The following is a 57,288-nucleotide window of genomic DNA, read 5'->3' as shown; positions in this document are numbered from 1 at the left end:
CGCTGCCGAGGACGATCCGCTGCCCTTCGCCGACGGTGCCTTCGACCTGGTCGTCAGCCGTCACCCCGTCCGCCCGCACTGGGACGAGATCGCCCGCGTCCTGCGGACCGGCGGGACGTACTTCGCCCAGCACGTCGGCCCCGGCAGCGTCTTCGAACTCGTCGAGCACTTCCTCGGTCCCCAGCCGGACGAGGTGCGCGGCGCCCGCCGTCCCGACCGTGAGCGCGCGGACGCCGAGGCCGCCGGGCTGGACGTCGTCGATCTGCGGGCGGAGCGGCTGCGCATGGAGTTCCACGACATCGGGGCGGTCGTGCACTTCCTGCGCAAGGTGGTGTGGATGGTCCCCGGCTTCACCGTCGAGGAGTACGAACCGCGGCTCCGCGCGCTGCACGAGCGGATCCGGGCGGAAGGATCCTTCGTCGCCCACAGCACCCGCCACCTCTTCGAGGCGCGCAAGCCGTAGTCGCCCGCGATCCGCCCGGGATCAGGAGTGAGGCGGACCGGGGCGGGTCCCGTGACTCACCCGTTTCACCCGTCTCACTCATTCACCTTGCGCATCTTCCGGCGAGGTTTTTCACATCGTTACCGTCAACGGCTCGCCTCCGTCCCACCGGTCACGTAAGTTCAGACCACAGGTAATTCGCGTGAGCAAAGCTGCGCGGAGCGGTACCGCGCAGTGGAGGGGGCTGCGCGGTGCCAGGGCCCCCATGTCAGGCCGGTGCGGGGGCGGGGTCGAGCGGACGTCGCGGTCAAGCGGGCGTTCGCGGCCGGGGTCACCCATCGGAGGGATGCCGGGACAAGTCGCCGAGCGGGCCCCAAGATGCGGCAAATCCTCAGGATCCTGCCCCAGAGCCCACGATTCCCCTGCGCAGCGGCCTCTTTTCGGCCAGGGCCGAGCCAGGAACGCATGCTTCCGCGGGCACCGGGGCGTCGCCGGGCGGCTCCGGAGAGTAGTTGTGGCACGCCGATGCACGCAGCATCACTTACGAAGGGTTATGGTGGAAACCCCCCCTCGGGCCGGTCCGTCTCCCCCCCACGGACCGGCCCGTTTTCTTTTGTGCGCCGGGGGCGCACCCCCCTCGGCCGGAACCCTTCGTTCCGCACCTGTTGACGGCCCACGGCGGCAGCGGGGGTAGGCTTCGCCCCCGGGGACTTCCAACGGGCAGGGACCGCCCGCGGCCACGACCGGGCCGCATGCCGCGGCCTGTCCGATCCGTACGGAGGGGCTGACAATCTCGTGAACCTGCGCGACAAGCTGCGCGGCCTGCTGGTCAGGCTGTACGCACGCCGGGTGGAAGGCCACCTGGACCACGCTCAGGTGCCCAAGCACATCGGCGTCATCATGGACGGCAACCGGCGCTGGGCGAAGGCCGCCGGTTCCAGCACCGTCGACGGCCACCGGGCCGGTGCCGGGAAGATCGAGGAGTTCCTCGGCTGGTGCACCGAGACCGAGGTCGAGGTCGTCACCCTCTGGCTGCTGTCCACGGACAATTTCGACCGGCCGGAGGAAGAGCTCGTCCCGCTGCTCGGCATCATCGAGGACGTCGTGCGCACCCTGGCCGCCGACGGCCGCTGGCGCGTCCACCACGTGGGCACGCCCGACCTGCTGCCGTCCGGGATGCAGACGGTCCTCAAGGAGGCCGAGGAGGCCACCGCGCACGTCGACGGGATACTGGTCAACGTCGCCATCGGCTACGGCGGCCGCCAGGAGATCGCCGACGCCGTACGGTCCATGCTGCTGGACGCGCAGGAGAAGGGCACCTCGATGGAGGAGCTCGCCGAGGCCGTCGACATCGACATGATCGGGCGTCACCTCTACACGAGCGACCAGCCCGACCCCGACCTGGTGATCCGCACCAGCGGCGAGCAGCGTCTGTCCGGATTCATGCTCTGGCAGACGGCGCACTCCGAGTACTACTTCTGCGACGTGTTCTGGCCGGCCTTCCGCAAGGTCGACTTCCTGCGCGCCATGCGTGACTACGCGGCCCGCCACCGGCGCTTCGGCGGCTGAAGCACCCGCCGCCGGCCTCGCGGGCGCACGACGTCGCAGCTCGCAACCCCTCCCGGTACCCCTTCGAAGACGCGTGTAACACGGAGTTCACCGACGCGCCGTCATATGCCGTGGCATGGCGACGCTCGTTCGAGGGCATAACCCAGTCAGGTCGACGCCCGAATCACGGGTGTCGGATCTCAGCGGACGGCACGGGGCCGTCCGCCCGGGAGGCCCTTTGCACCAGCCCGATCGTGCGGTCACAGCACGGAAAGCGGCGGAGGGCCGGTTCTCGGCCCGCGCAGGGCGGCCGACGACCGGTCGGGATTTTTCCCACCCCTCCCGGCCCAGCTTCCACTCCGTCGCTCCCCGACCTCATCCGAGGGGGTACGTCCTTCCGTGGTGACCAGCACAAAGCGCCACAAGCCCGACCGGCGCACCTATGTTCTCGACACCAGCGTCCTGCTGGCCGACCCGAACGCCCTGAGCCGCTTCGACGAGCACGAGGTCGTGCTCCCCATCGTCGTGGTGACGGAACTGGAGGCCAAGCGGAACCATCCCGAACTCGGCTACTTCGCCCGGCAGGCGCTGCGCCTGCTCGACGACTACCGGGTGCGGTACGGCCGCCTCGATGCCCCCATCCCGACCGGGGACCTCGGCGGAACCGTCCGTGTCGAGCTCAACCACTCGGACCCCAGCGTGCTGCCCAGCGGCTACCGCCTGGGGGACAACGACTCCCGCATCCTCGCGGTCGCCCGCAACCTGCAGGCCGAGGGGTTCGACGTCACCGTCGTGTCGAAGGACCTCCCGCTCAGGATCAAGGCGTCCTCCGTCGGACTCCTCGCCGAGGAGTACCGCGCGGAGCTCGCCATCACGGACTCCTCCGGCTGGACCGGAATGTCCGAACTGACCCTGCCGGGCGAGCAGGTGGACGTCCTCTTCGAGGAAGGGCACGTCTACGTCCCCGAGGCCGCCGACCTGCCGGTGCACACGGGCCTGATGATCCACTCGGAGCGCGGCAAGGCGCTCGGCCGGGTCACGCCCGAGGGCAACATCCGGGTCGTGCGCGGGGATCGGGAGGCGTTCGGTATCAAGGGCCGCAGCGCCGAGCAGCGGATCGCGCTCGACCTGCTGCTCGATCCGGACGTCGGGATCGTGTCGATGGGCGGCCGGGCCGGCACCGGCAAGTCGGCGCTGGCGCTGTGCGCCGGTCTGGAGGCGGTGCTGGAGCGCCGTCAGCACCAGAAGGTGATGGTCTTCCGTCCGCTGTACGCGGTGGGCGGGCAGGAGCTCGGCTATCTGCCCGGTACCGAGGCGGAGAAGATGAGCCCCTGGGCGCAGGCGGTGTTCGACACGCTGTCGGCGGTCACCAGCCGGGAGGTCATCGAGGAGGTCACCGCGCGCGGGATGCTGGAGGTGCTCCCGCTCACGCACATCCGCGGCCGCTCGCTGCACGACGCGTTCGTGATCGTCGACGAGGCGCAGTCGCTGGAACGGAATGTACTTCTTACCGTTCTGTCCAGGATCGGAGCCAATTCACGGGTGGTTCTCACCCATGACGTGGCCCAGCGGGACAACCTCAGGGTCGGCCGCTACGACGGTGTCGTCGCCGTCGTCGAGAAGCTGAAGGGGCATCCGCTCTTCGCGCACGTGACCCTGACCCGGTCCGAGAGGTCCCAGATCGCCGCTCTTGTGACCGAAATGCTCGAAGACGGGCAGATCTGACCGACCCTGCGCAAGAAGGGGCGATTACGCGCTAGTTGGCGCCGTCCGGAAAGGCGAAGAGCCTAGCCGGGCGGCGCCTTCGCGTGTGGCCGTTCCGTGGATTTTCCCGCGTCAAACGAGTTGTGAGCTTTCACACGCAACTGGGAATTGCCTTGCCCCGTCGGGTTACGGCAGAGTCTCACTCCTGTCAGGCCCCGCATACGACACACCTGTACCCCCAGCGGTACGGCACCACAAAAGCAACAGCGTCAACTGCATAGCGTCGTCGTATGCCGCCCGAGCACCACGCGGCACTCCCCCAGGGGAGTTGCCCACCGGGCCCGCGCCTCCCGTGACCCCGCAGTTGGGGAGGCCAGTGTCAGGGGCACGATTGCGTCCGCGAGGGTCACCGAAGCGGGCGATGCTGGAAGGAAACCGTGTGAGCCGGATCTCGGTCCGGGGATTCGCAGTGGCCTCGGCCACGGCGGTCACCGCTGTCGGAAGCGTCGTCGGCGTTGCCTCGGGCAGCACCGCGCAGAACAACGACGCCGAAGCGACGGCAAGCGGCGCCACGCTGCTCGCGGACATCCCCGCGGGCCAGCAGGCCCAGGTGCAGACCGCGTCCCTGACGCAGCAGGCCGACGCACAGGCCATCGCCGCGGACGCGAGCGCGAAGAAGGACGCCGAGGAGGCCGCCCGCAAGGCTGCCGCCGAGACGGCCATCGCCAAGAAGGAAGCCGCCGAGAAGGCGGCCAAGGCCGCCAAGGAAGCCAAGGAGCGCGCGGAGGCCAAGGACGCCGCCAGCCGTTCCAAGGACATCTCCGACTTCCCCGTCGCGACCTCCTACACCATCGCCCAGATCCAGGCGATGGCGCGGCAGATGGTGCCGGCGGGTCAGTTCCAGTGCTTCAGCAACATCGTGGACCACGAGTCCGACTGGAACTACAAGGCGGTCAACCCCTCCTCCGGGGCCTACGGCATGTTCCAGGCACTGCCCGGTTCCAAGATGTCGTCCGTCGGCGCCGACTGGCGGACCAACCCGGCCACCCAGATCAAGTGGGGCCTGAACTACATGAACGACCGCTACGGCAGCCCCTGTGACGCCTGGTCGTTCTGGCAGGCCAACAACTGGTACTGAGCCGACCGGCCCCCGGGCCGATCCTCTCCTTCCCGCGAGCCCCGCACCGTCGCACGGTGCGGGGCTCGCGCCATGTACGGTCGGACGCGGACGACTTCGGGCGGAGTGGTGCGTGGAGACGGGGGAAAAGGACGGATCATGTCGCGAGTGCCAGGGTGGCTCGGCCGGCTCGGTGCCGGACTGACCGAGATGAGCGAGCGGTACAACGAACGCCGTGCCGCGGCCGAACGGGAGGACGACGACTCCGAGTCCCGGCCCCCGTCCGACGAGCACGTGCCGCCGCCCCCGGACTACGCGCCCGACATCCCGGCCCGGCCCGATCCCGCGCTCGCCGTGCCGTGGGGGGTGCGCGTCGCGGCCGAGGCCGGCTGGCGGCTGCTCGTCCTCGCGGGCACGCTGTGGGTGCTGATGCGGATCATCAGCGCCATCCAGCTCGTGGTGCTCTCCTTCGTCATCGCCCTGCTCATCACGGCGCTGCTGCAGCCGACGGTGACGCGGCTGCGGCGCCACGGGGTGCCGCGCGGGCCGGCCACCGCGCTGACGGCGATGTTCGGGTTCGTCGTCATGGGCCTCATCGGCTGGTTCGTGACCTGGCAGGTCATGGAGAACATCGACGACCTCTCGGGCCAGATCCAGGACGGCATCGACGAGTTGCGGAACTGGCTGCTGAACAGCCCGTTCCACGTCACCGACAAGCAGATCAACGAGATCGCCAAGAACCTGCGGGAGGCGGTCGGCGCCAACACCGACCAGATCACCTCGGCGGGTCTCGAGGGCGTGACGGTCGTCGTGGAGGCCCTGACCGGGATCCTGCTGGCCGTCTTCTGCACGCTGTTCCTGCTCTACGACGGCAAGCGGATCTGGCAGTGGACCCTGAAGCTGGTGCCGGCGGCGGCGCGGCCGGGGGTGGCCGGGGCCGGTCCGGCGGCGTGGCGGACGCTGACGGCGTACGTGCGGGGCACGGTGATCGTCGCGCTGATCGACGCGATCTTCATCGGCCTCGGCATCTACTTCCTCGATGTGCCGATGGCCGTGCCGCTGGCCGTGTTCATCTTCCTGTTCGCGTTCATCCCGCTGGTGGGCGCGGTGGTCTCCGGGGCGCTGGCGGTGGTCGTCGCGCTCGTCACCCAGGGGGTGTTCACGGCCGTCATGACGCTGGTGGTCGTGCTGGCGGTGCAGCAGATCGAGGGGCACATCCTGCAGCCGTTCATCCTGGGGCGGGCCGTGCGGGTGCATCCGCTGGCGGTGGTGCTGGCGGTGGCCTGCGGAGGGATGGTGGCCGGGATCGGGGGCGCGGTGGTGGCCGTGCCGCTGGTGGCCGTGACGAACACGGTGGCGGGGTATCTGCGGGCGTTCTCGCGGCAGTCGGCGTTGCGGCATTCCGTGCGGCCGCGGGGTGCTACGGCGATGAGCGAGGAGCCCGCTTCGGAAGCGCCCTGAAAGACAACAGCAGGGCCCCGTCCACCTGTTGGTGGCGGGGCCCTGCTCGGTGAGGCCGGTGCCGAGGGTTACTCGGCCAGGACCGCCTCGGCGTCCAGCGTCACGCCGACCGCCTGGATCACGGACGCGATCTTGAACGCCTCCTGAATGACCTCGCGGTCGAGGCCGGCCTTGCGCAGGACCTGCTCGTGGGAGTCCAGGCACATGCCGCAGCCGTTGATCGCGGAGACCGCGAAGGACCACAGCTCGAAGTCGACCTTGTCGACGCCCGGGTTGCCGATGACGTTCATCCGCAGACCCGCGCGCAGGTTGCCGTACTCGTGGTCCGACAGCAGGTGGCGCGTGCGGTAGAAGACGTTGTTCATCGCCATCACCGCGGCCGCGGCCTTGGCGGCCGTGTACGCCTCCGGCGACAGGTTCGCCTTGGCCTCGGGCTCCAGCTCGCGCAGGACGATCGGGGAGCGCGAGGCGATGGCGGTCGCCAGCACCGTGCCCCACAGCTGCTGGGCGGGCAGGTCCGAGTTGCCGATGACCGAGCCCAGGTTGAGCTTCAGGTCCTTGGCGTAGTCCGGTATGGCGGACTTCAGCGCGTCGAGGGACATGTCAGATCACTCTCCGGCGAGCAGCGCGACCGGGTCCAGGGTCTCGTCGCCCTTGGACCAGTTGCAGGGGCACAGCTCGTCCGTCTGGAGGGCGTCCAGGACCCGCAGGACCTCCTTCGGGTTACGGCCGACCGAACCCGCGGTCACCATCGAGAACTGGATCTCGTTGTTCTGGTCCACGATGAAGACCGCGCGCTTGGCGAAGCCGTCCTCGTCCTCGATGCCCAGCTCGCGCATCAGCTCGTGCTTGGAGTCGGCCATCATCGGGAACGGCAGGTCGCGCAGGTCGTCGTGGTCCTTGCGCCAGGCGTGGTGGACGAACTCGGAGTCGCCGGAGAAGCCGAGGACCTGGGCGTCGCGGTCGGCGAACTCGTCGTTCAGCTTGCCGAAGGCGGCGATCTCGGTCGGGCACACGAAGGTGAAGTCCTTGGGCCAGGCGAAGATCACCTTCCACTTACCCTCGTAGGTCTTGTGGTTGATCTTCTCGAACTCCTTGCCCTTCTCCAGCGAGACGCAGGCGGTCAGTTCGAACTCGGGGAACTTGTCACCGACGGTGAGCACACACACTCCTTGCAGCGAAGAAACACCCGGATTGCGGGTGTTTCCCATGGGTTGGACGTTGTTGATGTTGGCACAGGCTCGATTGATTACGGAAATAGCTACACTCGGTCGAGTTGATCGGAGGTAGTTATCAGTGGCTGTCGGTAACAAGCGCAGGCAGCCCAGTCTCGCCCAGTTGCGCGCCTTCGCCGCCGTCGCCGAGCACCTGCACTTCCGGGACGCCGCAGGGGCGATCGGCATGAGCCAGCCCGCCCTCTCGGGCGCCGTCTCGGCGCTGGAGGAGACACTCGGAGTGACGCTCCTGGAGCGTACGACGCGCAAGGTGCTGCTCTCGCCGGAGGGGGAGCGGATCGCCGTACGGGCCAAGGCGGTGCTGGCGGAGGTGGGCGCCCTGATGGAGGAGGCCGAGGCGGTGCGCGCGCCGTTCACGGGGGCGCTGCGGCTGGGGGTCATCCCGACCGTGGCGCCCTACCTGCTGCCCACCGTGCTGCGGCTGGTCCACGACCGGTATCCGCACCTCGACCTCCAGGTGCACGAGGAGCAGACCGCCAACCTGCTCGATGGCCTCGCCGGCGGCCGGCTCGACCTGCTGCTGCTCGCCGTGCCTCTGGGCGTGCCGGGCGTGGCCGAACTGCCCCTGTTCGACGAGGACTTCGTGCTCGTCACCCCGCTCGAGCACTGGCTCGGCGGACGCGAGGGCATCCCGCGTGAGGCGCTGCGCGAGCTGAACCTGCTGCTGCTGGACGAGGGGCACTGCCTGCGCGACCAGGCCCTCGACATCTGCCGGGAGGCCGGTCGCGACGACGTGCCGGTCACCACGACGGCCGCCGGACTGTCCACGCTGGTGCAGCTGGTGGCCGGCGGCCTCGGTGTCACGCTGCTGCCGCGCACCGCCGTCAAGGTCGAGACCTCCCGCAGCAACCAGCTCCTCACCGGGTACTTCGCCGACCCGGCCCCCACCCGCCGTATCGCGCTGGCGATGCGGGCGGGGGCCGCGCGCGGCGCCGAGTACGAGGAACTGGCGGCGGCGCTGCGGGAGGCCCTGCGGCCCCTGCCCGTACGGGTCCTGGACCAGGACGCCTGAGGCCCTGCCCCCTCAAGGGGCCCTACTCCGTGCGCAGCCCGTCCGGCCGCATCATCTTCAGCAGCGGTGGCAGGCTCAGCAGCGTCACCACCAGGACGACGCCCGCGCCGATGCCCGTCATGGACAGCACGCTCGGCCAGTCCACCCGGACGGACGTGTTGACCATCCGCAGCAGGACCGCGCCCAGGGCCATGCCCACCGCCGCGGCGAGCAGCAGGCCGAGGCCGATCGGGATGGCCGTCTGCCACAGCACCGACAGGCCGAGGGTGCGGCGCCGGGTGCCGAAGGCGACCAGGGCCGACAGCAGCTTGCGGCGCTCGCGCAACTGCTCCAGCTGCGAGACCAGCAGACTCGCCCCGATCAGCGCCAGCACGCACGCGGCGCCGACGGACAGGCCGGTGCGGATGGTGGCGTAGCGGTCGTTGCGCTCGACGGCGTGCCAGACCATGGGGTCGGCCAAGGGGTCGATGGCCGCCGCCGTGTTGCGCACGTACTCGTACGCGTCCGGCTCGCCGGGGGAGAGGCTGAGGTAGAGCTCCTTCTCGGCGAACTGCGCGAGCGTCGCGAACGGCGAGCCCGGCGTCACCAGGATGCCGCCCCGCTTGGTGCCGGTCGGGTCCTCGCGGGACTCGGCCGGCCGGATGTCCCGCGGCACGGTCCAGGAGAAGCGCTCCCCGGGCCGGCCGTCGTTCACGCCGTCGAACCACAGCTTCTTGCCCGGCTGGGCGAGCCCGGCCGGGTCGGTGTCGTACTCCCCTCCGTGCACGGCGAAGACGTCGCCGTCGCGGCAGGAGGGCAGCGTGGCCACCTCGCGCAGGGTGGCGCAGTCGCCGACGGTGACCTGGATGATGGCATCCGTGTCGCTGCGCCCGTCGGAGAGGTAGGTCTCGCCCATGGCGGTGACCTTGCGGACGCCCTTGGTGTCGCGGAACTTCTGGGCGGTGGAGGCGAGTTCGAGGTCGTCCGGCACGTGCACCTGCATCTGGGCGCGGGAGACGTCGTAGCGCGTCGCCGCGGTGTAGGTGCCCTCCACCCCGGCGAACAGCATCTGCAGCGCGATCGCCCCGGCCACCGCGACCGCGATGCCGTTGACCATGCGGGCCGCCGCGCCGCTGCTCAACTGGAGCCTGCGCACGGCGAGTTGCCAGGCGACCCCGCCCGAGCCGAGGCGGGCGACGACCGTCTCCACCACCCACGGCAGCAGGGCCGTGACCCCGACGAGCAGGAGCATGACACCGCCGACGACGAGGTACTGGTTGAAGGTTCCCTCGTCACCGCCCTGGCCCACCATCGGGAACAGCAGCGCGAGGCCGCCCAGCGGCAGCAGCAGCCGCCACCACAGCCGGCGCCGCGCGGGCCTGGCCGTGCGCACCACGCCGAGCGGCTCGATGACCACCCCGCGCAGGGCGAGCAGGGTCACCAGCACGGCGGCCGTCGGCACCGCCAGCGCGACCAGGGCGGCCAGCAGGGGCGAGGGGTTCAGGTAGCTCGGGAAGACGCTGACGCGGAACACCTCGAAGGAGGCCGCCAGCTGACGACCGAGCAGGAAGAACCCGGTACCGAGGACGAGTCCCAGCACGGACCCGGCGAGGGCCTCGCCGGCGGCGATGCGCCGGGTCATCCGGCTGTCGGAGCCGACCAGCCGCAGCGCCGCGAGCCTGCGGTCGCGTCGCTCGCCGCCGAACCGCACGGCCGCGGCGATGAACACGGCGACCGGCATCAGCAGCACCACGAAGACGACCAGGACCAGCAGCAACAGGACCGGGTCCCAGGGGTCGGACGCCGCCAGGTCCGCATTGCCGAAGCGGTCGATCCGCGCCCCGCTGGCCGATCCGAGCCGGTCGGCGAGCCCCTGTCCGCCCGTGAAGTAGGCGAGTTCCTGGGAGCCGATGAGCCCCTGCTCGCCGATGGTGCCCGTGATCCGGTAGGGCAGCCGCTCGCGCAGCAGTTTCCCGTCGTCGGAGCCGAGCAGCTCCTTCAGCGCGGGGGAGACGGCCATCTCGCCCTTGGCCGGGAACTCCGCGAGCCCCGGCGGCAGCGGAGCGCGCGGGCCCTCGGGCTCCAGCATGCGCCCCCGCACGTCCCGGTCGCGGAACGTGGTGTCCGTGTCCAGCACGATCAGGGTGTTGTCGGCCTTCGGTATCTCCTGCTGGCTGAAGGTGTGGTCGCTGCGCGCCTCCTCCCGCCGGTCCCGTTCCGCCAGCGCGTTCGGGATGGCGGTGGTGAGCAGCAGCAGCGCCACGCCGAGTCCGACGCCGACGGCCGTGAGCAGCGCCCGGATCCACCCCTCGCGCCCGCCCGCGAAGGCGAACCGGGCCCCCATGGCCAGATCCCGGCCCCACTGCCCGGCACTCATACGACGCGCTCCATGTCCCGGGACCTGCCGTCCCGTACGACGATCTCGCGGTCGGAGTAGGCGGCCACCCGGGCCTCGTGCGTGACGAGCACCACGGCCGTGTTCGCGGACCGGGCGGCGTCCGTGAGGAGTTCCATCACGCGCTCGCCGTTGAACGAGTCGAGCGCGCCCGTCGGCTCGTCGGCGAACACCACACGCGGGTTCGTCACCAGCGAGCGGGCGACGGCGACCCGCTGCCCCTGGCCGCCGGACACCTCCCCGGGCCGCTTCTTGCGCAGGTCGTCCACCTCCAGCCGCTCCATCCACGCCAGCGCGGTCCGCTCGGCCTCCTTGCGGGAGGATCCGCTCAGGCGGAGCGGCAGCGCGACGTTCTCCACGCAGGTCAGTTCCGGCACGAGCCGGCCGAACTGGAAGACGAACCCGAACGCGGAGCGCCGCAGCGCGCTGCGCTCGGCGTCGCTCATCGCGGTCACCTCCCGCCCGTCGTACGTGATCGAGCCCGAGTCGGGCGTGACGATCCCGGCGAGGCAGTGCAGCAGCGTCGACTTGCCCGACCCGGAGGGGCCCATCACGGCGACGACCTCGCCCGGATGGATGGAGAACTCGGCACCGTCGAGCGCGGTGGTCGGCCCGTACGCCTTGCGCAGGTCCCGGGCGACGAGGAGCGAACCGGCGGGAGCGGTCACCGGGTCACCGCCGCACGGAGCTTGTCCAGCCGGGCCGCGGTCAGCTCCAGCCAGCGCAGGTCCGCCTCCAGGTGGAACAGGGCGTGGTCGCAGATGAGCTGGTCGGCCAGGTCGCCCTTGCGCTTGCGGTCGGTGAGGATCCGCATGCTGCGCAGGTGCTCCGCGCGCTGGTTGTCGAGGATGTCGGCGGCGTCCCGGTGTGTGAGCAGCGCGAGGACGACCTTGGTGTAGAGGGTCGACTGGAGGTACGGCTCCGGCTTCTCGGGCGTGGCGAGCCAGCGCTCGACGTCGGTGATGCCGGCCTCGGTGATGGCGTACCGCTTGCGCTCGGGCCCGCCGCCCGGCTCGATGCCGTCGACTTCGACGAGCCCGTTCTTCAGCAGCCGGGACATCGTCGAGTAGACCTGGCCGTAGTGGAGCGGCCGGTCATGACCGAACTTCTCGTCGAAGGCCCGCTTCAGGTCGTAACCGTGCCGCGGGCCGGACTCCAGGAGCCCCAGGAGAGTGTGACCGATGGACATGACCGGGACTGTACACGGGGTGTATACGCGGCATGTATACGCCGAGTGTGCAGTTCCTGGCGGGTGGTGCGTGAGCGCAGGTCGGGGGCTGTTGTCACGGTTCCGTAACAGGCTATTGCTCCGGGTCGCGGGGCGGGCGGCCGCGCCGGGGCAGCGGCCCCGTCTCGCGCGGCAGCCGCCCGGCCTCGGCCAGCGCCTTCCGCAGCAGGAACTCGATCTGCGCGTTGGCCGAGCGCAGTTCGTCCCCGGCCCACCGCGCCAGCGCCTCGTACACCGCCGGGTCCAGCCGCAGCAGCACCTGCTTGCGCTGCTGCTGCGGCCGGCGGCGCTGACCCGGGCCCTCGGGAGGCACCGTCACTGGTACAGGGACCCGGTGTTGAGGACCGGCTGGGCGGCGCGGTCGCCGCACAGGACCACCATCAGGTTGGAGACCATCGTCGCCTTCCGCTCGGAGTCCAGCTCCACGATGTCCCGCTCGGTGATCCGGGCGATCGCGGCCTCGACCATGCCCACCGCGCCGTCGACGATCTGCCGCCGGGCCGCGACGACCGCCCCGGCCTGCTGCCGCTGGAGCATCGCCGAGGCGATCTCGGGGGCGTAGGCGAGGTGCGTGAAGCGGGACTCGATGATCTGCACGCCGGCCGCCTCCACGCGCGCGTGCAGTTCGACGGCGAGTTTCTCGGTGATCTCCTCGGCGTTGCCGCGCAGCGAGAGGCCGTCCTCCTCGTGGGCGTCGTAGGGGTACTCGATGGCGATGTGCCGCACGGCCGCCTCGGTCTGCGTGGAGACGAACTCGATGTAGTCGTCCACCTCGAAGGTCGCCTGGGCGGTGTCCTCGACGCGCCACACCACGACCGCGGCCAGCTCGATCGGGTTGCCGTAGGCGTCGTTGACCTTCAGGACGGCCGTCTCGTGGTTGCGGACGCGGGTCGAGATCTTCGTGCGCGAGGTGAGCGGGTTCACCCAGCGCAGGCCGTCCTGCCGGATCGTGCCGCGGTACCGGCCGAAGAGCTGGACGACCCGGGCCTCGCCGGGCGCCACCATGTTCAGCCCGCACATGGCCAGGAACGCCGCGAGCGCGACCAGGATGCCGCCGATGATCAGGCCGGCCTTGGCGCCGGTGGCGTCCACCGCCGTGGCGGCCGCGATCAGGCCGGCGCCGGCCAGCAGCCCGAGCAGGCCGAGCAGCAGGGCGAGCCCGCCGCCGATGCTGTGCGCGGCGAACTCCCGGACCCGGGGCGCCGGCATCTCGGGCACGTCGGCGGTGACCTGCGGTTGGTGTGTGGACATGGGTGATCCCCCGTTCCTCGCGGGAAGCCACGCCTGCATAGCTTCCGTCTAGCTAAGTGATATCACTTTTCTGCATTCTGGCAACCCTGCGGGTGTCTCGTACGTCGGTTCCGTTGGGGTGGGTGCTGATTGTCACGTCCGCAAAGGGTCGGATCGGCAGGCCTATCTCATATCTCCCGGTGTTAGCTTTCTGAGCTGACCTGAGGCGGCGAACCTGTGTGACACATGAGCACACATGAACGAAGCGGAGCGGATCGGACCCATGGGACGAGCGGAAGAGAGACGCGCCCGACAGCGCGGTGGGCGCCGGGCGGCACCCAAGCGCCGCCGTTCGTCGGCCGCGACCGGGAAGAGCGGCATACGCAGGCTCTTCACCTGGAAGAAGATCCTCGGCACCTTCCTCGGCCTGTGCCTGCTGGGCATGGGCGCCTTCATCGTGCTGTACATGGTGATCGGCATCCCCGAGGGGAACGCCGACGCCAAGTGGCAGAGCAACGTCTACAAGTACAGCGACGGCACGCTCCTGGCCCGCACGGGTGACCGCAACCGCGAGATCGTGGACCTGGCCAAGATCCCCAAGCCCGTCCAGAAGACCTTCGTCGCCGCCGAGAACAAGACCTTCTACAAGGACGCCGGTGTCGACCTGAAGGGCACCGCCCGCGGCCTGCTGAACACGGTCACCGGCAAGGGCGCCCAAGGCGGTTCCACCATCACCCAGCAGTACGTCAAGAACTACTACCTGACGCAGGAACAGACCGTCTCGCGCAAGCTGAAGGAACTGGTCATCTCGCTGAAGCTGGACCGCGAGAAGTCCAAGGACTACATCCTGGCCGGCTACATCAACACCAGCTACTACGGCCGTGGCGCCTACGGCATCCAGGCCGCCGCCCAGGCCTACTACGGCGTCGACGCCCAGGACCTCGACGTCGAGCAGGGCGCCTACCTCGCCGCGCTGCTCCAGGCCCCGAGCGAGTACGACTGGGCGGTCGCCTCCCCGACGGGGAAAAGGCTGGTGAAGGCCCGCTGGAACTACGTCCTGGACAACATGGTCGAGGAGGGCTGGCTGAGCAAGGCCAAGCGCGACGCCATGACGTTCCCGGTGCCCGAGCCGCCCAAGAACGACCCCAGCCTGGAGGGCCAGACCGGCTACCTGGTGAAGTCGGCCGATGCCGCGCTGGAGAGGCAGCTGGTCGCCCAGGGCACCGCCGAGGACCTGAAGACGGCCCAGGCGATGGTGGAACAGGGGGGCTGGACCCTCACCCTGAACATCGACAAGAAGAAGCAGGCGGCCCTGGAGAAGGCCGTCAAGAAGCAGCTGGACAGCAAGCTGGACCCGAAGACGCGGAAGGTCGACGCGGACGTCCAGGCCGGCGCAGCCTCGGTGAACCCGAAGACGGGCGCGGTCGTCGCGATGTACGGCGGCAGGGACTATCTGAAGCACTACCTCAACAACGCGACCCGCACGGACTACCAGCCCGCCTCCACCTTCAAGCCGGTCATCCTGGCCGCCGCCCTGGAGGAGAACGCCAAGACCCAGGACGGCAGGCCGATCAGGGCGAACACGGTCTACGACGGCACGAGCAAGCGGCCGGTCGTCGACAACGGCACCAAGGTCGGGTTCGCCCCGGAGAACGAGGACGACCGGAGCTACGGGAAGGTCACCGTCCAGCGGGCGATGAACGACTCCATCAACTCCGTCTTCGCGCAGATGGGCGTCGACGTCGGCATGCCGGAGGTCGTGAAGGTCGCCGGCAAGCTCGGCATGGACACCGAGAACATGGAGGCCGTGCCCGCGCAGACCCTGGGCACCATGGGCGCGAGCCCGCTGCAGATGGCCGGTGTCTACGCGACCCTCGACAACCACGGGAAGAAGGTCACCCCGGCGCTCGTCAAGTCGGTCGAGCACAACACCCGGACGGTCACCTTCCCCGACCCGGTCGGTGAGCAGGTCATCAGCCGCGAGGCCGCCGACACGGTCACGTCGGTGCTGACCGGCGTGGTCGACGACGGTACGGCCAAGAAGTCCGTGCAGGGCAACGCCGCGCGGGACGGGCAGCAGGTCGCGGGCAAGACGGGCACGTCCGACGACAACAAGTCGGCCTGGTTCACCGGCTACACGCCCGACCTGGTCACGTCGGTCGGACTGTTCGGCGAGGACGACAAGCCGCCGCACCCGCAGGTCCCGATGTACAAGGCGGGCGGCGAGCCCCGGGTCAACGGCGGTGGTTTCCCGGCGCAGATCTGGGCGGCGTACATGTTCGCCGTGACGTCCTCGGACGCCGAGTTCGACCTGGAGACCGACCAGGGAGCGGCCGTCCAGCCGACCTGGACGCCGACTCCGTCCCCGACGCCGACGACACGGGAGCCGTCGGCGACACCGACGACCCAGAAACCGTCCGAGACGCCGACGACGCAGCCGCCGTCCCAGACTCCGACGACGCAGGCTCCGTCCCAGACGCCGACCACGCAGCCGCCCACGGTCGAGCCGACGCTCAGGCCGACGGACGGCTCCAGCCTGGAGCCGCCGGGATTCGGCGGCGACCAGTAGCGACACACGAGGGCGCCCGGCGACATGCCGGGCGCCCTCGCACATGGCGATGCGGTTCAGCGGGACCGTGTTCCGGACGACCGGTGAAAGGAGAGGCGGCATGCTGGTCGTCGTACTGGCCACCACCGTCTTGGCCATCGGGGTGCTGATCGCCAAGGCCATCATGCTGAAGTGGACCCAGCGGCTGCTGCTGGCCGAGGCGGCCCACGGAGCCCTGGCGGAAGCGGCACTGCTCCTCGCGAGCGTCGCCTGGCTGATCAACATGTACGGCGTGATCTCGGTCTTCGGATATCCCGGCCAGGCCGTCTCCTTGCTCCCCGCCCGCCAGGTCCGTCACACGGAGCATGGCGTCGTCGATCTCGTTCCCGCGTGGGTCGCGCCCACCGTGGTGGTGCTGTTCGCCGCAGCCGCCCTCTGCCTCCTCCTCGCCGCGGGCCTGGCCCTACGGCGCGGGAAGATCCCGTTCATCAGCCGGAAAGGATCCATGCGTTGAGAGCCGGCTGACCGTCACGTGTCCATGACGGTCAGCTGCGGTTGAGCTCGAACCACACCACCTTGCCCGTGCTGAGCCGGGTCGCGCCCCAGCGCCGGGCCAGCCGGTTCACCAGGTACAGCCCGCGTCCGCCCTCGTCGGTCGCCCGGGCCTGCCGCAGCCGCGGCAACTGCGGGACGTCGTCCCCGACTTCGCAGCGCAGCACGTCCGTGCGCAGCAGCCGCAGCGTGACCGGCCGGGACGCGTACCGCACGGCGTTCGTCACGACCTCGCTGACGAGCAGCTCCACGGAGTCGCTCAGCTCCTCCAGGCCCCAGCGCTGCAGCGCGCGCCGGGCCAGCCGGCGGGCCCGGCCGGGAGCGGCGTCCTCCGGCTCCAGGAACCAGTACGCCACATCGCTGGGCGCGATCCCGTCGAAGCGGGCGGCGAGCAGCGCGATGTCGTCGTCCCGGTCGCCCGGGCCGAGCATGTCGAGCACCTCGTCGCACAGCGCCTCCAGGGGCGGCGGGTGGTCGGGACCGGTGAGCTGCGCGGTCGCGGCGAGCTTCTCCCGCAGCTGCTCGATGCCGGTCCACACGTCCCTGAGGCGCGACTCGACCAGGCCGTCGGTGTACAGCAGCAGGGTCGCCCCGGCGGGCGCGTCCAGCTCGACCGCCTCGAAGTCGACGCCGCCGACCCCGATGGGCGCACCGGCCGGCACACGCAGCACCTCGGCGCGACCGCCCAGGTGGAGCAGGACGGGCGGCGGATGGCCGGCGTTGGCGATGGTGATGCGGTGCGATACCGGGTCGTAGACGGCGTACAGGCAGGTCGCCATGCGGTCCACGCCGAGGCGCTGGGCCTGTTCGTCGAGGTGGTGCAGGACCTCCTGCGGCGGCAGGTCGAGGCCGGCGAGCGTCTGGGCGGTGGTTCGCAGCTGGCCCATGATGGCGGCCGACGTCATGGAGTGGCCCATGACGTCACCCACGACCAGGGCGACGCGGCTGCCCGGCAGCGGGATCGCGTCGTACCAGTCACCGCCGACCCGGGCGGTCTCCGCCGCCGGCAGGTAACGGGAGGCGAGCCGTACGCCCGTGGGGCGGGGCAGCGTCTCGGGCAGCATGGTGCGCTGCAGCTCGTCCGCGATGTAGGCCTCGCGGCCGTACAGCACGGCCTTGTCGATGCCGAGGGCGCTGTGCGTGGCGAGCTGGGCGGCCACCAGCAGGTCGTCCGGCTCGAAGGCGATGCGCTCGGGGCGGCGCAGGAACAGCGCGGCACCGATCACCCGGCGCCGGCCGCGCAGCGGCGCGAGGATCGCGCGCTGGCCGTCCGGCACGGCGAACTCGCCGCCCTCGCCGAGCAGTTCCGGCAGTGCGGCGCGCGCCGCGGGGGCGTCGGTGAACACCGGGCGCACCCCCCGCAGGACCTCGGCGAGCGCGCTGCCGGGACGCACCTCGCACAGCTCGGCGCCGACCGTGTCCAGCTCGTTCGGCTCGGGCTGCGCGGCCGGCAGGAAGCCGTTCTCGGTGTCGCGCTCCGCCGGTATCCGGTCGGTGCGGCGCAACCGCAGCACGAGCGGGCCGGTGGGCCGCTCGTCGCCGACGGGCAGCGGGTCGCGCAGATAGACCAGGATCGCGTCGGAGAAGGTGGGCACGGTCGCCCGGCACAGCCCCATCACGATCTCGTCGAGGTCGATGCCGCGGGCGATCCGCCGGGTGGCGGCCCCGACGAACCTGAGCCGGTCACCGTCCCGCCGCATGGGCGTGGGCCGGCCCGGCGGCAGGCTCTGGCCGGAGCGGCGCTCCTGCCCGTCGGCGCTCGGCGCCTGCCGGTCCTGTTCATCGGCCGGCTGCAGCGGAATGTGCTCGGGGGCGGGGCGCGGCCGAGGGGTGTCGCGCTCGGCGGTCTGCTCGGCACCCGGCTGGGAGTGCTCGGAGGCGGGGTCGCTCACGGTGTCCTTGCCCTTGCCGAACGGCGTGGAGGTGCCCGGCTCCGACGTGCCCGGCGTGCGGTGCGCCGTCGTGACCGGGGCGGTGACTTCGCCGCCGGAGCGGCTCTGTGCCGGTAAGGCGCCCGCGCCGGGCGCACGCGCCGGTGTCGAGGTATGCACGAGCGCCCCGCGGGGGTCCGCGGGGTCGACGCCCGGCTGGGGGCGCTCGAAGGAGGTCGGCTGCTCCGTCACGCGTGTCGAATCCATCCGTCCGGGGCTGCGCGCCGCGCGCGCAGTTGGTCCCGCCGAAACTCCGATACCCGGAATACGTGCCCCAGGAACGGAATTCCCGCGTGGTCAGAGGTTGTTCCTGTGCCACCGGCGGACCGTCTGTGGCCCGCAGAGGCCGTCTGACGGCCCCTGGAGCCTGTGGCGCAGGCCCTGCCGGTGTTGCCCTCGTACCCCTCGCTCACGTCCTGCCGCCCCTCGGTGACGATCGGTCAAGCTCAGCGCGTGCTCCGGTAGTTGCCGCCGCGCGCCCTTGCGGAGGACGATCCTACGTTTCTTGCCCGGGGGCGCAGCAAGGGTCTCATGAGGACAGATGCGCGGGCGTACGATCCCAGTCCTCCGGCAGTGACGGTACCCCCCAGGACGGATCCGGGCGCCAGTCCTGCCAGCCGTCCGAGAACGGCGGCCCCCAGGCGCGGATCACCTCCACCGCGGCCCGCCCCGCCGTCCGTACCTTTTCGGCCTGTTGGTCGTCCATCAGCCCGTCCCTCCGGGCCTGGGCGAACTCGTCCTCGTCGCGCCAGTGCCAACTGCGGTCCGGATGGACCGAGATGTCCAGGAAATGGTCCTCCGAGTCGACGCCGCCCGCCCAACGGGACAGCGGCTCCTCCAGGTTCACGTACCAGTTCTTGAACTGCCAGCCCGGCTCCCAGAACAGCCACACCGACCAGGGCTCGCCGGGCCGGGCGAGCTTCAGCACGCCCGTGCCGAACCACCGGTCGCGCTGCACGGCCCGCGGCTTGGTGTAGCGCGTCGGAAGCGGCTCCAGGTGCACGGGGGTGCCGTCGGCGAGCACGGGTTTCACGCACTCGGTGCCGGGCGCCAGCCACACGGCGAGCAGCTCCGCGTCGTCCCGTACGACGGTGACGGGGCGCGCGATGTGGATGTGCGTGCCGCCGTTCTCCCGGTACCGCCACAGGATCCGGCTCCCGGGTGCCCAGAAGCCTGCCGCACCACCCGTTTCCACGCGTCTCACCGCTCCACCGTCTGCCATGCACAGATATTAGGTGCCATAGGCATACGACGCTGCGGCGCGTGTCACGGTTCACGCGCCGGGCGTACGTGCGCCGCGAAACGTCACGGGTGCGTCATCCGCAGGACATCCAGCGCCTCGTCTAGCTGCTCCTGGGTCAGGTCCCCGCGCTCCACGTACCCGCTGTCGAGGACGACCTGACGGATCGTCTTCTCCTCGGCCATGGCCTTCTTGGCGACCTTCGCGGCCTCCTCGTACCCGATGTACTTGTTGAGCGGCGTCACGACGGAGGGGGAGGACTCGGCGTACTCCCGCGCGCGCTCGCGGTTCGCGGTGATGCCGTCGACGGTGCGGTCGGCGAGCAGCCGCGTCACGTTGGAGAGCAGCCGGATCGACTCCAGCACGTTCTTCGCGATGACCGGCAGCATCACGTTGAGCTCGAAGTTCCCGGCGGCGCCGGCGGTGGCGACGGTGGCGTCGTTGCCGACGACCTGCGCGCACACCATGAGCACGGCCTCGGGAATGACCGGGTTCACCTTGCCCGGCATGATCGAGGAGCCGGGCTGGAGGTCGGGCAGGGTGATCTCGGCCAGGCCCGTGCGCGGCCCGGAGGACATCCACCGCAGGTCGTTGGCGATCTTCGTCAGTCCGACGGCGATGGTCCGCAGCTGCCCGCTGGTCTCGACGATGCCGTCCCGGGCGCCCTGCGCCTCGAAGTGGTCCCGCGCCTCGGTGAGGGGCAGCCCGGTGGTGCGGGCGACCTCCTCGATGACGGCGGCGGAGAAGCCGGGCGGGGTGTTGATGCCGGTGCCGACGGCCGTACCGCCGAGGGGGAGTTCGGCGAGCCGGGGCAGGGACGCCTGGAGCCGCTCGACCCCGTGCCGCATCTGGGCGGCGTACCCGCCGAACTCCTGGCCCAGGGTCACGGGCGTGGCGTCCATCAGGTGCGTCCGCCCCGACTTCACGACGTCCGCGAACTCCTCGGCCTTGCGCTCCAGGGAGGCGGCGAGGTGCTCCAGCGCCGGGACCAGGTCCCGCGTCACCGCGGCGGTGGCGGCGATGTGGATGGAGGACGGGAAGACGTCGTTGGACGACTGGGAGGCGTTGACGTCGTCGTTCGGGTGCACGGGACGCCCGAGTCGCTCGGTCGCCAGGGTGGCGATGACCTCGTTGGTGTTCATGTTGGACGAGGTCCCGGACCCGGTCTGGAACACGTCGACGGGGAAGTGCTCGTCCCACCTGCCCTCGGCGACCTCCCCGGCCGCGTCCTGGATCGCCCGGGCGACGTCCTTGTCCAGGACCCCCAGCTCGGCGTTGACCTTGGCCGCCGCGCCCTTGATCCGGGCGAGGGCCTCGATGTGCGCCCGCTCGATGCGCTGCCCGGAGACGGGGAAGTTCTCCACGGCCCGCTGGGTCTGGGCCCGCCACTTGGCGTGGGCGGGCACCCGGACCTCGCCCATGGAGTCGTGCTCGGTGCGGTACTCGGTCCTGTCCTGCTCGTCGGTCATCGACGATCACCTCCACGTGTCACAGCGTCAGCGCCGCGACCACTGTTCCCCGTGGAGGCGATTCGTCACCGCCCTTTCTCAGGCGAGTCCGGGGCCCCGTACCGGAATGGACGTGAACGTCGGCTGCGGTGCCGGGTCCTGGAAGAAGTCGTTGCCCTTGTCGTCCACGACGATGAACGCCGGGAAGTCCTCGACCTCGATCTTCCAGACGGCCTCCATGCCGAGCTCCTCGTACTCGACGACCTCGACCTTCTTGATGCAGTCCTGGGCGAGGCGCGCGGCCGGGCCGCCGATGGAGCCGAGGTAGAAGCCGCCGTGGGCGTGGCACGCGTCGGTGACCTGCTTGCTGCGGTTGCCCTTGGCGAGCATCACCTTGGAGCCGCCCGCCGCCTGGAACTGCTCCACGTAGGAGTCCATGCGGCCGGCCGTGGTCGGGCCGAAGGAGCCCGACGCGTAGCCCTCGGGGGTCTTCGCCGGACCCGCGTAGTACACCGGGTGGTCCTTCAGGTACTGCGGCATCTCCTCGCCCGCGTCCAGCCGCTCCTTGATCTTGGCGTGCGCGATGTCGCGGGCCACGACCAGCGGGCCGGTCAGCGAGAGCCGCGTCTTCACCGGGTACTTGGTCAGCTCGGCCAGGATGTCGTCCATCGGCTGGTTCAGGTCGATCCTGACGACGTCACCGTCGGCGTCGAGCTGCTCGTCCGTCGTCTCCGGCAGGAACCGCGCCGGGTCCGTCTCCAGCTGCTCCAGGAAGACGCCCTCGGCGGTGATCTTCGCGACGGCCTGGCGGTCGGCGGAGCAGGACACCGCGATGGCGACCGGGCAGGAGGCGCCGTGCCGGGGCAGGCGGACCACGCGCACGTCGTGGCAGAAGTACTTGCCGCCGAACTGCGCGCCGATGCCGATCTTCTGCGTCAGCTCGAAGACCTTCTGCTCCAGCTCCTTGTCCCGGAAGCCGTGCCCCAGCTCGGAGCCCTCGGCCGGGATCTCGTCCAGGTAGTGCGCGGAGGCGTACTTCGCGGTCTTCAGCGCGTACTCGGCGGACGTGCCGCCGACCACGATCGCCAGGTGGTACGGCGGACAGGCGGCCGTGCCCAGCGAACGGATCTTCTCCTCCAGGAACTTCATCATGGAGGACTCGTTCAGGACGGCCTTCGTCTCCTGGTACAGGAACGACTTGTTGGCCGAGCCGCCGCCCTTGGCCATGAAGAGGAACTTGTAGGCGCCGCCGTCGGTCGCGTACAGCTCGATCTGCGCGGGGAGGTTGGAGCCGGTGTTCTTCTCCTCCCACATGGTGAGGGGGGCCATCTGCGAGTAGCGCAGGTTGAGGTTCTGGTACGCGTCGTAGATGCCGCGGCTGAGGGCCTCCTCGTCACGGCCCCGCGTCAGCACGTTCTGGCCGCGCTTGCCCATCACGATCGCCGTGCCCGTGTCCTGGCACATGGGGAGCACGCCCGCCGCCGCGATGTTCGCGTTCTTCAGCAGGTCCAGCGCCACGAACTTGTCGTTGCCCGACGCCTCGGGGTCGTCGATGATCCGGCGCAGCTGCGCCAGGTGGGCCGGGCGCAGGTAGTGCTGGATGTCGTGGATGGCCTCCTCGGCGAGCTTGCGCAGCGCCTCCGGCTCCACCTGGAGGAAGGTCCGTCCGTCCGGCCCCTCGACCGTGGAGACACCCTCGGAGGTCACCAGCCGGTACGGGGTGGTGTCCTCTCCCTGGGGGAGCAGATCGGTGTACGCGAACTCAGGCATCTCAGCCCATTCCTCACTCTACGGACGGCGGCCCGCCTCCATCGGCGAGCGCCCACCAGAGTAGAACCCCGCCGGTGGCCGTGAGCTTGTGAGGTAAGGCTCAGTTCGTCACAGTCGGCCGCGATACAGGTCCGTCAACGGGGGTGTCGCGATCTATCGTGTTTCGGTACGCTGCTGTCGTGGACCTTCAGAAGCAGGACCCTCACCAGCAGGCCGGCCCTGGCACGCAGACCGCGCCCGCCGTCTCCGAGTTCCGCGCCTCCGACGCCGAGCGTGACCGGATCGCCGACATCCTGCACGACGCCCTCGCCGAGGGCCGGCTCACCGTGGACGAGCACGCCGAGCGGGTCGAGGGGGTGCTGCGCGCCAAGACGGTCGGTGAGCTGGAGGTCTTCATACGGGACCTGCCCGCGGCCCACCGCCGGGGCCCCGGCCCGGCCCCGAGCCCGGCCCCCCACCGCCCCACGGCCGGCGCCATCCCGATCGAGCCGGACGACAATGTCGTCGCGATCTTCAGCGGCGCCGTCCGCAAGGGCCGCTGGCGCGCGGGCCGCCGGATCCACGCCTATGCGATCTTCGGCAGCGTCGAGATCGACCTCAGCGAGGCCCTCTTCGACCACCAGCAGGTCGTCGTCAAGTCCTTCGCGATCTTCGGCAGCGTCGACATCCGCGTCCCGGAGAACGTGTCGCTGCGCGGCATCGGCGGCGGCGTGCTCGGCAGCTTCGAGGTCGACACCCTCGACTCGGGCGAACCGGAGGCCCCGGTCGTCTACGTCGACGGCTGGGCCGTCATGGGCAGCGTCGAGGCGCGGCCCCGGCGCGGCAAGGTCGTCGCGGACATCCTGGACCGGGTGCAGCGCAAGGTCGACAAGAGTTTGCGCAAACACCTGGGGCATTGACAGTCGCGAATCCCCATAAACCGGCGGTTCGGAACTCAGTGCATAGGCGCGCGCACAGCGGGTAGGCCTTGCTGCATCGTCTCTCGCTCGCGAAGCCGTCGTCAGGAGTAGACCGTGCTGCAACCGCCGCATTCGTCCCTGCAGGTCGCTGCCGTTCCGGCCCCGCGGGTGCCAGCGCGAGACAGGGATCAGGACGCCCCGTGGCACACCGAGGCGGTGTGCCGGCGTGACGAGGCCGGGCTGTTCTTCGCCCCCTCCAAGGAGCCCACGGCCGCCCGGCTCTCCCGGGAAGAGGCGGCGAAACGGGTCTGCGCCCGCTGTCCGGTCATGGTCGAATGCCGCGAGCACGCCCTGCTCCAGCCCGAGCCCTACGGCGTCTGGGGCGGCCTCACCGCCGCCGAGCGCCGCGTGGTCCTGGCCCGGCGGCGCCGCCGCGACCTGGAGCTGAAGAAGACGGCCCGCTCGGCGAACCGCATAGCGGCGGCCGGCTGACAGACAAGCTGCGCGAAAGGGCGTCCCCACCGCACCGGGGACGCCCTTCGTGCCACCGGCTACTTGCCCTTGTCGAAGTCGATCGCGCTGTACGCCCGCAGCTTGGACAGCCGGTGCTCCGAATCGATCCTGCGCACCGTGCCCGACCGCGAGCGCATCACGATCGAGTCGGTCGTCGCCGTCTCCGCCCGGTAGCGCACGCCCCGCAGCAGCTCACCATCGGTGATGCCGGTCGCCACGAAGAACACGTTCTCCCCGGTGACGAGGTCCTCCGTCGTCAGCACCCGGTCGAGATCGTGCCCCGCGTCGACCGCCCGCTGCCGCTCCTCGTCGTCCTTCGGCCACAGCTTGCCCTGGATCGTGCCGCCCAGGCACTTCACGGCGCAGGCCGAGATGATGCCCTCGGGCGTGCCGCCGATGCCGAGTAGCAGGTCGACCCCGGTGCCCTCCCGCAGCGCCAGGATCGAGCCGGCCACATCGCCGTCGGAGATCAGCTTGATGCGCGCACCGGTGTCCCGGATCTCCTTGATGATGCCCTCGTGCCGCGGCCGGTCCAGGATCACCACCGTGACGTCCTCGGGCGCGGACCGCTTGGCCTTCGCGACCCGGCGGATGTTCACCGACACCGGCGCGTTGATGTCGACGAAGTCGGCCGCCTCCGGCCCGGTGACCAGCTTGTCCATGTAGAAGACGGCGGAGGGGTCGAACATCGACCCGCGCTCGGCGGCGGCCAGCACCGCGATCGCGTTCGTCATGCCCTTGGCGGTCAGCGTGGTGCCGTCGATCGGGTCGACGGCGATGTCGCACTCGGGCCCGGTGCCGTCGCCCACGCGCTCCCCGTTGAACAGCATCGGGGCCTCGTCCTTCTCGCCCTCGCCGATGACGACGACGCCGTTCATCGAGACGGTGGAGACGAGGGTCCGCATGGCACGCACCGCGGCACCGTCGGCGCCGTTCTTGTCACCGCGTCCGACCCAGCGGCCCGCGGCCATCGCCGCCGCCTCGGTGACCCGGACCAGTTCCAGGGCGAGGTTGCGGTCGGGGGCCTCGGAGGGCACATCCAGTTCGGACGGCAAGTGATGATGCTCGGTCATCGGAGCGCACCTTTCTGTACGACGACGGCCGGATGAGGGTGTTGTTCGCCCGACTCTATCGCCGATCCCGCAAAATGAGCAGGGGCCCCCACGGATGAGCGCCGCCGAGACCTGCGACGATAGGGGGCGTGGCAGGCACGAACGGCAAGCAGAAGACGGCTCGGGACATGATCCTCTCGATGGGGGTCATCGTCCTCGTGGCGGGCGTCATATACCTCTTCATCCCGCACGACGACAGCCCGCCCGACCTCAAGCGCGTCGACTACCGGGTCGAGCTGCTCACGGCACGCCGCGCCGCCCCGTACCCCATCGCCGCGCCCCAGGGGCTGCCCGACACCTGGAAGGCCACCTCCGTCCGTTACCAGGCCGACGAGTTCGACACCTGGCACCTCGGCTTCCACGACCCCGAAGGGGAGTACGTGGCGGTCGAGCAGTCCACGCAGCGGCGCCCCGTCTTCCTCGACGAGGCCACGCAGGGCGCGCGGGAGACCGGGAAGACCGAGGAGATCGACGGCCGGACGTGGACCCGCTGGGAGGGCGGCCGGTACGACGCGCTGGTCCTGGAGGGCACCAAGGGCTCGACCACGGTCGTCACGGGCACCGCGTCGTTCGCGCAGCTGACGAAGATGGCGGACGCGCTGGAGACGAAGTGAGACCGCAGTGCGCATGAGAAAGGCCCCCGGCTGTACCGGGGGCCTTTCTCGTGTACGTCGCTCAGACGGTCGTGACGACCTGGTCGAACTCCAGGCGCGGGGAGCGCGGGTACCAGGCGTCCGGGCCCGGGCGGCCGATGTTGACGACCATCAGCGGGGTGTGGTCGTCGTCCAGGAACTCCTTGCGCACGCCCTCGAAGTCGAAGCCGGTCATCGGGCCGGCGGCCAGACCGGCGGCGCGGACGCCGACGATGAAGTACGCGGCCTGCAGGGCGGCGTTCAGCGCGGCGGCGCTCTCCCGCGCGGGGCGCTCGGCGAAGAAGGCGTCCTTGGCCTGCGGGAAGGCCGGGAACAGGTGCGGCAGCTCCTCGTGGAACTCGTTGTCCGCGGAGAGGATCGCGACCAGCGGGGCGCTCGCGGTCTTGGCGCGGTTGCCCTCGGCCATGTGCCCGACCAGGCGCTCGCGGGCCTCGGGGGAGCGGACCAGGGTGATGCGCAACGGGGTCTGGTTGAAGGCGGTCGGGCCGTACTTGACCAGGTCGTAGATCGCCTGCACCTGCTCGTCGGTCACCGGCTCGTCGGTGAAGGTGTTGGCGGTGCGGGCCTCGCGGAACAGGAGGTCCTGGGCTGCGGGGTCAAGGACGAGGGACATGGATGCACTTTCTCGCGACTGGTCCGGGAGATCGGCTGACGTCTTCGACCGTACGCGAATGAAGTTCAACGTTCAACTAAGGTCGGGGTGTCATAGGTCACCCTCGCACCGCACCACCGGGACTACTCGGCGTCCTCGTCCTCCGCGGCCTCCTCCGCCAGCGCCGCGTCCAGCCGTGCCCGCGCCCCGTCCAGCCACCGTCGGCACACCTTGGCCAGCTCCTCGCCCCGCTCCCAGAGCGCGAGGGACTCCTCCAGCGTCGTACCGCCCGCCTCCAGACGGCGGACGACCTCGATCAGCTCGTCCCGCGCCTGCTCGTACCCGAGCGCCTCGTCCGTGCCCGGCGCCTGTTCCACCTCGCTGGTCATCCACCCACCCTATGTGTCGACTCGTACGGAGAACTCACCCTCGGAGACCCGCGCGCGCAGGGCCTCGCCGGCCGCCACCTCGCCGGGGTCGCGGACCGCGTGCCCGTCCGCCTTCTGCAGCACGGCGTACCCGCGCTTCAGCGTCGCGGCGGGGGAGAGGGCCACCACGCGCGCGTGCGTGTGCGTCAGCTCGGAGTCGGCGCGGTCCAGCTGGTGCCGCAGGCAGCGCCGGCCGCGGTCGAGCAGGTCCGCCACGTGGTCGGCGCGCTCGTCGATCATCCGGTGCGGGTCCTGTATCGACGGCCGCGCGAGCGCGTGCGCCAGGCCGCGCTCCTCCCGGTCCAGCAGCGCCGCCACGCACCGCCGCGCCCGGTCCCGCAGCAGCCGCACCCGCTCGTACTCCTCGCCGACGTCCGGTACGACCTTCTTGGCGGCGTCGGTCGGGGTGGAGGCGCGCAGGTCAGCCACGTGATCCAGCAGCGGGTTGTCCGGCTCGTGGCCGATGGCCGAGACCACGGGCGTACGGCACTGCGCGACCGTCCGGACCAGCTGCTCGTCGGAGAACGGCAGCAGGTCCTCCACGCTGCCGCCGCCGCGCGCGACGATGATCACGTCCACGTCCTCGATCGCGTCGAGCTCCTTCACTGCCTGCACGACCTGCGGTACGGCGTGCACGCCCTGGACGGCGACGTTGCGCACCTCGAAGCGGACGGCGGGCCAGCGGTGCCGGGCGTTCTCCAGCACGTCCCGCTCGGCGGCCGAGGCCCGTCCGCAGACCAGCCCGATCAGCTGCGGCAGGAACGGCAGCGGCTTCTTGCGCTCCGGCGCGAACAGGCCCTCCCGCGCCAGGGCCTTCTTCAGCTGCTCCAGCCGCGCGAGCAGCTCCCCGACCCCTACGGGCCTTATCTCGGCGGCCCGCAGTGACAGCTGCCCCCGCGGGGCGTACCACTCGGGCTTCGCCAGGACGACGACCCGGGCACCCTCGCTGACCACGTCCGCGACGGCGTCGAACACCTGCCGGTAGCAGGTCACGCTGACGGAGATGTCGTACGAGGGGTCCCGCAGCGTCAGGAACACCACACCGGCGCCCGGCCGCCGCGACAACTGCGTGATCTGCCCCTCGACCCACACCGCCCCGAGCCGGTCGATCCACCCCCCGATGAGCCGCGACACCTCACCGACGGGCAGCGGGGATTCCGGAGTCGTGTTCACAGCCATGCCCGCGAGCGTAGTGGCCACCACCGACAATCCCGATCAGCCGACCGGGGGGAGGGGCGGGGCCGGCCGACAGCAGCGCGGGGGAGGGCAGGGCGTGCAGGGCCCGGCCTGCCGGCCACCGGGGCGCGCGGGCCTGAGCGGCTGCCGCCCGGCTTTACGGGGCGTGGGCCGTCAGCCGCTCGCCGCGCGGACCCGGACGGTCAGCCGAGCGGGGCACCGGGTCCGGCCGTCCGGCCGTGTGGGACACGCCGGCCGCACAGGAAGCCGCGTGGGCCGCTCGTCGGCTGCCCGGGCGCGCGGGGCCCGGCCGGCTGGCGCCCGGCGGCGCGAGGTGCGGCCGGCAGGCGCCGGGCGGTGGGAGGTGCGGCTGGTCAGCCGCTGGCCGCTGGGTTCTGTCCGGCGCCGCCGGGCGGTGGGAGGTGCGGTCGGTCAGCCGCTCGGACGCAGCGCCTGTCCGGCGTCGCCCGGTGGCTAGCCCGATCGCTCAGTCTGCCGGGGGTGGCGTCGTCGATCTGTGGCGCTTCTGGGTCGCCAGCACCATCAGCCCGGCCGCCAGCCACACCGCGCCGGTCGTCTGGGCCGTGCTGGATGCCGTCACGATCACGGCGGCGGTGATCACCGCTCCCGTCACCGGCACCAGGACGTGCCGCGACCAGCTCACCGCCCCGCCCCGCCGCCGTACCGCGAACCAGCCGACCACGCTTTCCCGAGCCCCACGCGCGCGTAGGCGAAGACCGAGCCCGCCTGCGGGACGACCCGGACCATCTGGGCGTAGCTGAACGTGGTGAACGCCATCGCGACCGTGGCGACGAGGTACACCAGCGCGACCGCGCCGTGCGCCTTGGCGTCCAGCGTGCCGAACACGCCGACCGGGGCCATGGGAGCGATGAACAGCAGCCCGTAGACGACGAAGTCCCGGAAGCCGAGACCGCGCCGCAGGGCGTGCTCCCCACCGGTCGCGGGGGCCGCCGTCCCGGTCTCGGTCATCCTGACCTCCGCTCCCCGGGGTCCCGTCAGTCACGTCACGCCCTGTCAGTCTTCCCAGGGACTCCACAGCGGCGCGATCTCCGACCCGCCGAACGCGGCCTTACGATGGGACGCATGTCTGCTTCGCCTGGCCGCCGTGTCCTGCTCGCCGCCCCCCGTGGCTACTGCGCGGGTGTGGACCGCGCCGTGATCGCCGTCGAGAAAGCGCTGGAGCAGTACGGCGCTCCGGTCTACGTCCGCCACGAGATCGTCCACAACAAGTACGTCGTGCAGACCCTGGAGAAGAAGGGCGCGATCTTCGTCGAGCAGACGGAAGAGGTCCCTCCGGGCAACATCGTCATGTTCTCGGCGCACGGCGTGGCCCCGGTCGTCCACGAGGAGGCCGAGCGCGGCAAGCTCGCCACCATCGACGCCACCTGCCCGCTGGTCACCAAGGTCCACAAGGAGGCCGTCCGCTTCGCCAACGACGACTACGACATCCTCCTGATCGGCCACGAGGGCCACGAGGAGGTCATCGGCACCTCCGGCGAGGCCCCCGACCACATCCAGCTCGTCGACGGCCCGGGCGACGTCGAGAAGGTCGAGGTCCGCGACCCGTCCAAGGTCGTCTGGCTCTCCCAGACCACGCTCTCCGTCGACGAGACCATGGAGACCGTCGACGCCCTGAAGGAGAAGTTCCCGCAGCTCATCTCCCCGCCCAGCGACGACATCTGCTACGCCACGCAGAACCGCCAGCTGGCCGTGAAGCAGATGGGCGCCGAGTCGGACCTGGTGATCGTGGTCGGCTCGCGCAACTCCTCCAACTCCAAGCGGCTCGTGGAGGTCGCCAAGATCGCGGGCGCCCGCGCCGCCTACCTCGTGGACTTCGCCGACGAGATCGACGAGGCCTGGCTGGAGGGCGTGTCCACGGTGGGCGTCACCTCGGGCGCCTCCGTCCCGGAGATCCTGGTCGAGCAGGTCCTGGAGTGGCTCGCGCAGCGCGGCTTCGAGGACGTCGAGATCGTCAAGGCCGCCGAGGAGTCCATCACGTTCTCCCTGCCGAAGGAGCTCCGCCGCGACCTGCGCGAGGAGGCGGCGGCGCTGGTCGCCGAGCGCGGCGGGGCCGGGACCGGTGAGGATTCCGGGGAGTGATCGGGGACAGGCCGGGCAGCCACCGCTGTCCGGCCTGTGACTGTCAGTCGTTCGTCGTAACGTAGGGCCATGCAGATCTTCGGTGTGGACATCGGCGGTTCCGGGATCAAGGGTGCCCCGGTGGACCTGGACAAGGGCGACCTGGCGCAGGAGCGCCACAAGGTCCTCACCCCGCACCCGGCCACGCCCGACGGGGTGGCCGACGGCGTCAGGCAGGTCGTCGACCACTTCGGCTGGACGGGACCGGTCGGGATCACGTTCCCGGGCGTGGTCACCGACGGAGCCACGATCCGCACGGCGGCGAACGTCGACGACAGCTGGATCGACACCGACGCCCGGGCGCTCCTCGGCGAGCGGCTGGGCGGCCTGCCGGTGACGGTGGTGAACGACGCGGACGCGGCGGGCATCGCCGAGCTGCACTTCGGCGCCGGCCGCGACCGCCGGGGCACAGTGATCCTGCTGACGTTCGGCACGGGCATCGGCAGCGCGGTCTTCGTCGACGGCGTCCTCGTCCCCAACACCGAGCTGGGCCACCTGGAGCTGGAGGGACACGACGCGGAGAAGCGCGCCTCCAGCAAAGCCCGCGAGGACCACGACATGACGTGGGAGCACTGGGCGGTGCACCGCGTGCGCAAGTACCTCGCCCATGTGGAGATGCTGTTCTCGCCGGACCTGTTCATCATCGGCGGCGGTGTGAGCCGCAAGTCCCACAAGTTCCTGCCCTACATCGAGGGCATCAAGGCGGAGATCGTCCCGGCGCAGCTGCAGAACAACGCGGGCATCGTGGGCGCGGCGATGCGGGCGGCCGGACACTAGGGCTGTCTGCCAGGGCCCGGGGGCCCGGCGCGTGTCACACCGGCGTGCGGGCCCCGGCCGTGCGCCGCCGGTGCACCAGCCTGATCCGCCGGACGATCACGATCAGCCCGGCGATCAGGGTCCCGCCGTACAGCCACCCGGCCTGCGTGGCGAGCGCGGTCACGAGTCCCATCAGCCTGCCGCCGACGCCTCCGTCGCCCTCGGCCACCGGCAGCAGGCCCACGGCGAAGGCGATGGGCACGACCACGGGCGCGGTCATCAGGTCCCCCCGGCGCACCCAGAGGGCGGTCAGCACGCACACCGGCAGGAACAGCACGCCGTACGCCGTCAGCGACGCCCCGAACAACGCGGCGCACAGCGCGCCCAGCAGGAACATCACCACCGCGCAGAACAACCCGCTGCCCAGCCCGGTCAGCCGCGGGTTGGGCATCCGCCCGGCGCTGGGGGCCGGTGCGGGCGCGGGCCGCCGGACCGGCGCCGGGCGGCGCTGCTGGCCCGGCGGCCGGGCCGTGCGCACGGACCCGCCGCCCGCTCCCCGTTTCGCCTGGGGCGGCAGGGGCGGCCTCGGCCGGTCACGTCGCGGTCCGTACTGGGCAGGTCGCGTCCTGTATTGCTCCACCGCACCAACTTAGGTCGTTCAATATGCCGAATGGCCCGTCAGACACGCCGTGGGCCGAGGCTTGGCCAAGCGTTCGATACGCCTCCCGGGTCGGTTCCGGGTACGCCGTAGACTGGTGGATCGGCCGGTCTCCTGGCCTCCTGGCCCTCTCCACTCACGGGAAGTCGCAACGTGTCGCTCACGATCGGAATCGTCGGTCTGCCGAATGTCGGCAAGTCGACCCTGTTCAACGCCCTGACCAAGAACGACGTGCTGGCGGCCAACTACCCGTTCGCCACGATCGAGCCCAACGTGGGTGTGGTCGGCGTCCCCGACCCCCGCCTGACGAAGCTGGCGGAGATCTTCTCCTCCCAGCGGGTCCTCCCGGCCACGGTCGACTTCGTCGACATCGCCGGCATCGTGCGCGGCGCGTCCGAGGGCGAGGGCCTGGGCAACAAGTTCCTCGCGAACATCCGCGAGTCCGACGCGATCTGCCAGGTCATCCGTGCCTTCAAGGACGAGAACGTCGTGCACGTCGACGGCAAGGTCTCGCCCAAGGACGACATCGAGACGATCAACACCGAGCTGATCCTCGCGGACCTGCAGACGATCGAGAAGGTCCTGCCGCGCCTCCAGAAGGAGTCGCGGATCAAGAAGGACATCGCGCCGAAGGTGAAGGCCGTCGAGGAGGCCAAGGAGATCCTGGAGAAGGGCGACACGCTCTTCGCGCACGGCATCGTCCAGGGCAGCGAGCGCGCGGAACTCCTCCACGACCTGCACCTGCTGACGACGAAGCCCTTCCTCTACGTCTTCAACGTCGACGAGGACGAGCTGACCGACGAGGACTTCAAGAACGAGCAGCGCGCCCTGGTCGCCCCCGCCGAGGCGATCTTCCTCAACGCCAAGCTGGAGGCGGACCTCGCCGAACTCGACGAGGACGAGGCCCTCGAACTCCTCCAGTCCGTCGGCCAGGAGGAGCCCGGCCTCGCCACCCTCGCCCACGTCGGCTTCCGCACGCTCGGCCTGCAGACCTACCTGACGGCCGGCCCCAAGGAATCCCGCGCCTGGACCATCAAGAAGGGCGCCACGGCCCCCGAGGCGGCCGGCGTCATCCACACGGACTTCCAGAAGGGCTTCATCAAGGCGGAGGTCATCTCCTTCGACGACCTGGTGGAGACGGGTTCGGTGGCGGAGGCCCGCGCGAAGGGCAAGGCCCGCATGGAGGGCAAGGACTATGTGATGCAGGACGGGGATGTGGTGGAGTTCCGCTTCAACGTCTAGCCGATGACGTGACACCACTTCGCTGATCTAGCAAACGTGCAGGTCAAATGGGGTCTGACTCTCCGGGGTCAGGCCCCTGGATTTTTGCCGTGCTGGATTCGTGCTGGATGCCGGTGGATTGCGCGGGTACCAGGGGCTTGCGTGCCGTTCGGCGAGGGGGGCGGCCCAGGGACTGGTTGTCGCGGCCACCATCAACCGGTACGCGGCCCTACACGACCTGCTGCGCGAGGAGCCCTCTTTCGAGTCCGCCCACCGGGCCGGACCGACGCCGTCTCCGAGGAGGAGGGCAGCCTCTTCACCACCGCCTACCTCGCCCGACCCGGCGCGAGCGGACACCTGCTGACGGCGGGGAGCTGGCTGTCTGACCGGCGGTCTCCGCGCACGTCCCCCGCAAGGAGCCATGGCTGCGGAGCTCAAGCCTCTGCTGCGGCGCACCGCACCGGGCCTGGCCGCGACCCGTGCCACTCGCCGCCGTGGCCGCCCCCGGCGGCATTGTGAGCGCGCACTTTGATGTACGTGAATTGGAGTTGTTCCTCACTGAGGTTCCGCGACCCAACTCACGGAGTCAGCGAGCGAAAGGTGAGACAGGTTCCGTCGTATTACTCGCAGGAAAACCCGCAGTCTCAGGGCTTGCGAAACCCGGCGCAGCCGCGGAGCAGAGGACATTGCGGGCGAACCGCGGGATCAATCAGCGGCCAAACCTCGATGGTAAATCGAGTGACAGCAGCGGACATGCGGTTACGCGTTCGTGATGATAGGCGTACGAAACGAGGCCGGCCTGGAGTCGGGACTCCACTTCCAGTTTTGCGAGTATGTGAGCGACATGCGCTTTCACTGTCCGTTCCGTCACCTGCAACCTGGCCGAAATGACGCGATTGGAGCAGCCCGCGCCCAAGAGGCGAAAGACGTCCATTTCTCGGGCAGATAGCAGGTCCACTCGACCGACCTGCGCCCGCCAGTCAGATATGCTACTGCAAGGATCTTTCTCGTCGCACGCGGTTGCACTACTCCACTGAGACACGTCTCGGCCCCCTCGCATTGACAACCGGATTATGGAGTTTGATGTGCTGCGCGGTGAGGGACTCGATGGTTGTCGACCGAGCCGCGCCAGTTCACACTACCCATGGGAGCGCCACTTAGCCGAGTATTTGCAGTATCCGATGCGCTTTCTCTCAGGGTGAGAAGCCATTAAATTCTCGCCTGGTGAGAAGATTCGAGTTTCTCGTCGAGTGAGAAACGTGTATGGGGTGAATTCGGTCTTGACATGTTCACCGGTCGCCTTGTTAGGGTGGGCTTTGGCCTGAACCGGGTTTTTCTCTGACGGTTGACGGGGGTGTGCGGTGTCATTTTTCGCAAGTGCGCGTATTTCCGTCCCGTCCCTGGCGATGATCACCGCCAGGGACGAAGGCCGTGTGGTGCCGATCAGTGGGGGCCGTTTCCCCGGGCCACGCTCCATCGGCCATCGATCCGTGCCCCCTCTGGGATGCATCGGCCTCCCCGCACCGGAGCCGGCTACTCAGATCTTGCGCTGTTGGCCGCATGCCGCTGCCCCGATCTCGGACGGGGTGCCCGGCCCGTTCAAGGAATTCCGATGGAAGAGTCCCCTATGTGAGGGGTTTCGCCAGCTGTCGGCTCGGCGAGCGCTCTGCCGGATTCTCGTACACGAGTGGACCTCTGGGGTCAGGAGGTCGCCGTCGACGCTGCAATGACCGATGCCACCCCGGCCAATCAGCCGGGAAAGGTGATCACCGTCACGCATCCGCTGCATCCGCTGAGGGGAAGGCAGTTGAGAGTGCGGGCCATTCACCGTCGGAGTGGGGAGGATGCTCTCATCTGTGACACCGGGGGCGACAGATTTGTGACAGTGCTGCGGTCCTGGACAGACTGCGAGCCCGATCGTGAATCAAACCGCATGGGATTCCAGATCTCCTCGACCGCGCTCGGCCACCTACAGGTGTCGCTCACAGAGATGCTCAGTCGTCTCTGCTTCGGAATGATCGTCGCGGAGGACCAGCGCGTTTACGGCATGGAGCTCATGGAATGAAGATAATTCCTGCCGCGCTCCTCAAGAGCTGTGGGAAGTTATTGCTGGGCGTGGAGTGGGAACCCACGCTCGGGCGTGCCGCTGTTGTGCATCTGCTCAGCGGTGCCTCGTTCTCCACTTTCTGGAGCTACGTCGGCGTCTGGGCCATCGAGTCGTTGGACGCTACCGCAACACAGGTGGGTCTCATCTTCCTTCTGAGCGCGGTGCTCACGCCACCAGCCGCCTGGGTCGGTGGCCATATTTCTGACCACCTGGGCCGCAGACGCATCCTTGTCGGCAGCACGGGGGCTCAGTCTGCGCTCATCCTCTCGCTCGGGCTCGTGGGCCAGCACGTGATGTGGGGCATCGCCCTGGTCGTCCTCGCCGGTGTCGTATGGGCGCCCGGTCGCTCTGCCGTCAACGCCCTGGTCGCGGACCTGGTCCCGGCCGAAAGCCGGGACCAGGCATATGCGAGCCTGCGCACGGCCAACAACCTGGGTGTGGTGGTGGGGCCGCCCCTGGCCTCCCTCCTCCTGCTGCTGGGGGGCTGGGCCGCCTTCTTGATCGGGATCGCGGTACTCGGCGCACTGACCTGTTGGCTCGCGGTGATCCTGCTCCCCGACCGCGGCCAAACCAGCAAGGAGAGCACGGGATTCGGGCAGACTGTGCGGGTGGTCGGGGCGGACCGGCCGTTCATGCTGTTTCTGCTCGCGACGCTCCTCGGGTTCATGGTGTACATGTCGTTCGAGACCGTGCTGCCCGTGATCGCGGTCGACTCATTCGGGTTGGCACCGCCGACTTGGGGGCTGCTGTACGCGGTCAATCCTGTCCTGGTGCTACTGCTCCAAGTACGCCTGACCCGGTGGACGAAGTCCTGGCCTTCGGCACTGACGCTCAGCGTGGGGGTGCTCCTTATGGGGCCGCCCTTCCTGCTGCTGATGGCCACCTCTGACTTGGTGGCGGTGACGCTCGTGGTGATCGTCTTCGCTTTCGGCGAGATGTTGTGGGTGCCCACGATGCAGGCCGTGATCGCCAGGATGGCACCCCCGCACATGCACGGCGCATATATGGGTGGCTACACGAGCAGCCAGCTGCTTGCCTGGATGATCGCGCCACTCACCGGTTTGCAACTACACGAGAACTTCGGCGACCAGGCCATCTGGATCTTCTTCGCAGCCCTTTCGGCAGTCAGCGTGACTGCCAGTCTCATTGCCGTGCGTGGGGTGCGTCGCCGCCAGGGCACGGGCATGCCGCATCCGGCGACGGTGCTGCCAAACGAGCCGTCAGACCGCAAGGCGTGACGGAAAGCGCCGACAAACCTGTGGATCCTAGGAGGCTACGCGCATGAAGCACGAGTTGCACGCCGTCGAGTGGACGGGATCCGCGCTCTTGCTCATCGACCAGACCGCTCTGCCGCAAGCCTTCGAGCGACTTGAGATCCGTGACGTGGACGCCCTGGTTGACGCCATCGCGCGACTGGCAGTGCGCGGGGCACCCGCTATCGGCGCGGCCGGCGCGTACGGTGTGGCCATTGCACTGCTGCAGTCGGGCCGTGAGGGATGGACCGGCGATGAACTGGCCGCCGCCGTGGCACGCATTCGTGCGGCTCGTCCGACCGCGATCAATCTGGCAGTGTGCGTGGACCGGGTTGCGCCGCTGATCGGGCAGGGCCTGGACGCCGTACTGAACGAGGCCCATGCGGTGGTGCGCGAGGACCTTGAAGCCAACTACGTCATGGCCCGGGCCGGCGCCGATTGGCTGCTCAAGAGGGTGGCGGCCGACCGCCCGCTGCGGGTCCTGACCCACTGCAACACCGGAGCGCTGGCTACCGCGGGCTGGGGCACCGCCCTAGGGGTGGTCAGGGAACTGCACCGCCGGGGGCTCTTGGAGATGGTGTACGTCGACGAGACCCGCCCCCTTCTCCAGGGAGCCAGGCTGACTGCCTGGGAACTGGCGCACGAGGGCATACCGCACCGCGTCCAGGTGGACGGGGCGGCGGCCTCGGTCATCGTGAGCGGATCGGTCGACGCAGCCGTCGTGGGCGCGGACCGCATCACGATGAACGGCGACACCGCGAACAAGATAGGCACCCTGGGCATCGCGCTGGCCTGTGACTACGCAGACATTCCCTTCATGGTGGCGGCGCCCACCACCACACTGGACGTCGCCGCGGTCACCGGGGAGTCGATCCATATCGAGATGCGAGACGAGGCCGAGGTACTCGGCTACGGCGGACTGTGCAGCGTCGGGCAGGGCACACGGGGACACAACCCCGCCTTCGATGTCACTCCCGGCCGATTGGTCTCCGCGCTGGTGTCCGAGCGGGGTGTCCTGGAGGTGGCATCCGGCGAACTGCCCGGAGAGCGGTGGCAGTGAAGCCCGGCCCCGCTGCTCCCCGTGCGAACGAGGGAACAGCGGGGGTGAGGCTCGGCGCATTCAGCCCGCGGCGAGCTCCAGCTCCAGCAGCCACTCGATGACCTCGGTGTGGCGACGTGCCTCGCTGGGATCGGCGCCCCACGTGTACAGGCCGTGCCCGGCGACGACCACCCCTGGCATACGGGGGTCGTACGCCGACTCCAGCCGGTCGCCCAGCACCCCCATGTCCTGACTGTTGTCGATCACCGGCAGCACGACTTCCTCATTGTGCGCGGGCAGACCGAGACCCTTGAGCATTTCGAGGTCCTTGAGGACGATGCCCTTCGGGTGGCGACGGCCCATCGCTACCGAGGCGATGGTGTGTACGTGGACGACGGCGCCGGCTCCGGTGAGCCGGACCACTCGTGCGTGCAGTGCGGCTTCCGCCGAGGGCTTCGCAGCGGACGCCACGACGGCCTCGCCGGATTCGTCCACGAGCACCACATCAGCGGTGGTGAGCTCCCCCTTGTCCAGACCGCTCGCGGTGACCACAAGCTGCAGCGGGGACCGGCCGATCACCATCGAGAGGTTGCCCGACGTACCGCGCATCCAGCCGAAGGACGCGAATCGCGCGGCCTCGTCGGCCAGGACCGAGCCGGCCCGAGCGATATCTGTAGCTGACATGATTTCCGTCATGACTGCCTCTCCGCGGTGACGATCTCGATGTCGGCGAAGGAACCGACTGCGGCGTGCGATCCGGCTCCCTGTCCGCTGTACGGCTCTCCCGGCCGGGAGAGACCGGCGGTCAGCCATCCCGCTTCCCGGGCCGCGTCCAGCTCGGCGGGCCGGTCGGACAGAAAGAGAGTCCGCTCGGGCGGCACACCGGACGCCTTGGTGATCGCGCGATAGGAATCCGCGGCTGTCTTCGGGCCAGCGTTCTCGGTGTCGAAAAACGCGTTGATAAGCGCTCGCAGGTCACCCTCTGGAGTGTGACCGAACCAGGCGCGCTGGGCGGCCACGGAGCCCGAGGAGTACACGTAGAGCCGTACACCGTCCTGGTGCCAGCGGCGCAGGACGGGCACCACATCCTCGTAGAAATGCGCCACGATATCGCCCCGGGCGAATCCCTCGGCCCAGATGATGCCTTGGAGGGTTTTGAGGGGTGTCACTTTACGGTCCTCGTTCAGCCAGGAGTTGAGGACGCGTTCGACGCGCTCGGCGTCGGCATCCGGCTCCCCGACCAGCTCGCGTACCTGGTCGACCGCCCGCTTCACTGCTGCCTCGTCGCCGCGCCTGTCGAGCACGTCGGCGAAACGCTGACGGGAGTACGGATAGAGGACGTCGACCACGAATCCGGTTGCGCTTGTGGTGCCTTCGATGTCCAGGACTACGCTGTCCGCTCGGAATCGAAGCGTCACGCCGAACTCCGCTGGTACCCGGCATGGATGGAGTCGAAGTCGGGGAATCGCGTGGCGATGTCGCTGCCGGTGAAACTTCCGATCCAGCCGTCTTCTTCATGGAAGAAACGAATTGCGGTGAACGAGGGCCGCGTCCCCATGTCGAACCAGTGGGCAGTGCCCCTGGGCACACCGAGAAGATCCCCCTTCTCGCAGTACACCGCGTGCACCATGCCGTCCACATGGAGGTAGAAGATGCCGGCTCCGGAGACGAAGAAGCGGACCTCGTCGTCGTCTTCGTGAGTGTGCTCGGAGAGGAACTTCTCGCGGGCGGCCCTGGCCCGCTCGGACCAGTCGGGCTCATCACTGGGATGCAGGGAGACCACGTCAACCGTGGTGAAGCCTTCCTCGGCGTTGAGTTTCGTAATCTCCTCGCGGTAGGTGTCCAGGACGGTTTTCGCGTCCGCGCCGGGCGGCAGGCCATCGCGTACCGGCCACAGTTCATAACGGACTCCCAGAGGAGCCAGTGCGCCAGCGATCTCCTCGGGGTCGGACGTGCGGCGGACAACGGTCCGTGGATCGGAATCCGGCCACGAAGTCAGTAGCGTCATGGGCCCTCCAGGGATTGAGTTCGGGACAACCCGGCGCCGGGCCAGCATAGTTCCCGTGCAGGATCGTATGGCAACCTTTGGCCAACGGGTAGGCCGAAACCGATTCTTCTCATCCAGCGAGAAAGAGAATCGGCTTTCTCGCTGGATGAGAAAGCAGTGAAATACCGTCGGTCGTCGCTTCGCCGGCCTTCGCGTTCTGACCTGCGGAGATGCCCCGAAATATCCATGTTGACAATCCGGGGTTCGGTTCGTTTCACTCTGAAGTGATCGGCGGGAAACGCGAGTCCAGAGCGGCTGTGTGTAAACTACCCAAGGCTGAAGGTATTCTGATGACCGAGCAGAGGCGGCCGATTCCCCGTCAAGGAATGGCCAGTCAGTGCCTGCACGAGCAATTCGGCGCGCAGGTACGCGACCGCGGGGACGCCATCGCCGTCGTCCATGCTGAACAATCCGTCAGCTATCGTGAGTTGTACGACCGTGCGCTGACCCTCGCCGCCCGTCTGCGCGCGGAGGGCGTCGGCCCCGATACCGTCGTGGGCCTCTATGCCGAGCGGTCGATCGAGATGCTGGTGGGAATGCTCGGCATCCTCGAAGCGGGCGGTGCGTATCTACCGCTGCGGGTCGACGACCCGGTGGAGCGCATCGCCTTCATTCTCCGTGACTCGGGCGCCGGAATCGTGGTGACGTCCGCTGCCACCGACGGGCGTCTGGAGGACTTCGAAGGCGTACGGATCCGCGCGAACGGCCCACATCCCGAGGCAGTCGCCACCAGCACCGGACCGCGGGCGGGCGAAGAGAACCTCGCTTATGTCATCTATACCTCGGGGACCACCGGGGCCCCGAAGGGCGTGGCCGTCCCGCACCGCGCGGCGGCCCGCATCGTACGGAGCGGTGTGTACGGCGACTTCGACGAGCACCAGACGTTCCTGCAGGCTTGCCCGCTGTCCTTCGACGCCTCCGTCTTCGAGATCTGGGGCGCGCTCGCCAATGGCGGACGGCTCGTTCTGTTGCCCCAGCAGCGCTCGTCCGCCGAGGCCGTCATGGACGCGGTGCGAAGCCATGGCGTGACGACCTGCTGGCTGACCCCCACCCTGTTCAACCAGATGGTGGATGACGGTCTGCTGAAGGACAGTGGGCTGCGCCAGGTAGTGGTGGGCGGCGAAGTGCTGTCCACACCCCACCTCGCCGCGGCGATGAAGACCACGGATATCCGCTTCTCGAACGGCTATGGCCCGACCGAGGCAGGCGTCTTCACCTGCTGCAAGATTTTCGAGGAATCGGACCTGGCCTTCTCGCCGCCGCCCGTCGGTCCGCCGCTGCCCGGCACGAAGGTATGGATTCTGGACGAGCAGCTGCAGCCGGTGGCGGACGGCGAGCTGGGGGAGCTGTACATCGGAGGGGACGCGCTGGCCCGCGAGTACCACCGGCGTCCGGACCTCACGGAGAAGGCCTTTCTCCCCGATCCGTTCGGCGAGAGTTCCGACGGCCGGATCTACCGCTCGGGCGATCTCGCGCGCATGCTGCCCGGAGGACTCCTACAAGTCGTCGGCCGTGTCGACAGCCAGGTGAAGATCCGCGGCAATCGTGTGGAACTCACCGAGGTCGAATCGGTTCTGCTCGATGAGCCCACGGTCCGTCAGGTGACCGTCGTCGACCGGGAGAAAGACGGCGAGCGCGTGCTGGCCGCCTACATCGTCCCCTCGGATGGCCCTCCGCCGACCGTTACCGAGCTGCGCGGACGACTGGCCACCCGCCTGCCGGATTACATGATCCCGTCCGAGTTCTACCGCCTCGAACGACTGCCGCTGACCAGGCATGGCAAGACGGACCGCACGGCCCTCCGCGACGGGGTGGACGCCACCCGGCTGGAACTCGGCGTCGCCTACCGACCGGCCGCCACCGAACTGGAGGAACTGATCGTACGGATCTGGAGCGACATCCTCGGCGCCGCCCGGGTGGGCATGGACGACAGCTATTTCGATCTGGGCGGCACATCACTCTCGATCAAGCAGGCACAGCTGCGAATCCAGCAAGAGACCGGCATCACCTTGCCGGCCACCGCGCTCTACGAGTATCCGACGATCCGTCAACTTGCCCAGGCCATCGCACGTTCCGAGGTGTAGCGACAGTGAACCGGAAACCGACACACGACCGTCGCCCCGACATCGCCGTCATCGGTATGGCGGCCAGTCTGCCCGGCGCGGGCGACCTGGAAGAATTCTGGGCCAATATCCGCGAGGGCAAGGAGTCCATTACCCACGGTTCACCACGCGTGGTGGAGGACCCGGCCTCCGGCCAACGCTGGGTCCACGCCAGGGGGGTGCTCGACGACGTCAAGCGATTCGACGCCGAGTTCTTCGGCATACCCAGGCGCGAGGCGGAAGTCCTCGACCCCCAGCACCGGCGCCTGCTGGAGATCGCGTGGAACGCGATGGAGGATGCCGGCTACGACCCGTACCGGGTACGCGAAGACGTCGCCGTCTACACGTCGGCCGGCCCCAACACGTATTACGGGGGACGGGACTTCGGTGCTCGTTCCGCCGCCGAGCGCATGCTCATCCAACTGTCCAACGGCCCCGACACTCTGCCCACACGCGTTTCCTACAAGCTCGGGCTCACCGGTGAGAGCGTGAATGTGCAGTCCGCCTGCTCATCGGCCGCCGTCGCCGTCCACCTGGCCTGTGAAGCCCTCAGAGACGGCAGAACGGACATGGCACTGGTCGGTGCGGTGAGCATCAGCGCGTCTGGGAGCCTGGCGTACGAGCACCAGGACGGGTTCATTCTCTCCGCGGACGGAAGCACCCGCGCCTACGACAGCGGCGCGAGCGGCTATGTCGAAAGTGACGGCGTCGGCGCGTTCGTCCTGCGCAGGCTGGACGACGCCCTCGCCCGCAACGACAACATCCACGCGGTGATCAAGGGAAGTGCCGCCAACAACGACGGCCGCGCCAAGGCCGGATTCTCCGCCCCCAGCGTGGAGGGCCAAGCCCGCGTCATTCGCGCCGCTCTCGAAGCCTCCGGAGTGTCGGCCGAGTCCATCGGCATGGTAGAGGGGCACGGCACCGGCACCCAGGTGGGTGACCCGATCGAGGTCCGCGGGCTGACCCGTGCCTACCAGTCGTTCACCCGGAAGACCGGGTACTGCGTACTCGGGTCGGTGAAGGCGAACATCGGACATCTGTGTTTCGCTTCCGGTGTCGCGGGACTCCTCAAGGCCATCCTGTGCCTCAAACACGGCGAACTGCCGCCCATGGCCGTTCTCAAGGAGATCAATCCAGAGATCGATTTCTCGGCCACGCCGTTCTATATCAACCGCGAACTGAAGCTGTGGCCGGACGAGCCCCGCCGGGCCGGTGTCAGCTCCTTCGGCATGGGCGGCACCAATGTCCACTTCATCCTCGAACAGGCGCCAGAGGTACCGGAGGTGCCGACAGCGACGGGCGCCGACTCCGATACCGCGCTGCCCGTCGTGCTCTCCGGCCGTACCGAACAAGCGCTGCGCGCGGTGAAGCAGCGGCTGCACGCGTTCCTCGGCGCCCATCCCGACGTGAACCTGGCCGACCTCGCGTACACGCTCGCGACCGGTCGCCGTCCCTTGGATCTCCGCTGGGCCGCCGCCGTCGACTCCACCGAAGAACTCCGCCGTGCGCTGGAGGGCACGGCCGACACGCCCGTGTTCGACTCGGCCGGCCAGGGTGGCAGCGAGGCCGAAGCCGCCCTCGGACAGGATGACTCCCAAGGATCTCCTGCCGCCGTGCTTGCCCGTGAGTGGGCGGGCGGCAAGGACATCGAGTGGGCTGAGTACTTCGGCGATGCTGGGCGGCGGCGGATCTCGCTGCCGCTGTATCCCTGGCAGGGCGAGCAGCTCTGGGTGGAGGCCGCCCCGTGCGAGGACCCGGCGAAGGACGGCGTGCTCCTGGAGGCGGAGCATCAGGCTCCGGTCGACGAATGGCTCTACCGGCCGACCTGGGAACGTACGTCCTTGCCCCGGCCGTACCACATCGGTGATCTCTCCGGAACGGACGGCGCGTGCCTGGTACTCGGCGGCGACGGGGAGCTGACCCGCTCGCTGGCCGAGGAGTTCACCAAGGCCGGCCTGACGACCGTGCGGGTGGTGACGGGTGAGCGGTTCGAGGCGCGAGGGGACCGGCTGGCGGCGGTCCGGCCGGGGAACGCGGACGACATGGCGAGCCTGGTCGAGTGGGCCACCGCAGAGGCCGGGCCCATCCGCAAGGTGGTGCACCTCTGGTCCTGTGAAGAGGCAGCGGACCAGGACAGCGGCATACGGCTGGGCACGCTCAGCATGCTGCATCTGGTGCAGGCCCTGACTGCGGCCCGGCAGAGCTCCGATCTGTGGATCGTGACCGAGAATGCCCAGAGTGCGCAGGACAACAACCGGACACTGCGCCTGGAGGCATCCGCGTTGCTCGGACTGGCCCGGGTGATTCCGCAGGAGCATCCCGAACTGCGCTGCCACTGTGTCGACTTCGCGCAGGGAACCGGCCACTTGGACGTGGTGCCCCGCCTACTCGCGGAGATGGCCTCCCCGCCCGACGAACTGGAAGTCGTCTACCGAGGTGCCGACCGGCTCGCCCTGACGGTCGAACCCGTGCCGGCGAAGCAAGGGACACCGGTAGCCCCGCGGCCGGGCGGCGTGTATCTCATCACGGGAGGCCTGGGCCGCATCGGTCTGACGATCGCGGAGCACCTGGCCAGGGCCGCCCCGGTCCGACTCGCACTGATCTCGCGCCGGGCATCCGCGGACGCCGCCGAGGTCCAGCGGCTGACAACGCTCGGGGCCGAAGTGCTGGTCTTGGCCGCGGATGTCGCCGATGAATCCGGCATGCGCCGGGCCGTTGCGGAGATCCACGCGCGCTGGGGCGCCATCAACGGCGTTGTGCACTCGGCCGGTATCGAGGAGAGCCGCAACTTCTCCTTCATTTCGGAAACCACGACGGAGCGGGCCCTCGAGGCGCTGCGGCCCAAGGTGCCGGGAATCGCGGTTCTCGATGCGGTCACCCGCGCCGAGCCCCTGGACTTCTGTCTGGTCTGCTCCAGCCTTGACACGCTGCTCGGTGGCATCGCTTTCGGAATCTACTCGACGGCGAACCGCTATCTCGACAGCTATGCCCACTGGCGCCGCGCGCACGGCGCGCCCTGGGTGAGCGTCGACTGGGACTCGTGGCGCTTCGGTGAGGAAGGCGCTGCCCGTATCGGAGCCGCCGCGGCGCGCACCGCGATCCGGCCGGAACAGGCGGGCGACATCCTGAGCAGCGTTCTCGCCGCACAGGAGCCGCAGTGTGTGGTCTCCACCGTGCCGCTGACGGAGCGCATCGAGCGTATCCGCCGCTCCTTCAGCCGACGGCAGGAGGAGGACAGGGCCCGGGCCGGCGGGCGGGGCGAGCACACGCGCGAATCGGTGGGCGAGACCGTACGCACGGCCGTCGGCGAGATCACCGACACGTCCGGGCTCAGGGACACCGACGAACTGCTGGCGGTCGGCTGCGACTCGCTGGCCCTGCTCGAAGTGGTGGTCCGGCTGGAGAGCGCCTTGCAGCTGAAGCTGCCGGTCGCCGACCTGTGGGGCTGTACCACGATCGGAGACCTCGCCGAGGTCTGCTGGGGCATCACCAGTGCGCAGCGGTCGGGGGACGGCGACGCCGCCGAGGAGGCTCTGCGGTACCTCGCCGGCTAGTGCTCGGCATCCGACAAAAGACAAGCGTTTGTAACAGGACGCTGGGCGAATAGGGTCCCGATGGAATTCGATCTCGTAAAGGCTCGTGCTGATACGCCGGGCGTGGCTCATGTAGTGCATTTAAACAATGCGGGTGCGAGTCTCACACCGCGGGTGGTGACCGAGGCGATGACCCAGCACCTGGAGATGGAAAGCAAAATCGGCGCGTACGAGGCCGCCGAACGGTCTCAGCACACCATCGATCACGCATACGATGCGATCGCGACGCTGATCAACGCCGAACGCCAGGAAATCGCCATTCTCGACAGCGCGACCCGGGCGTGGGGCATGGCCGTGGCCAGCATTCAGCTCAAGGCGGGCGACCGCATTCTGGCCTCGCCGGTCGAATACGGCAGTAACCACATCCTGATGGTGCACCTCGCCGAACGCCTCGGGGTCTCAGTGGAGTTCTTACCGGTCGACGCGAACGGGCTGGTGGACGTCGCGGAACTGGAGAACCGGCTCGACGACCGCGTCAAGCTCATCGCGATGGCGCACGTCCCGATGCACGACGGGCTCGTCAACCCGGTGGCCGAGATCGGCGCGCTGGCCCGCAGGTCCGGTGCCCTGTTCCTGGTGGACGCGTGCCAGTCGGCCGGGCACCTGCCGGTGGATGTCCAGCGCATCGGGTGCGATCTACTGGTCGGCTGCGGACGCAAGTTCCTGCGCGGACCGCGCGGCACCGGCTTCCTGTACGTCCGTCAGGCGATCGCGAACCGGCTCACCCCGGCCGTGTTCGGTCTCGACGGAGTGCGATGGAACTCCGGCACCTATCATCTCGCCCCCGGTGCCACGCGGTTCGAGACGTGGGAGGTCAACGCCGCCGCCAGGATCGGCCTCGGTGTGGCGGTCGACTACGCACTCCAGTGGGGGGTGGACCGCACGTGGCAGCGCATCCAACACCTCGCGGCCAATCTCCGCGAGCGCCTCGCCGAGGTGCCAGGGGTACGGATGGAGGACCGGGGGGTGGAGCAGTGCGGCAATGTCGCCGTCACCTTCCGGGACCTCGACCCCTTCCACGTCAGGTCCGAGCTGCTGCGGTGCGGCATCAACACCTGGGTGTGTCTGGACAACGCCGCATGCCACGACATGCAGCTCAGGGGACTGTCCAAACTGCTCCGGATCTCAGTGCACTACTACAACACGGAGGACGAGGTGCGACGCCTCTGCTCGGCGCTCGAAGTGCTGACCGCCGGTAGGACGACGGGGGTGTTCGCATGAGCGCCGCCTCGTGGATCAAACGCCCGCGTCCGCGACCCGATGCTCGCGCCCGGCTGTTCTGCGTGCCGCATGCGGGCGCAGGGCCGTCGTACTTCGCTCGCTGGGTGGCGGAGGCTCCACCGGACATCGAGGTCTGCCTGGTGCATCTCCCGGGCCGGGAAGCCCGGCTGTCCGAACTGCCGCTGGACGATCTGACGGCGATCGCCGGACGGGTGGCGGAGGAGGCCGGACCGCTGCTCGACCTGCCGTTCGCGTTCCTGGGCCACAGCATGGGTGCGGTCATCGCCTACGAGGCCGTGTACCGGCTTCCGGCCGAGCCGCGACGCCTGTTCGCCTCCGCGTCCCCGCCGCCGCATCGCCTGATCGAAGAGCCGGCCATCTCCCACCTGCCGGACGCCGACTTCCTGGCGGAGGTACGCCGCGCGTACGAGGGCATTCCGGACGCCATCTGGAACGACGCACAGATGATGCGAGTCATGCTGCCGTCGATGCGGGCGGACTTCGCCGCGTACGAGACCTACACATGGACCGAACGGCCGCCGCTGAACTGCCCGATCACCGCCCTGGGCGGTTCGGACGACGCTCTGGTGCCGGCCGACTCGATCGCACGGTGGGCCGAACTCACCAGCGGCGACTGTGAGACCCGCATCTTCGACGGCGGACACTTCTATCTGACGGCCGAGCGGGATGTGGTACAGCGACTGGTAGCAGCGGCGCTGAGGCCCACGCCGGAAGCCCGGCAGGCGCTGAGTACCGGCATGGAGAGGTGACTATGACCGTGTGGACGGCGGACAGCGTAACGGAGGCGCGTCGGCTCGGTTGGGACACCGTCCTTCCCCCTGACGATCTGTTCCGCTCCCCGGGCTGGCTCTCCCTCGAAGGCGAACAGACCAACATCGAACCCCGCTATTACCTCGCCGGGGACGAAACCGGTGAGGCCGAGGCGGCCATGTCCTGCTACCCCCTCGACGCCACGTCCGAGCCCTGGCCCTTCATGCGTGTCGACCGCACCATACGGATGCTGGCGGACCGTTACGGCCTGGACGTGGGGCGGCAGGCGGACGCCGCGCTCGACGCACTGCTGCCCACCTACCTCTGCGGCGGCCGCCGCGTCCCCAACACCGCGGTGCTCACTGCCCCTGAGCTCGGCCAGGAACAGCGTCGGCGACGGCTGGACGAACTCGTCGGCGCCGCGGAGGACGACGCCCTCGCCCATGGTGTCGCGAGCGTTTCCTTCCTCTTCGTGCGTGAGTCCGACCACGATCTGCGTGACGTTCTGAAGCAGGGCGGCTATGTCGAATTCCCGACAGCCCGCTACTCGACCCTGCACCTTGACGGAACTGACTTCAAGACCTACCTGGAGTCGCTGCCGAGCGATCGCCGGCGCAAGGTCCGTTACGAACGGCGCCAGCTGGAGGCGGCCGAAGTCCGCTTCGCCGACGAGCCGTTGTCACCGGGGATCACAAAGGAACTCGTGCCGCTCCTGCTCCAGCACGGCCACAAATACGGGCACACGTACACGCCGGAAGCGATGGCCCGCAACCTTGCGCTGCACGCCAAGCACTGTGGCCCCGACGCGCGTGTCATCACCGCCCGTTCGGCCGACGGTGTGGTGCGCGGCTTCTCCCTCGTCGTACGCCGGGGCTCGCGCCTGTACATCAGGCAGACCGGATATGACTACGAGTGGCAGGGCAAGCTTCCCGTCTACTTCGCCCTGTGCTTCTACGAACCGATCGAGTACGCGAACCGGATCGGGGCGACGGTGCTCGACTATGCGGTCGAGTCCGAAAAGACCAAGCGCTCCCGCGGCTGTGTGCTGGAGCAGCGTTTCGGTTATCTCAAGGCGTTCGACGAAAGCACGCACGCCGCGGCCGGCCGTCTCGTGGAACTTATCCGCCAGGCACAGCAGAGTCAGTGATCCGACAACCCGTCCACGCGACGTGCTGGGAGCGACCGATGTCCCGCCGCCTGTTCACCTCGGAGTCCGTGACCGAGGGCCACCCCGACAAGATCGCAGACCAGATCAGCGACACGATTCTTGACGCGCTTCTGCGCGAGGACCCCACGTCCCGGGTCGCCGTCGAGACGCTGATCACCACCGGACTGGTGCATGTGGCCGGCGAGGTCACCACCAAGGCGAACGTGGACATCCCTGCCCTGGTCCGCGCCAGGATCATGGACATCGGGTACGACTCATCCTCGAAGGGCTTCGACGGTGCGTCCTGCGGTGTGTCGTTGTCCATCGGCACCCAGTCGCCCGATATCGCGCTCGGCGTGGACACCGTGCACAAGGACGGCAACGAGTTGGACCGGCAGGGCGCCGGCGACCAGGGCCTGATGTTCGGCTACGCCAGCGACGAGACGCCGACGCTGATGCCGCTGCCGATCCACCTCGCGCACTGCCTGTCGCGCCGTCTGGCCGACGTCCGCAAGAACGGGACCATCCCTTACCTGCGCCCCGACGGCAAGACTCAGGTCACCATCGAGTACGACGGCGACATGGCCGTCCGCCTGGACACCATCGTGGTCTCCTCCCAGCACGCGTCCGACATCGACCTGGACTCTCTCCTCGCCCCCGATGTCCGCGAGTTCGTGGTGGAGCCCGAGCTGAAGGCCCTGCTGGACGACGGTATCAAGCTGGACACCGAGGGCTACCGGCTGCTGGTCAACCCCACCGGCCGGTTCGAGGTCGGCGGCCCGATGGGCGACGCGGGCCTGACCGGCCGCAAGGTCATCATCGACACGTACGGCGGCGTGGCCCGTCACGGCGGCGGTGCGTTCTCCGGCAAGGACCCGTCCAAGGTGGACCGCTCCGCCGCATACGCCATGCGCTGGGTCGCCAAGAACGTCGTGGCCGCGGGCCTGGCCGCCCGCTGCGAGGTCCAGGTCGCCTACGCCATCGGCAAGGCCGATCCGGTCGGCCTGTTCGTGGAGACCTTCGGCACCGCCACCGTCGACGTTGAGAAGGTCGAGCACGCCATCGGCGAGGTCTTCGACCTCCGCCCGGCCGCGATCATCCGCGATCTCGACCTGCTGCGCCCCATCTACGCCGAGACGGCCGCCTACGGCCACTTCGGCCGGGAGCTGGAGAACTTCACATGGGAGCGCACCGACCGGGTGGACGCACTCCGCAAGGCCGCGGGCGCGTAACCGTAGGACATGCCGGTACATCAGCACGGCAGAGAGGAAGCACCACAGCCATGACCGAGGCGACACGTCCCACGGCATCCATCGGTGTCATCGGAGGGAGCGGCTTTTACAAACTGCTCGCCGACGCGGAGGAGTTCACCCTCAGCACTCCCTATGGCGCACCCTCCGACACCATCGCGATCGGCACGGTCGCCGGCCGCACAGTGGCCTTCCTGCCACGCCACGGACGGCATCACGAGTACCCGCCGCACAAGATCAACTACCGGGCGAACATCTGGGCGCTGCGCTCACTCGGCGTCCGCCAGGTGCTCGCGCCCTGCGCCGTGGGTTCGCTGCGGCCGGAGCTCGGCCCCGGCTCCTTGGTCGTGCCGGACCAGCTGGTGGACCGCACCAGCGGGCGGGCGCAGACCTTCTTCGACCAGGGCGCGCTGCATGTGCCGTTCGCCGATCCGTACTGCCAGGAAGGGCGCGCCAGTGTGCTGAAGGCCGCCGCGGCGGTCGGCGTCGAGCCGAACGACGGCGGTACGACGGTCGTCGTGGAGGGCCCCCGCTTCTCCACCCGTGCCGAATCGCAGTGGTTCGCCGCATGTGGCTGGGCGCTGGTCAACATGACCGGTCACCCCGAGGCCGTGCTCGCCCGGGAACTGGCACTGTGCTACACATCGATAGCCCTCGTCACCGATCTCGACGCCGGGATCGACGCGGACGAGAGCGTCACGCAGGAGGACGTCTTCAAGGTGTTCGCGGAGAACACCGAGCGGATGCGCAACGTGGTCCTGGAGACCATCAGGCATCTGCCGGAGCGCCGTACCTGCCGGTGCTCCGCGGCTCTTGCCGGTATGGATCTGCCCTTCGAACTGCCGTGACCGCCCGGACGATGGCCCACGGGGCGGGGCGGCCGTTCCTGAACCGTCGGCTGGCCGAGTTCGGAACGACCGTCTTCGCCGAGATGACCGAGCTGGCCGTGCGTACCGGGTCGATCAACCTGGGTCAGGGTTTTCCCGATACGGATGGGCCCGTGGAGATCCGGGAGGCCGCGGTCCGCGCGCTGCGGGAGGGCCGGGGCAACCAGTACCCGCCGGGCCCCGGCATCCCCGAGTTGCGCACCGCGGTGGCGGATCACCAGCGGGTCCGCTACGGCCTGGAATACGATCCCGAAACGGAGGTGCTGGTCACCGCTGGTGCCACCGAGGCCATTGCCGCGTCGCTGATGGCGCTGCTGGAGCCCGGCGACGAGGTCATCGCGCTGGAGCCTTACTACGACTCTTACGCCGCGTGCATCGCCATGGCGGGTGCCACCCGAGTCCCGGTCACCCTGCGCCCGCACGACGGTGCCTACAGGCTCGATGTCGACGAGCTTCGTGACGCTGTCACCGCCCGGACCCGCCTCATCCTCCTCAACACCCCGCACAACCCCACGGGCACCGTGCTGACCCGCACCGAACTCGCCGCCGTCGCTGACCTCGCCCTCGACCGGGACCTGCTTGTCGTCACCGACGAGGTCTACGAACACCTGGTCTACGACGGCAGTGAGCACATCCCGCTGGCCACCCTCCCCGGCATGCGCGAACGCACGGTCTCCATCGGCTCGGCGGGCAAGACGTTCTCCTTCACCGGCTGGAAGGTCGGCTGGGTGACCGCCTCGCCCGCTCTCACCGCCGCGGTACGCAGCGCAAAGCAGTTCCTCACGTACGTCTCGGCCGGCCCCTTCCAGCATGCCGTCGCGGAGGCCCTTCGTCTGCCTCCCTCGTACTTCGACGCCCTGCGTGAAGACCTGTGCGCCAAACGCGATCTGCTTGGTTCGGGCCTCCAGGCCGCCGGCTTCGAGGTCTACCGCCCGGCCGGCACCTACTTCGTCACCGCCGACATCCGCCGCCTGGGCGAGACCGACGGCTACCGGTTCTGCCGTGATCTCCCCGGACGCTGTGGAGTTGTCGCCATCCCCAATGCCGTCTTCTACGACCACCGTGAAGAAGGCGCCTCCTTCGTCCGGTTCGCCTTCTGCAAGCAGCGATCCGTCCTCGAAGAAGCCGTCCGGCGCCTGAAGAACCTCGCCGTCGCGTGAGGGAGGGAGCGGGCCAGGCAGGAGTGCTCGGGTGGGGCGCGCGGAGGAGCGCGCCCCACCGGGTTTCAGGCGAAATACTTCTGAGCCGCCCGTACCCCGCGAGCGAGAGATTCGACCTCTTCCGGGGTGTTATAGACGTAGAAGCTCGCCCGAGTGGTCGCCGGGATTCCGTACCGTTGCACGATGGGGCGGGCGCAGTGGTGTCCCACGCGGACGGCCACGCCCTGCTCGTCCAGTACCTGTCCGACGTCGTGCGGGTGAATGCCGTCGACCGTGAAGGCCACCGTGGCCCCACGGTCGTCCGCGGCGGTCGGACCGACGATGGTGACCCCTGGAATCTCCGAGAGCAGGCCCAGCGCCTGTGTCATCAGCTCGTTCTCGTGCAGCATCACGCGTTCCATGCCGAGCGCGGTGAGGTAGTCCACGGCCGCACCCAGCCCGACGGCCTGCGCGGTCATCGGCACACCCGCCTCGAAGCGCTGTGGAGGGGGCAGGTAGGTCGAACGCTCCATCGTGACGATTTCGATCATCGAACCGCCGGTCAGGAAGGGGGGCAGTTCCTCAAGGAGTTCCCGGCGGCCCCACAGGACGCCGACCCCGCTGGGCCCGAGCATCTTGTGGCCGGAGAAAACCAGGAAGTCCGCACCCAACTGCGACACATCGACCGGCCGGTGCGGCACCGATTGCGCCCCGTCCAGAAGGACCACTGCGCCCACCCGGTGGGCGCGTTCCGCAATCAACTCGACCGGGTTGACCGTGCCCAGCACGTTCGACTGGTGCGTGACGGCGACGACTGCGGTGTTCTCGGTGATGAGCTCATCGATCCCCTCCAGATCCAGCCGTCCGTCGTCCGTCAGCGGAAACCACTCGAGCGTCGCTCCTGTCCGCTGTGCCAGTTCCTGCCAGGGCACCAGGTTCGCGTGGTGCTCCATCTCGCTCACCACGATCTTGTCGCCGGCTGTGATCTTCTTGCCATTGCCCATCGCGTACGCCACGAGGTTGATGCCCTCGGTGGCGTTCTTGGTGAAGACGATCTCGTCCTCGCGCGCGCCGATGAAGCCGGCCACGGTCCCCCGAGCCGCCTCGTAAACATCGGTGGCTTCCTCGGCCAGCTGATGGGCTCCGCGGTGTACCGCGGCGTTGTGGTGCAGGTAGAAGTCACGCTCTGCGTCCAGTACGGAGAGCGGCTTCTGTGTGGTGGCGGCGGAATCGAGATAGATCAGTGGCGAGCCGCTGCGCAGTACCCGCTGCAGGAGGGGAAAGTCGGCCCGGATCCTCTCGGTGTCGAGCCATCCGGCGCTCGGTAAGGTGCTCACTCACGCGTCCCTTCGTACGACTCCTCCCATGAAATCAGGCGCTGTCCGCCTGTGGGCCGCGGGGCCGCCTGTGCGCGGTCCTGCTCGGGATCGAGCTGCTCGACCGTGACGATGGCCTCCGTCAGCCATTGGATCCAGAAGGACTCCACGCTGATTCTGGCCCGCAGTACGAGATGCCGCAGGGCCTCCGCTTCACCGGCGTGCTCTCCCTTGAAGTCCCGCTTCTCAAGTTCGGTGTACTCGGATAACTGCCGCTGATGCAACGCGAAGTGACGCCGCAGCTCATCGTCCAGTCCCCGGGCGCCGACCACTGCCGCCGCGCGCAGTCGCAGGAGCAACGAGTCTCGGACGGGTTGCGGATCCTGACGCTCGGACACCCAGTCGGCCAGCTCGGCACGTCCAGCTGGCAGGACCTCGTACTCCTTCTTCTGCCCGCGGGTGCTCCGGCGCCGGGGCAGGGCGTGGATGAGGCCGGCCTGCTCCAGCCTGCCCAGCTCGCGGTAGACCTGCTGGTGGGTGGCGGACCAGAAACCGTCGGCCGACCTATCCAACTTTCTCGTCAGTTCCAATCCTGACGAGGGACTTTCCAGCAGAGCGGTGAGGATCGCATGCGGCAAGGACATGGATGCATCCTAGTAGGCAGTCGGCCACGCAAGCTATCGTCACCAGGCGAAAGCATGAGCACGGTGTCCCAAAGGACAATTGACGCTCATGGCGTCGCTGGATAGCTTCGGTGTAGCGATGGAACGGTGAAATCCCTTTGTGGAAGCACCCAGGAACTTGGAACCACGCTACGGCTGCCCGGAACGGTCACTGACAAGGAGTGGCGGTAAGGTATGTCTGAACAGTTCACGGTGATCACCCTCTTTCCGGGTCAAGGCGCATTCGACGGTGCGGCACTCGTTGCGGCGCACCAGAAATATCCGCAGGTGAGGCGGGTATTCGAGGAGATCGACAAGGTCAGCCATGAATTCTTTTCCCGTAGTCTGACCGAGGTGCTCTTCGGTGACTCGACGCCGGAGATGGAGAAGCTGCTGGCGGACGATGCGTGGGTTTCCCAGCTTGCCATTTACGGCAGCAGCGCAGCCGCCTGGCAGATCCTGGTCGATAACGGCGTGCGTTCCGACGTACTGGTCGGGCACAGCCTCGGTGAGATAGCAGCCCTGGTCGCCGCCGGGGCGTTTTCCGTCGCGGACGGCGCGCGGATCGTCGCCCACCGGGTGCAGGTGATCGAGCAGCAGAACGTGGTTACCGGTCGCATGGCGGCGCTGTCCAGCGATGGTGAGCGGGTGCGGAAGATCATCGAACTCATCGATGATGAATTTCTGAGTGTCGCCACTGAGAACCATGATACGCAGACCGTCGTGAGCGGCACGCAGGGGGCGATGGAAAAGCTGCTGGGAATCGCGAAGCACCTTGGCATCCCGTCGGTGGGGATAGCCTCTCCGTTCCCCTTCCACACCCCGATCCTCGCGCCGGCCGTTCCGGTCTTCGCTGATCGGGTGCGGCGGCTTGAGCAACATCCCTTACAGAGGCCGGTCTACTCGCCGGTGCTCGGCCGTTACTACGAGCCCGGCGATGTGCTGGCCGACCTGCTGGCGGAGCATTTCATCAGGCCGGTGAAGTTCAACTCCGCGGTGCGGCACCTGGCGGACGGGCGCGCACTCCGCTTCGTCGAGGTGGGCGGGAAGGCGACGCTGGGCAAGCTCGTCGGGAAGGTGCTCAACGGGGAGACGCAGGTGTCCACGTGGTCCACGATGAGTGTCGACCGCGACGGACGACTGGCCCTGGAGAAGTGCCTGGACGCGCTGGGAACCGCCATCGCGCTTGATGCGGACAAGGCCGAGCTCTTTGCCCGGGTATTCGCCCCCGATGCCGAGCCGTCGGAGTTCTCCGAATTCTGGGCTGAGTTCGGCGCGCAGATCATTCGTGCGGGCGAGGAGCGGCTCAGGGAGTTCCGTGCGCTGCGCGTCGAGAATGGGACAGCAAAGGACGAGGCTGCCGCGCCGAAGAAGACCGTGGTCGAGCGTGGTGCGGTGGGTGAGACGATCCGCGCCATCTACGCCACTGCTCTGGAATATCCCGAGGAGGTCTTCACGGAGGATGTGCTGCTGGAGGCTGAGCTGGGTGTTGATTCGGTGAAGCAGGTCGAGTTGCTGACGCGGGTTTCGGAGCATTACGGATTGCCGCCGCGTGACAGCGGATTCCGGCTCGCCGAGATCGATACGATGGGGAAGGTCATCGACTTCTTCGCCACCCATCTCACGGACAGCGACGCACCGGATGTGGTCCGCGAAGCGCCGTCTGCGTCAGAGGTCGTCGAGCGTGGTGCGGTGGGTGAGACGATCCGCGCCATCTACGCCACTGCTCTGGAATATCCGGAGGAGGTCTTCACGGAGGATGTGCTGCTGGAGGCTGAGCTGGGTGTTGATTCGGTGAAGCAGGTCGAGTTGCTGACGCGGGTTTCGGAGCATTACGGATTGCCGCCGCGTGACAGCGGATTCCGGCTCGCCGAGATCGATACGATGGGGAAGGTCATCGACTTCTTCGCCGCCCATCTGGAAACCGGCGCCTCGGAAGTGGCTGTGGCGGCCTGACCGTCCAGGGACCCGAGACATTTCACCATCGGCCCAGGACGCTTCCCGGACCATCGTGCAACCCTGGCCGTGTAGCAGGGCGAGGAGTAACTTTCGTGCAGGATCTCAAGGGTAAAGTCGCATTGGTCACCGGCGGCGCCAGGAACGTTGGAAAAGGGATATCAAAGGCGCTGGCCAGCCGTGGCGCACATGTCATCATCAACTACTTCCATTCCGCCGAGGCTGCCCGGCAGACCAAGGCCGAGCTGGAGAGAGCTGGTGGGCAGGTGACGCTCATCCGTGCCTCCGTCGCTCGCCAGGAACAGGTCGACCGGATGTTCGCCGAGATCGATGAGCGCTTCGGCTATCTGGACATCCTGGTGAACAATGCGGCCAGTGGGGCCCTGGTGCCGGTCGGCGAGGTCACCGACGAGCACCTCGACAAGGCCATCGACACCAACTACAAGGGTTCTCTGCGGGTTTCACGGGCAGCGGCCCCCCTCATGGCACGGCGTGGCGGAGGCTCGATCGTCACGGTGTCCGCCCTGGGCGGTTCACAGATGGTGATGGCCAACTATCTGGCCTGCGCACCGGCGAAGGCAGCTGCAGAGGCGGTGACGCGCTACCTGGCCGTGGAGTTCGCGCCGCTCAATATTCGCGTGAACACTGCCTCCGCGGCCATGCTGGTCAGTGAGGTGGCCGACGCGTTCCCGCGCGCCGAGGAGATGCAGCAGGTCATCAGCGCCGCCACACCGCTGGGCAGGCTGGGCACGGCCGCGGAATTCGCCGATGTCGTCGCCTTTCTCGCGTCTGATGAGTCTCGTTGGATCACCGGACAGACCGTCCTCGCAGATGGTGGCCTCACCTTGGGCGCCCCGCTGCTCTCCCCGCCTCCCTCGGTAGACTCCGCCGCGCCGGCCGTCGATGTCCCCCGGGTCGGCGCGGCGGTCAGCCGGAGGGCCGACGAAACCAGTGACACGGTCGCTGCTGCCGCCCCGACCGAGCCGCCCTTCGACGACGCAGGCTCGGACGACATTGCCATCGTTGGCATGGGCATGGCCGTTGCTGGGGCGAACAGTCCATCGGAGTTCTGGCAGCTGCGCACCACTGGCGCCGAACTGTTCGTACCTGTACCGGAGGAGCGCTGGGAGCGCCCGCCCTTCTTTTCGTCCGACACCTCCGCCGAGGACAAGTCCTATCAAGACACGTGCGTATTCATCACGGATTTCGAGCCGGAGGGCGCCGCGCTGGAGGGCCTTGGCGACCCCAAGGACCATGAGCTGACCACGATGTGGCTGCGTCACTCCATGGTGCAGGCGTTGGACGGCGTGCGCCGTGGTGAAAGCGACCGGTACTCCTTCCTCGTCGGATACACGCCAGACGGCAGCCAGCACCTGGAGGAGGCCGGAGTCATCACCGGCATCAGCCAGCGCGCCGAGAAGATCATTCATGACCTGAACGCGACAGACTCCGAGCGAGAACAGCTGCTTGTCATGCTGAAGGACACTCTGCGCGAGCGGTATTGGCGCGGCGGAAGGGGCTCTTCCCGGTTTCTCCCGCACCGCGTGGGCCAGGTGGCGATGGACGGAATCCTGCCGGACGACACCGAGTTGCAGATGGTCGACACCGCCTGCTCGTCGTCCCTGTACGCCATCGACATCGGCATCAAGGGCCTGTTGATGGGCAAGCACGACATCGCGGTGTGCGGCGGAGCGTTCGCCCTGGCGCCCCGTGGCACGGTCCTGTTCTCCAAGCTGCAGGGGCTGTCCAAGCGTGGTGCCGTGCATTCGCTGGACGCTGAGGCAGACGGC

Annotated in this window: 50 protein-coding genes and 1 pseudogene (2 of these 51 running past the window's edge); 27 read left to right on the top strand and 24 right to left on the bottom strand. The window is 68.9% G+C overall.

The genetic code is table 11. The features are described 5' to 3' along the window. The 5 genes from ABZ386_RS35830 to ABZ386_RS35810 all read left to right on the top strand — a co-directional run. Positions 1-463, top strand: the 3' portion of a protein-coding gene (locus ABZ386_RS35830; RefSeq protein WP_356618291.1) for a class I SAM-dependent methyltransferase. 335 nt of this gene lie to the left of the window's left edge; only the last 463 of its 798 coding nucleotides appear in the window; its start codon lies off the left edge, out of view; it ends in the stop codon at positions 461-463. Positions 464-1,237: 774 nt separating this feature from the next. Continuing rightward, positions 1,238-2,011 (top strand): isoprenyl transferase, encoded by a 774-nt coding sequence (locus ABZ386_RS35825; RefSeq protein ID WP_351345436.1) that lies wholly within the window; start codon positions 1,238-1,240, stop codon positions 2,009-2,011. Between the two features lie 378 nt (positions 2,012-2,389). Continuing rightward, a complete protein-coding gene (locus tag ABZ386_RS35820) occupies positions 2,390-3,715 on the top strand; it encodes a PhoH family protein (protein WP_114255036.1) in 1,326 nt (441 codons plus the stop codon). Between the two features lie 418 nt (positions 3,716-4,133). Further along, on the top strand, positions 4,134-4,832 hold the full coding sequence (locus tag ABZ386_RS35815) for a transglycosylase SLT domain-containing protein (RefSeq protein WP_351345432.1): 699 nt from the start codon (positions 4,134-4,136) through the stop codon (positions 4,830-4,832). Between the two features lie 138 nt (positions 4,833-4,970). Next, positions 4,971-6,272, top strand: a complete 1,302-nt coding sequence (locus tag ABZ386_RS35810) for an AI-2E family transporter (RefSeq protein ID WP_351345429.1) — start codon at positions 4,971-4,973, stop codon at positions 6,270-6,272. A 68-nt stretch (positions 6,273-6,340) separates the two neighbouring features. Here ABZ386_RS35810 and ABZ386_RS35805 read toward each other — a convergent pair whose 3' ends face one another. Together ABZ386_RS35805 and ABZ386_RS35800 are read right to left on the bottom strand one after the other, a co-directional pair. After that, positions 6,341-6,874, bottom strand: a complete 534-nt coding sequence (locus ABZ386_RS35805) for an alkyl hydroperoxide reductase (protein WP_354741312.1) — start codon at positions 6,872-6,874, stop codon at positions 6,341-6,343. A gap of 6 nt (positions 6,875-6,880) precedes the next feature. Next, on the bottom strand, positions 6,881-7,435 hold the full coding sequence (locus ABZ386_RS35800; RefSeq protein WP_114255039.1) for a peroxiredoxin: 555 nt from the start codon (positions 7,433-7,435) through the stop codon (positions 6,881-6,883). Between the two features lie 133 nt (positions 7,436-7,568). Between ABZ386_RS35800 and ABZ386_RS35795 the strand changes: the two genes are divergently transcribed. After that, on the top strand, positions 7,569-8,519 hold the full coding sequence (locus tag ABZ386_RS35795) for a LysR substrate-binding domain-containing protein (protein WP_358967748.1): 951 nt from the start codon (positions 7,569-7,571) through the stop codon (positions 8,517-8,519). A gap of 22 nt (positions 8,520-8,541) precedes the next feature. Here the strand turns inward: ABZ386_RS35795 and ABZ386_RS35790 are convergent, their stop codons facing one another. The 5 genes from ABZ386_RS35790 to ABZ386_RS35770 all read right to left on the bottom strand — a co-directional run bounded on the left by ABZ386_RS35790 (position 8,542) and on the right by ABZ386_RS35770 (position 13,372). After that, positions 8,542-10,875, bottom strand: a complete 2,334-nt coding sequence (locus tag ABZ386_RS35790) for an FtsX-like permease family protein (protein ID WP_358967745.1) — start codon at positions 10,873-10,875, stop codon at positions 8,542-8,544. After that, a complete protein-coding gene (locus tag ABZ386_RS35785; RefSeq protein ID WP_351345416.1) occupies positions 10,872-11,561 on the bottom strand; it encodes an ABC transporter ATP-binding protein in 690 nt (229 codons plus the stop codon). Before ABZ386_RS35785 ends, ABZ386_RS35790 begins: the two co-directional genes overlap by 4 nt. After that, the gene (locus ABZ386_RS35780) at positions 11,558-12,082 is read right to left on the bottom strand and encodes a PadR family transcriptional regulator (RefSeq protein ID WP_351345414.1); all 525 of its coding nucleotides are present in this window, start codon (positions 12,080-12,082) and stop codon (positions 11,558-11,560) included. Before ABZ386_RS35780 ends, ABZ386_RS35785 begins: the two co-directional genes overlap by 4 nt. A 112-nt stretch (positions 12,083-12,194) precedes the next feature. Continuing rightward, positions 12,195-12,440, bottom strand: coding sequence for a hypothetical protein (locus tag ABZ386_RS35775; protein WP_351345412.1), 246 nt, complete (start codon positions 12,438-12,440; stop codon positions 12,195-12,197). After that, a complete protein-coding gene (locus tag ABZ386_RS35770; protein WP_351345409.1) occupies positions 12,437-13,372 on the bottom strand; it encodes an SPFH domain-containing protein in 936 nt (311 codons plus the stop codon). Before ABZ386_RS35770 ends, ABZ386_RS35775 begins: the two co-directional genes overlap by 4 nt. A gap of 262 nt (positions 13,373-13,634) precedes the next feature. Between ABZ386_RS35770 and ABZ386_RS35765 the strand changes: the two genes are divergently transcribed. Both ABZ386_RS35765 and ABZ386_RS35760 read left to right on the top strand, forming a co-directional pair. Next, a complete protein-coding gene (locus tag ABZ386_RS35765; RefSeq protein ID WP_358967743.1) occupies positions 13,635-15,920 on the top strand; it encodes a transglycosylase domain-containing protein in 2,286 nt (761 codons plus the stop codon). Between the two features lie 100 nt (positions 15,921-16,020). After that, the gene (locus tag ABZ386_RS35760) at positions 16,021-16,413 is read left to right on the top strand and encodes a hypothetical protein (RefSeq protein WP_351345403.1); all 393 of its coding nucleotides are present in this window, start codon (positions 16,021-16,023) and stop codon (positions 16,411-16,413) included. Between the two features lie 31 nt (positions 16,414-16,444). On the opposite strand, the gene ABZ386_RS35755 is transcribed toward ABZ386_RS35760, so the two are convergent. The 4 genes from ABZ386_RS35755 to ABZ386_RS35740 all read right to left on the bottom strand — a co-directional run bounded on the left by ABZ386_RS35755 (position 16,445) and on the right by ABZ386_RS35740 (position 22,840). Continuing rightward, positions 16,445-18,589 (bottom strand): SpoIIE family protein phosphatase, encoded by a 2,145-nt coding sequence (locus ABZ386_RS35755; RefSeq protein ID WP_351345401.1) that lies wholly within the window; start codon positions 18,587-18,589, stop codon positions 16,445-16,447. A 322-nt stretch (positions 18,590-18,911) separates the two neighbouring features. After that, positions 18,912-19,604 (bottom strand): DUF402 domain-containing protein, encoded by a 693-nt coding sequence (locus ABZ386_RS35750; protein ID WP_351345398.1) that lies wholly within the window; start codon positions 19,602-19,604, stop codon positions 18,912-18,914. An 83-nt stretch (positions 19,605-19,687) separates the two neighbouring features. Further along, positions 19,688-21,091, bottom strand: a complete 1,404-nt coding sequence (locus ABZ386_RS35745; protein WP_351345395.1) for a class II fumarate hydratase — start codon at positions 21,089-21,091, stop codon at positions 19,688-19,690. 78 nt (positions 21,092-21,169) lie between these two features. Next, entirely contained in the window at positions 21,170-22,840 is a 1,671-nt protein-coding gene (locus tag ABZ386_RS35740; protein WP_351345392.1) for a fumarate hydratase, read from the bottom strand. Positions 22,841-23,019: 179 nt separating this feature from the next. Here ABZ386_RS35740 and ABZ386_RS35735 point away from each other — a divergent pair, with 179 nt between their 5' ends. Beyond that, complete coding sequence (locus ABZ386_RS35735; RefSeq protein ID WP_355714684.1) at positions 23,020-23,739, top strand: DUF1707 domain-containing protein; 720 nt, start codon at positions 23,020-23,022, stop codon at positions 23,737-23,739. A gap of 114 nt (positions 23,740-23,853) precedes the next feature. Beyond that, complete coding sequence (locus ABZ386_RS35730; protein ID WP_031119678.1) at positions 23,854-24,231, top strand: WhiB family transcriptional regulator; 378 nt, start codon at positions 23,854-23,856, stop codon at positions 24,229-24,231. A gap of 59 nt (positions 24,232-24,290) precedes the next feature. On the opposite strand, the gene glpX is transcribed toward ABZ386_RS35730, so the two are convergent. Continuing rightward, positions 24,291-25,325 carry a class II fructose-bisphosphatase gene (glpX, locus tag ABZ386_RS35725; protein WP_351345385.1) on the bottom strand — a complete coding sequence of 345 codons (1,035 nt, stop codon included), beginning with the start codon at positions 25,323-25,325 and terminating at the stop codon, positions 24,291-24,293. Between the two features lie 128 nt (positions 25,326-25,453). On the opposite strand from glpX, the gene ABZ386_RS35720 reads away from it, so the two are divergent. Beyond that, positions 25,454-25,978 (top strand): DUF4245 domain-containing protein, encoded by a 525-nt coding sequence (locus ABZ386_RS35720; RefSeq protein ID WP_356505367.1) that lies wholly within the window; start codon positions 25,454-25,456, stop codon positions 25,976-25,978. 61 nt (positions 25,979-26,039) lie between these two features. Here the strand turns inward: ABZ386_RS35720 and ABZ386_RS35715 are convergent, their stop codons facing one another. The 5 genes and pseudogenes from ABZ386_RS35715 to ABZ386_RS35695 form a co-directional block, all read right to left on the bottom strand. Next, on the bottom strand, positions 26,040-26,630 hold the full coding sequence (locus ABZ386_RS35715) for a malonic semialdehyde reductase (RefSeq protein ID WP_114255052.1): 591 nt from the start codon (positions 26,628-26,630) through the stop codon (positions 26,040-26,042). A 122-nt stretch (positions 26,631-26,752) separates the two neighbouring features. Beyond that, positions 26,753-26,998 carry an exodeoxyribonuclease VII small subunit gene (locus ABZ386_RS35710; protein ID WP_114255053.1) on the bottom strand — a complete coding sequence of 82 codons (246 nt, stop codon included), beginning with the start codon at positions 26,996-26,998 and terminating at the stop codon, positions 26,753-26,755. A gap of 9 nt (positions 26,999-27,007) precedes the next feature. Further along, a complete protein-coding gene (xseA, locus tag ABZ386_RS35705) occupies positions 27,008-28,216 on the bottom strand; it encodes an exodeoxyribonuclease VII large subunit (protein ID WP_351345375.1) in 1,209 nt (402 codons plus the stop codon). A gap of 484 nt (positions 28,217-28,700) precedes the next feature. After that, a complete protein-coding gene (locus ABZ386_RS35700; RefSeq protein ID WP_355714674.1) occupies positions 28,701-28,877 on the bottom strand; it encodes a hypothetical protein in 177 nt (58 codons plus the stop codon). A 41-nt stretch (positions 28,878-28,918) separates the two neighbouring features. Beyond that, a pseudogene (locus ABZ386_RS35695) lies at positions 28,919-29,203 on the bottom strand (amino acid permease); the annotation flags it as partial. Between the two features lie 105 nt (positions 29,204-29,308). Between ABZ386_RS35695 and ABZ386_RS35690 the strand changes: the two are divergent. Together ABZ386_RS35690 and ppgK are read left to right on the top strand one after the other, a co-directional pair. Beyond that, positions 29,309-30,334 (top strand): 4-hydroxy-3-methylbut-2-enyl diphosphate reductase, encoded by a 1,026-nt coding sequence (locus tag ABZ386_RS35690; RefSeq protein ID WP_351345369.1) that lies wholly within the window; start codon positions 29,309-29,311, stop codon positions 30,332-30,334. A gap of 69 nt (positions 30,335-30,403) precedes the next feature. After that, the gene (gene ppgK / locus ABZ386_RS35685) at positions 30,404-31,150 is read left to right on the top strand and encodes a polyphosphate--glucose phosphotransferase (protein ID WP_358967738.1); all 747 of its coding nucleotides are present in this window, start codon (positions 30,404-30,406) and stop codon (positions 31,148-31,150) included. A gap of 34 nt (positions 31,151-31,184) precedes the next feature. Here the strand turns inward: ppgK and ABZ386_RS35680 are convergent, their stop codons facing one another. Next, positions 31,185-31,769: a DUF6542 domain-containing protein gene (locus tag ABZ386_RS35680; RefSeq protein ID WP_351345363.1), complete on the bottom strand. Its 585-nt coding sequence runs from the start codon at positions 31,767-31,769 to the stop codon at positions 31,185-31,187. Positions 31,770-31,940: 171 nt separating this feature from the next. Between ABZ386_RS35680 and ychF the strand changes: the two genes are divergently transcribed. Further along, positions 31,941-33,029, top strand: a complete 1,089-nt coding sequence (gene ychF, locus ABZ386_RS35675; protein WP_114255058.1) for a redox-regulated ATPase YchF — start codon at positions 31,941-31,943, stop codon at positions 33,027-33,029. 688 nt (positions 33,030-33,717) lie between these two features. Here ychF and ABZ386_RS35670 read toward each other — a convergent pair. Beyond that, positions 33,718-34,068 (bottom strand): helix-turn-helix transcriptional regulator, encoded by a 351-nt coding sequence (locus ABZ386_RS35670; protein WP_356505375.1) that lies wholly within the window; start codon positions 34,066-34,068, stop codon positions 33,718-33,720. A gap of 627 nt (positions 34,069-34,695) precedes the next feature. Between ABZ386_RS35670 and ABZ386_RS35665 the strand changes: the two genes are divergently transcribed. From ABZ386_RS35665 to mtnA, 3 genes are read left to right on the top strand one after another with little or no spacing between them, the layout of a single operon-like run. Then, positions 34,696-35,073: a DUF5372 family protein gene (locus ABZ386_RS35665; RefSeq protein WP_358967734.1), complete on the top strand. Its 378-nt coding sequence runs from the start codon at positions 34,696-34,698 to the stop codon at positions 35,071-35,073. Further along, a complete protein-coding gene (locus tag ABZ386_RS35660; protein WP_358967731.1) occupies positions 35,070-36,353 on the top strand; it encodes an MFS transporter in 1,284 nt (427 codons plus the stop codon). The genes ABZ386_RS35665 and ABZ386_RS35660 overlap by 4 nt, the downstream gene beginning before the upstream one ends. A 43-nt stretch (positions 36,354-36,396) precedes the next feature. Next, positions 36,397-37,428 carry an S-methyl-5-thioribose-1-phosphate isomerase gene (gene mtnA, locus ABZ386_RS35655; protein ID WP_358967730.1) on the top strand — a complete coding sequence of 344 codons (1,032 nt, stop codon included), beginning with the start codon at positions 36,397-36,399 and terminating at the stop codon, positions 37,426-37,428. Between the two features lie 60 nt (positions 37,429-37,488). Here the strand turns inward: mtnA and mtnB are convergent, their stop codons facing one another. Genes mtnB through ABZ386_RS35640 form a run of 3 tightly spaced genes read right to left on the bottom strand, consistent with a single transcriptional unit; the run spans position 37,489 to position 39,415 of the window. Further along, entirely contained in the window at positions 37,489-38,103 is a 615-nt protein-coding gene (gene mtnB / locus ABZ386_RS35650) for a methylthioribulose 1-phosphate dehydratase (protein WP_351345345.1), read from the bottom strand. Further along, positions 38,100-38,825: an acireductone synthase gene (gene mtnC, locus ABZ386_RS35645; RefSeq protein ID WP_358967727.1), complete on the bottom strand. Its 726-nt coding sequence runs from the start codon at positions 38,823-38,825 to the stop codon at positions 38,100-38,102. Before mtnC ends, mtnB begins: the two co-directional genes overlap by 4 nt. Next, a complete protein-coding gene (locus ABZ386_RS35640) occupies positions 38,822-39,415 on the bottom strand; it encodes a cupin (protein ID WP_351345339.1) in 594 nt (197 codons plus the stop codon). Before ABZ386_RS35640 ends, mtnC begins: the two co-directional genes overlap by 4 nt. 329 nt (positions 39,416-39,744) lie before the next feature. Between ABZ386_RS35640 and ABZ386_RS35635 the strand changes: the two genes are divergently transcribed. Genes ABZ386_RS35635 through ABZ386_RS35600 form a run of 8 tightly spaced genes read left to right on the top strand, consistent with a single transcriptional unit; the run spans position 39,745 to position 51,585 of the window. Further along, positions 39,745-41,538 (top strand): non-ribosomal peptide synthetase, encoded by a 1,794-nt coding sequence (locus ABZ386_RS35635; protein WP_351345336.1) that lies wholly within the window; start codon positions 39,745-39,747, stop codon positions 41,536-41,538. A 5-nt stretch (positions 41,539-41,543) separates the two neighbouring features. Then, entirely contained in the window at positions 41,544-45,110 is a 3,567-nt protein-coding gene (locus ABZ386_RS35630) for an SDR family NAD(P)-dependent oxidoreductase (RefSeq protein ID WP_356668850.1), read from the top strand. A gap of 60 nt (positions 45,111-45,170) precedes the next feature. Beyond that, entirely contained in the window at positions 45,171-46,370 is a 1,200-nt protein-coding gene (locus tag ABZ386_RS35625; protein WP_351345330.1) for an aminotransferase class V-fold PLP-dependent enzyme, read from the top strand. Then, complete coding sequence (locus tag ABZ386_RS35620; RefSeq protein ID WP_351345327.1) at positions 46,367-47,140, top strand: alpha/beta fold hydrolase; 774 nt, start codon at positions 46,367-46,369, stop codon at positions 47,138-47,140. Before ABZ386_RS35625 ends, ABZ386_RS35620 begins: the two co-directional genes overlap by 4 nt. Before the next feature lie 2 nt (positions 47,141-47,142). After that, positions 47,143-48,288, top strand: coding sequence for a GNAT family N-acetyltransferase (locus ABZ386_RS35615; RefSeq protein ID WP_355714368.1), 1,146 nt, complete (start codon positions 47,143-47,145; stop codon positions 48,286-48,288). 38 nt (positions 48,289-48,326) lie between these two features. Beyond that, complete coding sequence (gene metK / locus ABZ386_RS35610) at positions 48,327-49,520, top strand: methionine adenosyltransferase (protein ID WP_351345321.1); 1,194 nt, start codon at positions 48,327-48,329, stop codon at positions 49,518-49,520. 50 nt (positions 49,521-49,570) lie between these two features. Next, on the top strand, positions 49,571-50,386 hold the full coding sequence (locus ABZ386_RS35605; RefSeq protein WP_351345318.1) for an S-methyl-5'-thioadenosine phosphorylase: 816 nt from the start codon (positions 49,571-49,573) through the stop codon (positions 50,384-50,386). Between the two features lie 11 nt (positions 50,387-50,397). Beyond that, positions 50,398-51,585, top strand: coding sequence for a pyridoxal phosphate-dependent aminotransferase (locus ABZ386_RS35600; RefSeq protein ID WP_351345556.1), 1,188 nt, complete (start codon positions 50,398-50,400; stop codon positions 51,583-51,585). Positions 51,586-51,650: 65 nt separating this feature from the next. On the opposite strand, the gene ABZ386_RS35595 is transcribed toward ABZ386_RS35600, so the two are convergent. Both ABZ386_RS35595 and ABZ386_RS35590 read right to left on the bottom strand, forming a co-directional pair. Further along, positions 51,651-52,901 carry a cysteine desulfurase gene (locus tag ABZ386_RS35595; RefSeq protein WP_351345315.1) on the bottom strand — a complete coding sequence of 417 codons (1,251 nt, stop codon included), beginning with the start codon at positions 52,899-52,901 and terminating at the stop codon, positions 51,651-51,653. After that, positions 52,898-53,524 (bottom strand): PadR family transcriptional regulator, encoded by a 627-nt coding sequence (locus ABZ386_RS35590; RefSeq protein ID WP_351345312.1) that lies wholly within the window; start codon positions 53,522-53,524, stop codon positions 52,898-52,900. Before ABZ386_RS35590 ends, ABZ386_RS35595 begins: the two co-directional genes overlap by 4 nt. A gap of 213 nt (positions 53,525-53,737) precedes the next feature. Between ABZ386_RS35590 and ABZ386_RS35585 the strand changes: the two genes are divergently transcribed. Together ABZ386_RS35585 and ABZ386_RS35580 are read left to right on the top strand one after the other, a co-directional pair. Continuing rightward, a complete protein-coding gene (locus ABZ386_RS35585) occupies positions 53,738-55,498 on the top strand; it encodes an acyltransferase domain-containing protein (RefSeq protein WP_358967724.1) in 1,761 nt (586 codons plus the stop codon). Positions 55,499-55,593: 95 nt separating this feature from the next. Further along, on the top strand, positions 55,594-57,288 hold the start of the coding sequence (locus ABZ386_RS35580; RefSeq protein WP_358967722.1) for an SDR family oxidoreductase. It continues 4,362 nt past the right edge of the window; the window shows 1,695 of its 6,057 coding nt (coding positions 1-1,695); its start codon is at positions 55,594-55,596; the stop codon falls past the right edge of the window.

Source organism: Streptomyces sp. NPDC006140 (genome assembly GCF_040628815.1).
Lineage (GTDB): Bacteria > Actinomycetota > Actinomycetes > Streptomycetales > Streptomycetaceae > Streptomyces.
This window is presented reverse-complemented; position numbering and strand designations above follow the sequence as displayed.

What these genes read in the sequence shown, in the direction of transcription:
- ABZ386_RS35810 (WP_351345429.1), top strand. Translation starts at nt 4,971, where the DNA reads ATGTCGCGAGTGCCAGGGTGGCTCGGCCGGCTCGGTGCCGGACTGACC.
- ABZ386_RS35805 (WP_354741312.1), bottom strand. Translation starts at nt 6,874, where the DNA reads ATGTCCCTCGACGCGCTGAAGTCCGCCATACCGGACTACGCCAAGGAC.
- ABZ386_RS35790 (WP_358967745.1), bottom strand. Translation starts at nt 10,875, where the DNA reads ATGAGTGCCGGGCAGTGGGGCCGGGATCTGGCCATGGGGGCCCGGTTC.
- ABZ386_RS35780 (WP_351345414.1), bottom strand. Translation starts at nt 12,082, where the DNA reads ATGTCCATCGGTCACACTCTCCTGGGGCTCCTGGAGTCCGGCCCGCGG.
- ABZ386_RS35770 (WP_351345409.1), bottom strand. Translation starts at nt 13,372, where the DNA reads ATGTCCACACACCAACCGCAGGTCACCGCCGACGTGCCCGAGATGCCG.
- ABZ386_RS35765 (WP_358967743.1), top strand. Translation starts at nt 13,635, where the DNA reads ATGGGACGAGCGGAAGAGAGACGCGCCCGACAGCGCGGTGGGCGCCGG.
- ABZ386_RS35760 (WP_351345403.1), top strand. Translation starts at nt 16,021, where the DNA reads ATGCTGGTCGTCGTACTGGCCACCACCGTCTTGGCCATCGGGGTGCTG.
- ABZ386_RS35755 (WP_351345401.1), bottom strand. Translation starts at nt 18,589, where the DNA reads ATGGATTCGACACGCGTGACGGAGCAGCCGACCTCCTTCGAGCGCCCC.
- ABZ386_RS35750 (WP_351345398.1), bottom strand. Translation starts at nt 19,604, where the DNA reads ATGGCAGACGGTGGAGCGGTGAGACGCGTGGAAACGGGTGGTGCGGCA.
- ABZ386_RS35745 (WP_351345395.1), bottom strand. Translation starts at nt 21,091, where the DNA reads ATGACCGACGAGCAGGACAGGACCGAGTACCGCACCGAGCACGACTCC.
- ABZ386_RS35740 (WP_351345392.1), bottom strand. Translation starts at nt 22,840, where the DNA reads ATGCCTGAGTTCGCGTACACCGATCTGCTCCCCCAGGGAGAGGACACC.
- glpX (WP_351345385.1), bottom strand. Translation starts at nt 25,325, where the DNA reads ATGACCGAGCATCATCACTTGCCGTCCGAACTGGATGTGCCCTCCGAG.
- ABZ386_RS35715 (WP_114255052.1), bottom strand. Translation starts at nt 26,630, where the DNA reads ATGTCCCTCGTCCTTGACCCCGCAGCCCAGGACCTCCTGTTCCGCGAG.
- ABZ386_RS35710 (WP_114255053.1), bottom strand. Translation starts at nt 26,998, where the DNA reads ATGACCAGCGAGGTGGAACAGGCGCCGGGCACGGACGAGGCGCTCGGG.
- xseA (WP_351345375.1), bottom strand. Translation starts at nt 28,216, where the DNA reads ATGGCTGTGAACACGACTCCGGAATCCCCGCTGCCCGTCGGTGAGGTG.
- ABZ386_RS35690 (WP_351345369.1), top strand. Translation starts at nt 29,309, where the DNA reads ATGGGACGCATGTCTGCTTCGCCTGGCCGCCGTGTCCTGCTCGCCGCC.
- ppgK (WP_358967738.1), top strand. Translation starts at nt 30,404, where the DNA reads ATGCAGATCTTCGGTGTGGACATCGGCGGTTCCGGGATCAAGGGTGCC.
- ABZ386_RS35670 (WP_356505375.1), bottom strand. Translation starts at nt 34,068, where the DNA reads ATGCGAGGGGGCCGAGACGTGTCTCAGTGGAGTAGTGCAACCGCGTGC.
- ABZ386_RS35660 (WP_358967731.1), top strand. Translation starts at nt 35,070, where the DNA reads ATGAAGATAATTCCTGCCGCGCTCCTCAAGAGCTGTGGGAAGTTATTG.
- mtnA (WP_358967730.1), top strand. Translation starts at nt 36,397, where the DNA reads ATGAAGCACGAGTTGCACGCCGTCGAGTGGACGGGATCCGCGCTCTTG.
- mtnB (WP_351345345.1), bottom strand. Translation starts at nt 38,103, where the DNA reads ATGACGGAAATCATGTCAGCTACAGATATCGCTCGGGCCGGCTCGGTC.
- ABZ386_RS35640 (WP_351345339.1), bottom strand. Translation starts at nt 39,415, where the DNA reads ATGACGCTACTGACTTCGTGGCCGGATTCCGATCCACGGACCGTTGTC.
- ABZ386_RS35635 (WP_351345336.1), top strand. Translation starts at nt 39,745, where the DNA reads ATGACCGAGCAGAGGCGGCCGATTCCCCGTCAAGGAATGGCCAGTCAG.
- ABZ386_RS35625 (WP_351345330.1), top strand. Translation starts at nt 45,171, where the DNA reads ATGGAATTCGATCTCGTAAAGGCTCGTGCTGATACGCCGGGCGTGGCT.
- ABZ386_RS35620 (WP_351345327.1), top strand. Translation starts at nt 46,367, where the DNA reads ATGAGCGCCGCCTCGTGGATCAAACGCCCGCGTCCGCGACCCGATGCT.
- ABZ386_RS35615 (WP_355714368.1), top strand. Translation starts at nt 47,143, where the DNA reads ATGACCGTGTGGACGGCGGACAGCGTAACGGAGGCGCGTCGGCTCGGT.
- metK (WP_351345321.1), top strand. Translation starts at nt 48,327, where the DNA reads ATGTCCCGCCGCCTGTTCACCTCGGAGTCCGTGACCGAGGGCCACCCC.
- ABZ386_RS35605 (WP_351345318.1), top strand. Translation starts at nt 49,571, where the DNA reads ATGACCGAGGCGACACGTCCCACGGCATCCATCGGTGTCATCGGAGGG.
- ABZ386_RS35600 (WP_351345556.1), top strand. Translation starts at nt 50,398, where the DNA reads ATGGCCCACGGGGCGGGGCGGCCGTTCCTGAACCGTCGGCTGGCCGAG.
- ABZ386_RS35590 (WP_351345312.1), bottom strand. Translation starts at nt 53,524, where the DNA reads ATGTCCTTGCCGCATGCGATCCTCACCGCTCTGCTGGAAAGTCCCTCG.
- ABZ386_RS35585 (WP_358967724.1), top strand. Translation starts at nt 53,738, where the DNA reads ATGTCTGAACAGTTCACGGTGATCACCCTCTTTCCGGGTCAAGGCGCA.